Annotated in this window: 54 protein-coding genes (2 of these 54 running past the window's edge); 23 read left to right on the top strand and 31 right to left on the bottom strand. The window is 62.6% G+C overall.

What is annotated here, in order from left to right:
* The 4 genes from BV82_RS07525 to BV82_RS07510 form a co-directional block, all read left to right on the top strand.
* Positions 1–321 carry the end of a PA3225 family LysR-type transcriptional regulator gene (locus tag BV82_RS07525; RefSeq protein ID WP_010223067.1) on the top strand. It extends 603 nt beyond the left edge of the window, so 321 of the gene's 924 nt are visible here — the last part of the coding sequence; its start codon lies off the left edge, out of view; it ends in the stop codon at positions 319–321.
* 14 nt (positions 322–335) lie between these two features.
* Positions 336–1148: an alpha/beta fold hydrolase gene (locus tag BV82_RS07520; protein ID WP_010223068.1), complete on the top strand. Its 813-nt coding sequence runs from the start codon at positions 336–338 to the stop codon at positions 1146–1148.
* Positions 1142–1699 (top strand): peptidylprolyl isomerase A, encoded by a 558-nt coding sequence (locus BV82_RS07515; protein ID WP_010223069.1) that lies wholly within the window; start codon positions 1142–1144, stop codon positions 1697–1699. The genes BV82_RS07520 and BV82_RS07515 overlap by 7 nt, the downstream gene beginning before the upstream one ends.
* A 64-nt stretch (positions 1700–1763) precedes the next feature.
* Complete coding sequence (locus BV82_RS07510) at positions 1764–3596, top strand: ABC transporter ATP-binding protein (RefSeq protein WP_036994221.1); 1833 nt, start codon at positions 1764–1766, stop codon at positions 3594–3596.
* Between the two features lie 66 nt (positions 3597–3662).
* Here BV82_RS07510 and BV82_RS07505 read toward each other — a convergent pair whose 3' ends face one another.
* From BV82_RS07505 to hrpA, 6 genes are all read right to left on the bottom strand, one after another.
* Entirely contained in the window at positions 3663–4787 is a 1125-nt protein-coding gene (locus BV82_RS07505; RefSeq protein ID WP_036994220.1) for a GNAT family N-acetyltransferase, read from the bottom strand.
* Between the two features lie 84 nt (positions 4788–4871).
* Positions 4872–6185 carry an OprO/OprP family phosphate-selective porin gene (locus BV82_RS07500; protein ID WP_010223072.1) on the bottom strand — a complete coding sequence of 438 codons (1314 nt, stop codon included), beginning with the start codon at positions 6183–6185 and terminating at the stop codon, positions 4872–4874.
* A 198-nt stretch (positions 6186–6383) separates the two neighbouring features.
* Positions 6384–6614, bottom strand: a complete 231-nt coding sequence (locus BV82_RS07495) for an anti-sigma factor family protein (RefSeq protein ID WP_010223073.1) — start codon at positions 6612–6614, stop codon at positions 6384–6386.
* Positions 6608–7219: an RNA polymerase sigma factor gene (locus BV82_RS07490; RefSeq protein WP_010223074.1), complete on the bottom strand. Its 612-nt coding sequence runs from the start codon at positions 7217–7219 to the stop codon at positions 6608–6610. The genes BV82_RS07495 and BV82_RS07490 overlap by 7 nt, the downstream gene beginning before the upstream one ends.
* Before the next feature lie 111 nt (positions 7220–7330).
* Complete coding sequence (locus BV82_RS07485; RefSeq protein ID WP_036994218.1) at positions 7331–8452, bottom strand: beta-ketoacyl-ACP synthase III; 1122 nt, start codon at positions 8450–8452, stop codon at positions 7331–7333.
* A gap of 206 nt (positions 8453–8658) precedes the next feature.
* Positions 8659–12564: an ATP-dependent RNA helicase HrpA gene (gene hrpA / locus BV82_RS07480; protein ID WP_036994216.1), complete on the bottom strand. Its 3906-nt coding sequence runs from the start codon at positions 12562–12564 to the stop codon at positions 8659–8661.
* Between the two features lie 187 nt (positions 12565–12751).
* Between hrpA and BV82_RS07475 the strand changes: the two genes are divergently transcribed.
* From BV82_RS07475 to BV82_RS07465, 3 genes are all read left to right on the top strand, one after another.
* Positions 12752–12916: a hypothetical protein gene (locus BV82_RS07475; RefSeq protein ID WP_162835453.1), complete on the top strand. Its 165-nt coding sequence runs from the start codon at positions 12752–12754 to the stop codon at positions 12914–12916.
* A gap of 96 nt (positions 12917–13012) precedes the next feature.
* Complete coding sequence (locus BV82_RS07470) at positions 13013–14377, top strand: glutamine synthetase family protein (protein WP_010223077.1); 1365 nt, start codon at positions 13013–13015, stop codon at positions 14375–14377.
* Positions 14378–14407: 30 nt separating this feature from the next.
* The gene (locus BV82_RS07465) at positions 14408–15715 is read left to right on the top strand and encodes an NAD(P)/FAD-dependent oxidoreductase (RefSeq protein ID WP_010223078.1); all 1308 of its coding nucleotides are present in this window, start codon (positions 14408–14410) and stop codon (positions 15713–15715) included.
* 97 nt (positions 15716–15812) lie between these two features.
* Here the strand turns inward: BV82_RS07465 and fadD1 are convergent, their stop codons facing one another.
* Positions 15813–17510, bottom strand: coding sequence for a long-chain-fatty-acid--CoA ligase FadD1 (gene fadD1 / locus BV82_RS07460; protein WP_010223079.1), 1698 nt, complete (start codon positions 17508–17510; stop codon positions 15813–15815).
* A gap of 306 nt (positions 17511–17816) precedes the next feature.
* Complete coding sequence (gene fadD2 / locus BV82_RS07455) at positions 17817–19505, bottom strand: long-chain-fatty-acid--CoA ligase FadD2 (protein ID WP_010223080.1); 1689 nt, start codon at positions 19503–19505, stop codon at positions 17817–17819.
* 208 nt (positions 19506–19713) lie between these two features.
* Here fadD2 and BV82_RS07450 point away from each other — a divergent pair, with 208 nt between their 5' ends.
* Positions 19714–20658: an alpha/beta hydrolase gene (locus tag BV82_RS07450; protein WP_010223081.1), complete on the top strand. Its 945-nt coding sequence runs from the start codon at positions 19714–19716 to the stop codon at positions 20656–20658.
* A gap of 35 nt (positions 20659–20693) precedes the next feature.
* Positions 20694–21164: a MaoC family dehydratase gene (locus tag BV82_RS07445; protein WP_010223082.1), complete on the top strand. Its 471-nt coding sequence runs from the start codon at positions 20694–20696 to the stop codon at positions 21162–21164.
* A 3-nt stretch (positions 21165–21167) separates the two neighbouring features.
* On the opposite strand, the gene BV82_RS07440 is transcribed toward BV82_RS07445, so the two are convergent.
* The 6 genes from BV82_RS07440 to BV82_RS07415 all read right to left on the bottom strand — a co-directional run bounded on the left by BV82_RS07440 (position 21168) and on the right by BV82_RS07415 (position 25829).
* Entirely contained in the window at positions 21168–22403 is a 1236-nt protein-coding gene (locus BV82_RS07440) for an RNA polymerase sigma factor (protein WP_036994212.1), read from the bottom strand.
* Positions 22403–22894, bottom strand: coding sequence for an SRPBCC family protein (locus tag BV82_RS07435; protein ID WP_010223084.1), 492 nt, complete (start codon positions 22892–22894; stop codon positions 22403–22405). Before BV82_RS07435 ends, BV82_RS07440 begins: the two co-directional genes overlap by 1 nt.
* Positions 22895–22913: 19 nt before the next feature.
* Positions 22914–23258, bottom strand: a complete 345-nt coding sequence (locus tag BV82_RS07430) for a YciI family protein (protein ID WP_010223085.1) — start codon at positions 23256–23258, stop codon at positions 22914–22916.
* Positions 23259–23344: 86 nt separating this feature from the next.
* Positions 23345–23779, bottom strand: a complete 435-nt coding sequence (locus BV82_RS07425; RefSeq protein WP_036994209.1) for a YybH family protein — start codon at positions 23777–23779, stop codon at positions 23345–23347.
* A gap of 355 nt (positions 23780–24134) precedes the next feature.
* Entirely contained in the window at positions 24135–24794 is a 660-nt protein-coding gene (locus BV82_RS07420; protein WP_036994207.1) for a LysE family translocator, read from the bottom strand.
* Between the two features lie 81 nt (positions 24795–24875).
* Positions 24876–25829, bottom strand: coding sequence for a threonine dehydratase (locus tag BV82_RS07415; protein ID WP_036994204.1), 954 nt, complete (start codon positions 25827–25829; stop codon positions 24876–24878).
* A gap of 87 nt (positions 25830–25916) precedes the next feature.
* Between BV82_RS07415 and BV82_RS07410 the strand changes: the two genes are divergently transcribed.
* The 3 genes from BV82_RS07410 to ada all read left to right on the top strand — a co-directional run bounded on the left by BV82_RS07410 (position 25917) and on the right by ada (position 29027).
* On the top strand, positions 25917–27260 hold the full coding sequence (locus BV82_RS07410; protein WP_010223093.1) for an aminotransferase-like domain-containing protein: 1344 nt from the start codon (positions 25917–25919) through the stop codon (positions 27258–27260).
* Positions 27260–27889: a DNA-3-methyladenine glycosylase family protein gene (locus BV82_RS07405; protein WP_010223094.1), complete on the top strand. Its 630-nt coding sequence runs from the start codon at positions 27260–27262 to the stop codon at positions 27887–27889. The genes BV82_RS07410 and BV82_RS07405 overlap by 1 nt, the downstream gene beginning before the upstream one ends.
* A 76-nt stretch (positions 27890–27965) precedes the next feature.
* Entirely contained in the window at positions 27966–29027 is a 1062-nt protein-coding gene (ada, locus tag BV82_RS07400) for a bifunctional DNA-binding transcriptional regulator/O6-methylguanine-DNA methyltransferase Ada (RefSeq protein WP_036994201.1), read from the top strand.
* A 6-nt stretch (positions 29028–29033) separates the two neighbouring features.
* Here the strand turns inward: ada and BV82_RS07395 are convergent, their stop codons facing one another.
* Together BV82_RS07395 and BV82_RS07390 are read right to left on the bottom strand one after the other, a co-directional pair.
* Entirely contained in the window at positions 29034–29663 is a 630-nt protein-coding gene (locus BV82_RS07395) for a lytic polysaccharide monooxygenase auxiliary activity family 9 protein (RefSeq protein WP_036994199.1), read from the bottom strand.
* Positions 29664–29761: 98 nt separating this feature from the next.
* Positions 29762–30019, bottom strand: a complete 258-nt coding sequence (locus BV82_RS07390; protein WP_010223098.1) for a DUF2790 domain-containing protein — start codon at positions 30017–30019, stop codon at positions 29762–29764.
* A 366-nt stretch (positions 30020–30385) separates the two neighbouring features.
* Between BV82_RS07390 and BV82_RS07385 the strand changes: the two genes are divergently transcribed.
* Positions 30386–30757: a GNAT family N-acetyltransferase gene (locus BV82_RS07385; RefSeq protein ID WP_081839619.1), complete on the top strand. Its 372-nt coding sequence runs from the start codon at positions 30386–30388 to the stop codon at positions 30755–30757.
* On the opposite strand, the gene def is transcribed toward BV82_RS07385, so the two are convergent.
* The gene (gene def, locus BV82_RS07380; protein WP_010223100.1) at positions 30709–31248 is read right to left on the bottom strand and encodes a peptide deformylase; all 540 of its coding nucleotides are present in this window, start codon (positions 31246–31248) and stop codon (positions 30709–30711) included. The genes BV82_RS07385 and def overlap by 49 nt on opposite strands.
* Positions 31238–32221 carry a YihY/virulence factor BrkB family protein gene (locus tag BV82_RS07375; RefSeq protein ID WP_010223101.1) on the bottom strand — a complete coding sequence of 328 codons (984 nt, stop codon included), beginning with the start codon at positions 32219–32221 and terminating at the stop codon, positions 31238–31240. Before BV82_RS07375 ends, def begins: the two co-directional genes overlap by 11 nt.
* 321 nt (positions 32222–32542) lie before the next feature.
* On the opposite strand from BV82_RS07375, the gene BV82_RS07370 reads away from it, so the two are divergent.
* Complete coding sequence (locus BV82_RS07370; protein WP_010223102.1) at positions 32543–32923, top strand: hypothetical protein; 381 nt, start codon at positions 32543–32545, stop codon at positions 32921–32923.
* On the opposite strand, the gene BV82_RS07365 is transcribed toward BV82_RS07370, so the two are convergent.
* Positions 32924–33760: a CvfB family protein gene (locus tag BV82_RS07365; protein WP_010223103.1), complete on the bottom strand. Its 837-nt coding sequence runs from the start codon at positions 33758–33760 to the stop codon at positions 32924–32926.
* 145 nt (positions 33761–33905) lie between these two features.
* On the opposite strand from BV82_RS07365, the gene BV82_RS07360 reads away from it, so the two are divergent.
* Entirely contained in the window at positions 33906–34775 is an 870-nt protein-coding gene (locus BV82_RS07360; RefSeq protein ID WP_036994197.1) for a DUF6279 family lipoprotein, read from the top strand.
* Between the two features lie 451 nt (positions 34776–35226).
* Complete coding sequence (locus BV82_RS07355; protein ID WP_145997585.1) at positions 35227–35475, top strand: hypothetical protein; 249 nt, start codon at positions 35227–35229, stop codon at positions 35473–35475.
* Between the two features lie 125 nt (positions 35476–35600).
* Here the strand turns inward: BV82_RS07355 and aceK are convergent, their stop codons facing one another.
* A complete protein-coding gene (aceK, locus tag BV82_RS07350; RefSeq protein ID WP_010223105.1) occupies positions 35601–37322 on the bottom strand; it encodes a bifunctional isocitrate dehydrogenase kinase/phosphatase in 1722 nt (573 codons plus the stop codon).
* Between the two features lie 186 nt (positions 37323–37508).
* Between aceK and BV82_RS07345 the strand changes: the two genes are divergently transcribed.
* Positions 37509–38411, top strand: a complete 903-nt coding sequence (locus BV82_RS07345; protein ID WP_036994194.1) for a DMT family transporter — start codon at positions 37509–37511, stop codon at positions 38409–38411.
* 66 nt (positions 38412–38477) lie between these two features.
* On the opposite strand, the gene BV82_RS07340 is transcribed toward BV82_RS07345, so the two are convergent.
* From BV82_RS07340 to cysK, 3 genes are all read right to left on the bottom strand, one after another.
* Positions 38478–39368, bottom strand: coding sequence for a DMT family transporter (locus BV82_RS07340; RefSeq protein ID WP_010223107.1), 891 nt, complete (start codon positions 39366–39368; stop codon positions 38478–38480).
* Positions 39369–39759: 391 nt separating this feature from the next.
* On the bottom strand, positions 39760–40695 hold the full coding sequence (locus tag BV82_RS07335; protein ID WP_036994191.1) for an aspartyl/asparaginyl beta-hydroxylase domain-containing protein: 936 nt from the start codon (positions 40693–40695) through the stop codon (positions 39760–39762).
* A gap of 161 nt (positions 40696–40856) precedes the next feature.
* On the bottom strand, positions 40857–41831 hold the full coding sequence (gene cysK / locus BV82_RS07330; RefSeq protein ID WP_010223109.1) for a cysteine synthase A: 975 nt from the start codon (positions 41829–41831) through the stop codon (positions 40857–40859).
* A 130-nt stretch (positions 41832–41961) separates the two neighbouring features.
* On the opposite strand from cysK, the gene BV82_RS07325 reads away from it, so the two are divergent.
* The 3 genes from BV82_RS07325 to BV82_RS07315 all read left to right on the top strand — a co-directional run bounded on the left by BV82_RS07325 (position 41962) and on the right by BV82_RS07315 (position 45214).
* On the top strand, positions 41962–43035 hold the full coding sequence (locus BV82_RS07325) for a DUF748 domain-containing protein (protein WP_010223110.1): 1074 nt from the start codon (positions 41962–41964) through the stop codon (positions 43033–43035).
* 138 nt (positions 43036–43173) lie between these two features.
* Positions 43174–44019 carry an AAA family ATPase gene (locus BV82_RS07320; RefSeq protein ID WP_010223111.1) on the top strand — a complete coding sequence of 282 codons (846 nt, stop codon included), beginning with the start codon at positions 43174–43176 and terminating at the stop codon, positions 44017–44019.
* A 16-nt stretch (positions 44020–44035) separates the two neighbouring features.
* Positions 44036–45214: a vWA domain-containing protein gene (locus tag BV82_RS07315; RefSeq protein ID WP_036994189.1), complete on the top strand. Its 1179-nt coding sequence runs from the start codon at positions 44036–44038 to the stop codon at positions 45212–45214.
* Between the two features lie 96 nt (positions 45215–45310).
* On the opposite strand, the gene BV82_RS07310 is transcribed toward BV82_RS07315, so the two are convergent.
* From BV82_RS07310 to BV82_RS07295, 4 genes are read right to left on the bottom strand one after another with little or no spacing between them, the layout of a single operon-like run.
* Positions 45311–46231 (bottom strand): 5-oxoprolinase subunit C family protein, encoded by a 921-nt coding sequence (locus BV82_RS07310; protein WP_036994188.1) that lies wholly within the window; start codon positions 46229–46231, stop codon positions 45311–45313.
* Positions 46228–46932, bottom strand: a complete 705-nt coding sequence (gene pxpB, locus BV82_RS07305; RefSeq protein WP_036994186.1) for a 5-oxoprolinase subunit PxpB — start codon at positions 46930–46932, stop codon at positions 46228–46230. Before pxpB ends, BV82_RS07310 begins: the two co-directional genes overlap by 4 nt.
* Positions 46929–47681: a 5-oxoprolinase subunit PxpA gene (locus BV82_RS07300; protein WP_036994185.1), complete on the bottom strand. Its 753-nt coding sequence runs from the start codon at positions 47679–47681 to the stop codon at positions 46929–46931. The genes pxpB and BV82_RS07300 overlap by 4 nt, the downstream gene beginning before the upstream one ends.
* Positions 47682–47706: 25 nt before the next feature.
* Positions 47707–48993 carry an MFS transporter gene (locus BV82_RS07295; protein ID WP_010223116.1) on the bottom strand — a complete coding sequence of 429 codons (1287 nt, stop codon included), beginning with the start codon at positions 48991–48993 and terminating at the stop codon, positions 47707–47709.
* A gap of 142 nt (positions 48994–49135) precedes the next feature.
* Between BV82_RS07295 and BV82_RS07290 the strand changes: the two genes are divergently transcribed.
* Positions 49136–50047, top strand: a complete 912-nt coding sequence (locus BV82_RS07290; RefSeq protein ID WP_036994183.1) for a LysR family transcriptional regulator — start codon at positions 49136–49138, stop codon at positions 50045–50047.
* On the opposite strand, the gene BV82_RS07285 is transcribed toward BV82_RS07290, so the two are convergent.
* The 3 genes from BV82_RS07285 to BV82_RS07275 are packed head-to-tail and all read right to left on the bottom strand — an operon-like array spanning position 50044 to position 51867.
* Positions 50044–50565 (bottom strand): DUF2937 family protein, encoded by a 522-nt coding sequence (locus BV82_RS07285; RefSeq protein ID WP_036994182.1) that lies wholly within the window; start codon positions 50563–50565, stop codon positions 50044–50046. The two genes, BV82_RS07290 and BV82_RS07285, sit on opposite strands and share 4 nt — an antisense overlap.
* Positions 50566–50576: 11 nt before the next feature.
* Positions 50577–51353, bottom strand: a complete 777-nt coding sequence (locus tag BV82_RS07280; RefSeq protein ID WP_010223119.1) for a class II glutamine amidotransferase — start codon at positions 51351–51353, stop codon at positions 50577–50579.
* A gap of 22 nt (positions 51354–51375) precedes the next feature.
* On the bottom strand, positions 51376–51867 hold the full coding sequence (locus BV82_RS07275; protein ID WP_010223120.1) for a hypothetical protein: 492 nt from the start codon (positions 51865–51867) through the stop codon (positions 51376–51378).
* A gap of 84 nt (positions 51868–51951) precedes the next feature.
* Here BV82_RS07275 and BV82_RS07270 point away from each other — a divergent pair, with 84 nt between their 5' ends.
* Both BV82_RS07270 and BV82_RS07265 read left to right on the top strand, forming a co-directional pair.
* Positions 51952–54003 carry a S9 family peptidase gene (locus BV82_RS07270; RefSeq protein ID WP_036994180.1) on the top strand — a complete coding sequence of 684 codons (2052 nt, stop codon included), beginning with the start codon at positions 51952–51954 and terminating at the stop codon, positions 54001–54003.
* 137 nt (positions 54004–54140) lie between these two features.
* Positions 54141–54614: a cyclic nucleotide-binding domain-containing protein gene (locus tag BV82_RS07265; protein ID WP_010223122.1), complete on the top strand. Its 474-nt coding sequence runs from the start codon at positions 54141–54143 to the stop codon at positions 54612–54614.
* Here BV82_RS07265 and BV82_RS07260 read toward each other — a convergent pair.
* Positions 54611–54804, bottom strand: partial view of a hypothetical protein gene (locus BV82_RS07260; protein WP_010223123.1) — the 3' portion only. It continues 79 nt past the right edge of the window; only the last 194 of its 273 coding nucleotides appear in the window; its start codon lies off the right edge, out of view — the gene reads right to left on this strand; the stop codon is at positions 54611–54613. The genes BV82_RS07265 and BV82_RS07260 overlap by 4 nt on opposite strands.

The raw sequence follows: 54804 nt of genomic DNA, 5'->3' as shown, positions 1-54804 counted from the left end.
GGCCGCGCGCAGCCACGTGACGTCGGCTGGCTGGGCGCCGAACAGCGCTGGACGGTCGGCAGCCTGGCCACCGCCGCGACCTTCGTCAGCAGCGGCCTGGGCTTTGCCTGGTTGCCCCGCCACCTGATCGAACGCGAGCTGCGCGAAGGCCTGCTCAAGCCTTTGCCACTGGATCAGGGTGGCAGTCGCCACCCACTGTTCTACCTTTACTCGAACAAGGACAAACCCCTGGGCCCGGCGACGCAGATCCTCGTCGAATTGCTGCGCAACTTCGACACCGCACCGCTGGATGTGCCCTTCGCCGCGCCCGCCCAAGCCTGACAGGAATCACGCCGATGGCCTACTTCGAACATGAAGGTTGCTCGCTGCACTACGAGGAATACGGCCAGGGCGAGCCGCTGGTGCTGCTGCACGGCCTGGGTTCCAGTTGCCAGGACTGGGAAATGCAGGTGCCGACGCTTGCCCGCCAGTACCGGGTGATCCTCATGGACATCCGCGGCCACGGCCGCTCCGACAAGCCCCGCGAGCGCTACAGCATCGCCAGCTTCAGCGCCGACCTTCTAGCCCTGCTCGAGCAACTGCAGACCGGCCCGGTGCACCTGGTCGGCCTGTCCATGGGCGGCATGGTCGGCTTTCAGTTTGCCGTCGATCACCCCGAGTGGCTGCGCAGCCTGTGCATCGTCAACAGCGCCCCGGAGGTCAAGCGCCGCAGCCGCAGCGACTGGATCTGGTGGGCCAAGCGCTGGGCCCTGGCGCGGCTGCTGAGCCTTGAAACCATCGGCAAGGGCCTGGCCGAACGGCTGTTCCCCAAGCCACAGCAGGCCGACTTGCGGCGCAAGATGGCCGAGCGCTGGGCCAGGAACGACAAGCGTGCGTACCTGGCCAGTTTCGACGCCATCGTCGGCTGGGGCGTGGCGGAACGCCTGGGGCAGATTCGCTGTCCTACCCTGGTCATCAGCGCCGACCAGGATTACACCCCGGTACAACTTAAAGAGCGCTACGTGGCCCTGATTCCACACGCACGGCTGGCGGTGATCGAAGATTCCCGGCACGCTACGCCCCTGGACCAACCTGACCTCTTCAATCAGACGCTGCTGCAGTTCCTGGCCGCGTCCACCACCTCTCAAGGATCATTGAGCCCATGCTGAAAAAACTCCTGCTCGCCACCTGCTCGGTCGTCTTCGCCACCAGCCTGATGGCCGCTGAAAAAGCGCCTCATGTAATGCTGGAAACCAGCTTCGGTCAGATCGAAATCGAACTGAACGAAACCAAGGCGCCGATCAGCAGCAAGAACTTCCTGCAATACGTGGACAGCGGTTTCTACAACAACACCATCTTCCACCGGGTGATCCCGGGTTTCATGGTCCAGGGTGGTGGTTTCACTGAGCAGATGGTGCAAAAAGACACCAAGGCGCCGATTCGCAACGAAGCCAGCAATGGCCTGCAAAACGTCCGTGGCACGTTGTCGATGGCACGCACCTCCAACCCCAACTCGGCCACCAGCCAGTTCTTCATCAACGTTGCCGACAACGCCTTCCTCGACCCGGGCCGTGACGCCGGTTACGCAGTGTTCGGCAAGGTCGTCAAAGGGATGGATGTGGTCGACCAGATCGTCAACTCGCCGACCACCGTCAACAAAGGCATGCGCGATGTACCGGTCGACCCGGTGTTCATCAAGTCGGCCAAGCGTATCGACTGACCCAGGGCTTCACAGGGACGTGAACCAGGCCTGCGGGTCGAACTGAACAGGAGTTACCGTTTTCATGCTGTTTCGCCGCTTCGAAAAGCTCATCGACATCTTCCGTGAGGCGCCTACTGCGGCGCCGCCCACCACGGTATGGCCGTTCTATGTGTACTACCTGCGCCAGGTGTGGCCAAGTTTTGCCGCGCTGCTGGTGATCGGATTCATCGGCGCATTGATCGAAGTGGCCCTTTTCAGTTACTTGAGCCGGATCATCGACCTGGCTCAAGGCACCCCTTCGCTTGATTTCTTCAGCGATCACGCTGCCGAACTGCTGTGGATGCTGGTAGTGGCGCTGATTCTGCGCCCGGTGTTTCTCGGCCTGCACGACCTTCTCGTACACCAGACCATCAGCCCGGGGATGACCAGCATGATCCGCTGGCAGAACCATACCTTCGTGCTCAAGCAGAGCCTGAACTTCTTCCAGAGCGATTTTGCCGGACGCATCGCCCAGCGCATCATGCAGACCGGCAACTCGCTGCGCGACTCGGCGGTGCAGGCGGTGGACGCGCTGTGGCACGTACTGATCTATGCGATCAGCTCGCTGGTGCTGTTTGCCGAGGCCGACTGGCGGCTGATGTTGCCGCTGATGACCTGGATCGCCTGCTACATCGGCGCACTCTGCTACTTCGTGCCACGGGTCAAGGCCCGAGCCGTGATCTCCTCCGATGCCCGCTCCAAGCTCATGGGCCGCATCGTCGATGGCTACACCAACATCGCTACCCTGAAACTCTTCGCCCACACCGACTTCGAGCAGCAATACGCTCGTGAAGCGATCAGCGAGCAGACCGAAAAAACCCAGTTGGCCGCCCGCGTGGTCACCAGCATGGACGTGGTCATCACCAGCCTCAACGGCCTGCTGATCGTCAGCACCACGGGCCTGGCGCTGTGGCTATGGACCCAGTCGCTGATCACGGTCGGTGCCATCGCCCTGGCCACCGGCCTGGTGATCCGCATCGTCAACATGTCCGGCTGGATCATGTGGGTGGTCAACGGCATCTTCGAGAACATCGGCATGGTCCAGGATGGCCTGCAGACCATCGCCCAGCCGGTGAGCGTCACCGACTCGCCGAGCGCACCTACGCTCAAGGTCGATCGCGGCGGGGTGAAGTTCGACAACGTCAGTTTTCACTACGGCAAGGGCAGCCGCATCATCGACGGCCTGAACCTGGACATCCGCCCGGGCGAGAAGATCGGCCTGATCGGCCCGTCCGGCGCGGGCAAGTCAACCCTGGTCAACCTGCTGCTACGCCTGTACGACCTGGAAAGCGGGCGCATCCTCATCGATGGCCAGGACATCGCCCAGGTGACCCAGGCCAGCCTGCGCGCGCAGATCGGCATGATCACCCAGGACACCTCGCTATTGCACCGCTCGATTCGCGAAAACCTGCTGTATGGCCGCCCCGACGCCACCGAAGAAGAGCTGTGGGAAGCGGTACGCCGGGCCCGGGCCGACGAGTTCATTCCGCAACTGTCCGATGCCCAGGGCCGCACCGGCTTCGATGCGCATGTGGGTGAACGCGGGGTCAAGCTCTCCGGCGGCCAGCGCCAGCGCATCGCCATTGCCCGGGTGCTGCTCAAGAATGCGCCGATCCTGATCATGGACGAGGCGACTTCAGCACTGGACTCGGAAGTTGAAGCGGCGATCCAGGAAAGCCTGGAAACCCTGATGCAGGGCAAGACCGTGATCGCCATTGCCCACCGGCTGTCGACCATCGCCCGCATGGATCGTCTGGTGGTCCTGGAGAAAGGCCGGATCGCCGAGATGGGTAGCCACGCGGAGTTGCTGGCGCATCAAGGCTTGTATGCGCGCTTGTGGCATCACCAGACCGGGGGGTTTGTCGGGATCGACTGACAGTAACCTCATCGCGGGTCAAGCCCGCTCCCACAGTGGGAGCGGGCTTGCCCCGCGATGAAGCCCTCAGCCTTGCCGATAAGGCAACGCTAAACGCGCCTCCTCGGCATACGCCAACACCCCCGCCCGCTCCTGCTGCAGGAACTCCTCCACCGCCCGGCGCAAGCCGGGGTGCAGCAGGTAATGCCAGGAACGGGTGATCACCGGCTCAAAACCGCGAATCAGCTTGTGCTCACCTTGCGCCCCGGCATCGAAACGCTGCAGGCCTTCGGCAATCGCCAGGTCCATGCCCTGGTAGAAACAGGTCTCGAAGTGCAGCCGGTCGAACGCATCCAGGCAGCCCCAATAACGGCCATACAGGCTGTCGCCACCGACCAGGCTGAAGGCCATGGCGACATCGCGGCCGCCCTGACGGGCCATGACCACACGAATCGCTGCGGGCATGCGCTCAGCCAGCAGACTGAAAAACGCTCGGGTCAGATAAGGTGCACGACGGCGTACGGCATAGGTATTGGCATAACAGGCAAAAACGAAATCCCACTGGGCCTCGCTCAGTTCATCACCGCGAAACCAATGAAACTCGATGCCGTGCCCCACGACCTGCTCACGCTCCTTGCGCATCTGCTTGCGCTTGCGTGAACTCAAGGTGTCGAGAAAATCCTGGAAGTCGCGGTAGCCCTGGTTACGCCAATGAAACTGGCAACCCAGGCGTTCCATCCAGCCTTCACGCTCGCGCATCAGCGCATCGGCGCGCTCATCGGTGAAGTTGATATGCGCGCCGGACATCCCCTGTGCAAACAGTTCGTCCGTCAGTTGATCGACCAGCTCGGCCGCCGCATGCGGGTCGCCCAGCAAGCGCGGGCCGGTCACCGGCGAGAACGGCACGGCGCAGAGCAGCTTGGGATAATAGGCAATCCCCGCCCGCTCGCAGGCATCGGCCCAACCGTGGTCGAACACGTACTCGCCGAATGAGTGGGTCTTCACATAGGCCGGCAAGGCCGCGCGCAGTTGGCCGGCACTGTCGGTGAGCAACTGATGCGCCGGGCTCCAACCGGTGTGGCGGCTGACGCTGCCGCTGTCCTCCAGGCTGGACAGAAACGCGTGGCGCAAAAACGGCTGCTCCTGTGGCACCAGGGCATCCCAGGTGGCAGGCGTGAGTTCGGCAAGGTGTTGCAAGATGAGCTTGGGCATTGACGCAGTCTGCCTCGTCGCGCAGACGAAAAAAAGCCCCGCACAAGCGGGGCTGAAGATCTAACGGATGAGGAGCGGTATTGCTTAGAACACGTACTGCGCGCGCATGACGAAACCGTCGCCGCTGTCGTCGCCGACAGCGTTCTCGGCATTGTCGACCTTGGCTTTGACGTACACCCCGCTGAGCTTGATCGACTCGTTGGCGTACCAGTTCAGACCAACGTTATGCACCTTGCCTTCGATATCGCTGACGTTGGCGAACGCGCCATTGTCGTCATCGACGCTCAGGTGGTCATAGCGGTAGAACACTTCCCAGGCACCGATCTGCTTGTTCGAGGGTTTGATGCTGTCGAACTTGCCGAGCTTGTAGCCACGGGCTTCACCGGTGATGGTGTAGGCCAGCTGACCGTAGTAGCCGTCAGCCTTGATGTCGGAGAACGCGGCGCTGTCGGCCTGGACGTCACGCTTGACGTATTCGCCCTGAACCGAGAACGGGCCCATGGCCCAGGCCGCTTCCAGCCCCCAGGCCTTGTCGGTGTCATAGGCACCGGCCGGGGTGTTGTTGCGGCCGCCCAGGGTCAGGCGGTTGCCGTTGGTACCGGCATCCTGGCCGCCGTCGGTGCTGACGCCGCGCATGCCCAGGCGGCTGCGGATACGGCCGTCGAACGCGGTGTCGGAGAGGTCGCGCTGGGCATAGTTGATACCCAAGTGCAGGACGTTGCCGGCTTCGTGCATCGGTGCGAAGACGCCACGCAGGTTGAACTGCTTGGTGCTGTCGCCGTCCTTGTCCTGGTTGGTGGCGTCCTTGGCGAAGGCACCGACCGAGCCATACAGCGAGTCACCGGCGTTACCCGAAACCTGCAGGCCCAGGCCGCCGTTGTGGGCGTTGGTCCAGTCGACCAGGTCGTAGGCAGCGGTACGTTCCTGAGCGGTTACCCACTTGGAGCTGGTGGCTTTTTCCAGGCCGAACTCAGGGTCGAAACGACCGAACTTGATCGATACCGGGCTGAAGCCGTTGTAGGCCAGCGAGGCTTCATCGAAGTAACCGTCTTCGGAACGGTTGTCACCGCCGGAGTTGTGCGAGAAGTCGTAAGCGATCTGGTAGGCCCAGTCCTTGTACATCACGCCGCCCAGTTCCAGGTAGGCGCGGCGGAAGTAACCGGCGTCAGCGGTGTTGCCGTTGTTGGTGTAGAAACCGTCGAAACGGCTGTAGTCGGCCTGAATCCGACCGCCCAGCTTGAAGCTGAACTCTTTGTCGGTGGTAGCGACCTCGAGGCCACCCTTGGTCTTGACTACGATATCGGCGCCGTCGGTGGTCACGGTACCCGCGAAAGCCTGGGCGGTAACGGCCATGGCCAAGGCGCTGGCTGCGAAACCTGCGAAGTGCTTACGGATCATCGAAGAAGCTCCCCTACTTTATGGTCTTGATAATGTTGGAAAAACACGCGGCTCAAGCCACTTGTGCTGGGGAGGAATCTTGGCGGGGGCTTATGTCAGATCAGTGGCTTTTAGATAAATGTTTTGTGACAAGGGAACTTTTTTACTTCGAAATGAAATAAGCCGGAAAGCTCCGTTGCAGAGCCTTCCAAGCGTGATTCAGGAGTTTTTCAGCTCCCGGGCCAGACGCTCGGCCAGGGCATCGCTGTCGACCACCGGCGCCTCCGGCAAGGCCCGTACCGTCGCCTGGGCCACGCGCATCTGCTTGAGAAAGCGCCGGCAGTGGCGACAGAACAACAGGTGCTGACGCACCATCAGGCGCTCGCCCAGGGTCAGTTGTTCATCCAGGTAGTCGCTTGAGCGGGCGACGAGTTGCTTGCAGCTCAGCATTGGCCGGTTTCCTCGAAATGTTCCAGGGTCGCAAAGACCTTGAGGCGCGCCCGGTGCAGCAGCACGCGGACATTGGAGAGGGAAATCTCGAGAAGATTACAGATCTGCTCAAGCTCCAGGCCCTGCCGCTCGCGCAACACCAGCACACTGCGTTGCAGTTCCGACAGGCTCAGCAAAGTATGTTCAAGGCATTCGCGCAACTGCTCACGGCTGAGCATGGCCTCTGGCGTGTCTTCGTGCCAGGCCGAGGGCCCGTGCAGCCAGTGCCCGTCGGTGGCGAAGCGCTCGTCGCCGACCGTGCCATGAGGGCCAGGCAGGTCATCGAGCAGCACTTCGCGGCGATTCTGCTTGTAGCGGGTCTTGGCCGCGTTGGCGGTAATGGTGAGCAGCCAGGTCTTGAGGCTCGAACGCTGCTCGAAGCCCTTGAGGTTACGCACCACCGCCAGCCAGGCATCCTGTACCGCCTCATCGGCGTGCCGGCTGCCGACAATCGCGTAGGCGACTGCGCGCATGGCGCCCTGATAGGTGTCGACCAGTTCCTTGAACGCTTGTTGCTCACCCTTGAGCAACCTCTCCAGCAAGCGGGCTTGTTGTTCGCCAGTCATCGCCATCCATCCATCGTTCTGCGGGTAGAGTCCGATTAGGCGGATTTGTTACAGCCAACGCCATCAGCGAAGTGCACCAGCACGGTGGGACACTTCGCCCTTAACTGAAGCTCAGCGCTTGCGCAGGATCACGCTACCAATCGAATAACCGGCGCCGAACGAGCTGAGCACGCCCAGCGCGCCCTGTGGCAGGTCATCCTGATGCTTGTGCAAGGCGATCACCGAGCCTGCCGAACTGGTGTTGGCATAGCTGTCGAGGATCACCGGTGCCTCTTCTTCCAGGGCATCACGGCCGAGCAGTTTCTTGACGATCAAGTGGTTCATGCTCAGGTTGGCCTGGTGCAGCCAGAAGCGCTTGACGTCGCTGACGTTGAGGTTGTTATCGGTCAGGTGCTGGCCGATCAGCTCGGCAACCATCGGGCAGACCTCGCGGAACACCTTGCGGCCTTCCTGGACGAACAGCTTGTCGGGGGCGCCGATGCCCTCTTCGCCCGCGCGGTTGAGGAAGCCAAAGTTGTTGCGGATGTTGTTCGAGAACTGGGTCAGCAGCTTGGTGCTGACAATGTCGAACTGATGCTTGGAGGTCGCCAGGTCGGCGCGTTCGACCAAGACGGCGGTGGCCGCATCACCAAAGATGAAATGGCTGTCGCGGTCACGGAAGTTCAGGTGGCCGGTACAGATTTCCGGGCTGATCACCAGTACCGCGCGGGCCTGGCTCAGTTGCACGCTGTTGCAGGCGGTCTGGATGCCGAAGGTGGCCGACGAGCAGGCCACGTTCATGTCGAAACCAAAGCCGTTGATGCCCAGGGCCTGTTGCACTTCGATGGCAATGGCCGGGTACGGGCGCTGCAGGTTGGAACAGGCAACGATGACCGCATCGACGTCCGCAGCCGTGCGGCCTGCGCGTTGCAGGGCCTGTTCGGCGGCGGCCACGGCCATCTGGCAGAGGATCGACGGTTCGTCGTTGGAGCGCTCCGGCAGGCGCGGCTTCATGCGCTGCGGATCGAGGATGCCGTCCTTGTCCATGACGAAGCGGCTTTTGATCCCCGAGGCTTTTTCAATGAAGGCGGCGCTGGACTCAGCCAGGGCCTGGACCTCACCGCGCTCGATGGCGGCGGCGTTGTCGCGGTTGAACTGCTGCACGTAGGCGTTGAAGGACTCCACCAGCTCTTCGTTGGAGATGCTGTTGGCCGGGGTGTACAGGCCGGTGCCGCTGATGACGACGTTATGCACGGTCGTTCCTCTGTTCGGGGCCATTGCCAGCCCGGCAACGGCCTGTTCGGTCGGTTTGAGTTGGCACCAAAGTACCAACTTTGACTGGTAATGACCCTGACGTGCAGGGCCCCTGCGCAGTGCTGCATTCGAGAGCCGCGCACGCCCGGCAGGTAATTCCGGGGTACGCGGCGAATATCAGCCAAGTGTGCCACAACTGCAGGGGTTTAGGCTTCCACCTGACTCCACTGCTTGCTCAGTCGTTTGTCGGAAACCGGCACCTTGGTACCCAACTGCTGGGCGAACAACGACACCCGGTATTCCTCCAGCCACCAGCGGTACAGCTGCAGCTGCTCGTCGCGCTTGCCTTCCTGGGCGTGCTTGTCGAGGCGGGTCTGGTACTGGCTCCAGAGGTTGCCCAGCTCACCACTCCAGACCCGGTCCTTCTGCACCTGCGCACCGAGTTTCTCCAGGCGCAATTCGATGGCCCTGAGGTAGCGTGGCAGTTCCTTGAGCCACAGCCCCGGGGTTTCACGGACAAAGCCCGGGTAGACCAGGTTAGCCAATTGCTGCTTGATGTCGTTGAGGGCCACGGCCTGAGCCAGGTCGATCTTGCCCTTGAAGCGCTTTTGCAGGCCGTGCCAGAGCTTGAGGATCTCCAGGGTCAGGCGCGCCAGGCGTTCGGCGTGCTCAGCCCAGCTTCCGCGCTTGCGCTCGGCCAGCGAGGCCAGGCCTGCGCCATCGCGCGGCAGGGTGCTTTCGCCGTCAAGGATGCAGCTGTCGAGGCTGGCCAGGAGGATATCTTCGACCAGCGCCTCGACCCGGCCCAGTTCACGGTACAACAAGCCAAGCTCGGTCAGCCCCGGCAGCTTGCTGCGCAGGAACTTGGCCGGCTCCGCCAATTGCTGCAGCAACAAGCGCTGCAAGGCACGGCGGTGCTGGAATTCGGCTTCGGCCTGGGTCGAGAAACGCCCCTCCTTGACCGTGCCGTTGTCTTCCACCAGCGCCGGATACACCGTCATCGACAGCCCGGCAAACTTCTGTTGCGCGGTCTCGGCCACCTGGGTAAAGGCCTTGGCCTGCACCGGCTGCTGGCTTTGCGCAGTCTGCGGCACCGCCAATGCCGCCTGACTGGCAGCGGCGAAGCGTGCAGTCAGTTCAGCCAGGTCGCGGCCTTCACCAAGGAACTTGCCCTGGCCATCGACCACTTCCAGGTTCATCTTCAGGTGGCTGTCGACCTGCGAAGCGGCTTCGGCCCAGGCTTCATCGCTGACCCGTGCACCGGTCATGCGCAGCAGCTCGCGACCCAGCGCCTGGGGCAACGAGCCTTCGCCAAAGCTCATGCGCTGCAACGCGGCCTTGACGAAGTCCGGCACCGGCACGAAGTTCTTGCGCAGCGCCTTGGGCAGGTTGCGCACCAGGCCAATGCACTTGGCTTCCAGCAGGCCCGGCACCAGCCACTCCAGGCGCTCGCCCGGCAGGCTCGGCAACAGGGGCGCCGGCACCCGCACGGTGACGCCGTCTCGCGGATGGTTCGGCTCGAAGTGGTAGCTCAGGGCCAGGCTCAGGTCGCCCAGGCGCAAGGTGTCCGGGTACTGCGCGGCGGTGACTTCACTGGCCTCGCGGGCCAGCACGTCTTCCTCGCGCATGATCAACAACTGCGGGTCTTTCTGGCTGTTGACCCGGTACCAGCTGTCGAACGTTGCGGTCTGGTGGATCTCGGCCGGCAGGCGCGCTTCATAGAAGCCGTACAAGGTTTCTTCATCGGCGAGGATATCGCGCCGACGGGCCTTGGCCTCCAGCTCGTCGAGCTGCTCGAGCAAGCGCCGGTTGGCGCTCAGGCATTTGGCTTTGGACTGGATCTCGCCACCGACCAGCGCCTCGCGGATAAACAGCTCGCGGGACATCACCGGGTCGACCGGGCCGTAATGCACTGGCCGACGGCCGACCACGATCAGGCCATAGAGGGTGACCTGCTCGAAGGCCACCACCTGGCCGCGCTTCTTCTCCCAGTGCGGTTCGAAGTGGTTTTTCTTGATCAGGTGCCCGGCCAGCGGCTCGATCCAGTCCGAATCGATCTTGGCCACCATGCGCGCATAGAGCTTGGTGGTTTCCACCAGCTCGGCGGTCATCAGCCACTGCGGGCGCTTCTTGCCCAAACCGGATGACGGGTGCACCCAGAAGCGCCGCTGGCGGGCACCGAGGTAGTCACCGTCTTCGGTCTTCTGGCCGATCTGGCTGAGCAGGCCGGACAGAATCGCCTTGTGCAGGCGCGGGTAGTCAGCAGGCTCCTTATTGATGCTCAACTGCAGATCACGACAGATCAGGCTCAACTGCCGGTGAGCATCGCGCCATTCGCGCAGGCGCAGGTAGTTGAGGAAGTTTTTCCGACACCAATTGCGCAGCGGGCTGGCGGTCAGGGCCTGGCGCTGCTCCTCGAAGCCGCGCCACAGGTTGACCAGCGCGGCGAAGTCGGAGTCGGCATCTTTCCATTGCGCATGGGCCTGGTCCGCCGCTTGCTGGCGCTCCGGTGGACGCTCGCGCGGGTCTTGCACCGACAGCGCGCTGGCGACGATCAACAGCTCGTTGAGACTACCTTGCTTGGCGCCTTCGAGCAGCATGCGGCCCAGCCGCGGGTCCACTGGCAGGCGCGCCAGTTGCCGGCCCAGGGGCGTCAGCTGGTTCTCGCGGTTGACCGCCGAGAGCTCCTGCAACAGGTTGAAGCCGTCGCTGATGGCCTTGCCATCCGGTGGTTCGATGAACGGGAACGCGTCGATCTCGCCCAGGCGCAGGTGCAGCATCTGCAGGATGACCGCAGCGAGGTTGGTGCGCAGGATTTCCGGGTCGGTAAAGGCCGGCCGCGCGTTGAAGTCTTCTTCGCTGTACAGGCGCACGCAGATGCCCGGTTCGACCCGGCCGCAGCGGCCCTTGCGCTGGTTGGCACTGGCCTGGGACACGGCTTCGATCGGCAGGCGCTGGACCTTGGCCCGGTAGCTGTAGCGGCTGATCCGCGCGGTGCCGCTGTCGATCACATAGCGAATGCCCGGCACTGTCAGCGAGGTTTCGGCGACGTTGGTGGCCAGCACCACACGCCGCCCCGGATGGGACTGGAAAATCTTCTGCTGCTCGGCCGGTGACAGGCGCGCGTACAACGGCAGGATCTCGGTGTGGCGCAACTGGGCCTTGCGCAGCATCTCGGCGGCGTCGCGAATTTCGCGCTCGCCCGGCAGGAACACCAGCACATCGCCCGGGCCTTTGCCCAGGCTGCGCTCGTGGGCGGCAATCTCGTCGAGGGTGGCAAGGATCGCCTGGTCAACGGTGAGGTCGTCCTCGACGCGGTTGCCCTCCTCGTCCTGCTCACTGGTCAATGGCCGGTACCAGGTTTCCACCGGGTAGGTGCGACCCGACACTTCGATGATCGGCGCATCGTTGAAGTGCTTGGAGAAGCGCTCAAGGTCAATGGTCGCCGAGGTGATGATGACCTTGAGATCGGGACGGCGTGGCAGCAGGGTCTTCAGGTAACCGAGCAGAAAGTCGATGTTCAGGCTGCGCTCGTGGGCTTCGTCGACAATGATGGTGTCGTAGCGCTCAAGAAAACGGTCGTGCTGGGTTTCGGCCAGGAGGATGCCGTCGGTCATCAGCTTGACCAGGGTGTTGGCATCGCTCTGGTCTTCAAAGCGCACCTGGTAGCCAACCAGCGCCCCCAGTGGCGTGCCCAGCTCTTCGGCGACCCGGGTAGCGACACTGCGCGCAGCAATCCGCCGTGGCTGGGTATGGGCGATCAGGCCATGCTGGCCGCGGCCAAGCTCCAGGCAGATCTTCGGCAACTGGGTGGTTTTGCCCGAGCCGGTTTCACCGGCGATGATCAGCACCTGGTGCTCGGCCAGGACCTTTTTGATCTCGTCACGCTTGGCCGCAATCGGCAGGCTGTCGTCGTAACGGATGCTCGGCACGCTGGCCTTGCGCGCAGAGACCTGGGCGCAGGAGGCCTGAACCTTGTCGACCCATTGCGCAAGCTTGGCCTCGTCCGGGCGCTTGCGCAGCTCGTGCAGCTGCCGGCGCAGGCGGTGACGCTCGGCAATCATGGCGTGGTCGAGGTTTTTCAGCAGTTGATCAATCGCGTGGTCAGTCATGGGGGCTTTTTAGTCGTGCAGGTGAGCCTGCTTTTGCATGATCGGCTTTTTCAAGGGCTGCGATTGTCGCAGATTTGCCGACGCTCGGCACGGTTGCAGGCGGCCCGGGCATTGTTTAGTCAAGACTTACCTGAAGTTGCACAAAGGCTTATTTAATGAACCTTCCCCGGCATGGGAGTATCCAGGCATGACTTCGTCTCCCGGTTTGCCCCATCCGCTGCTGCGTCCTTCGTTCCCGAAGGTGCGGGCACGCTCTGGGGAAAATCCGCTGGTGCACATCATTCTCGCCTTCTGGGCCTTGTGGCACTGCCGCCATGCCCGCCCACCGGACGCCCGCCTCGCTCTGCACTGAACCGTGCGGCCAGCTTCTGGCCGACCTTCCTTGTCGAAGACTGCCGCCTGACCGGCTAGGCAGTCCTGTGCGCCTGACGGCGCGAGCGAGCGCACCATGCAATTTGCCCCCATCGAGCAGGCCCGAACGTTTCTGGCCGCCAACCCCGATATCGAAATGATCGAGCTGTTCATCCTCGACGCCAACGGCGTGCCGCGCGGCAAGCTGCTGCACCGCGAAGAGCTGCTGGCGGTGTACGAAAGCGGTCGGCCATTGCCCAGCACCATCCTCGGCCTGACCCTGAACGGCGACGACGTGGAAAACTCCGGGCTGGTCTGGGATGTCGGCGACATTGATTGTCGCGCCTATCCCCTGGAAAACAGCCTGGTGCGTCTGCCGTGGCGGCAGATTCCCACAGCGGCGCTGCAGGTCAGCATGCACCCCAGCGAAGGCCTGCCGGCGAGCATTGCCGACCCGCGCCATCTGCTGATCAAGGTCATCGATGCGCTCAAGGCCGACGGTTACTACCCGGTGATGGCCTGCGAGCTGGAGTTCTACCTGCTTGACCAGAAGCGCGACAGCCAGGGCCGGCCGCAACCGGCGCTGGACAGCGACGGCGGCCGCCCGCGTGGCACCCAGGTCTACGGCCTGCGCGAACTGGAACAGATCGAGCCGTTTCTCGCCGACCTCTATGCTGCCTGCAAAGCCCAGGGCATTCCGGCGCGCACGGCGATTTCCGAGTACGCCCCGGGCCAGGTGGAAATCACCCTGGAGCATGGCGACGCGCTGCTGGCCATGGACCAGGCAGTGCGCTACAAGCGCCTGGTCAAGGGCGTGGCACACAAGCACGGGATGCAGGCCTGCTTCATGGCCAAGCCGTTCGATCACCTGGCCGGCACCGGCATGCACATGCACGTGAGCCTGGCCGATGCCCTGGGCAACAACCTCTATGCCAGTGAAGACAAGGCCGGCACGCCGCTGCTGCGCCAGTCGGTGGCCGGCATGCTCAAGCTGCTGCTCGATTCGCTGCTGCTGTTTTGCCCCAACGCCAACTCCTATCGACGCTTCCAGGCCAACAGCTATGCGCCGCTGGCGCCGACCTGGGGGGTGGATAACCGCACCGTCAGCCTGCGCGTGCCAGGCGGCCCGGCCAACAGCCGGCATATCGAGCACCGCATCTGCGGCGCCGATGCCAACCCTTACCTGGCCGCGGCGGCGATCCTTGCCAGCCTGCATCACGGCATCCGCCAACAACTCGACCCGGGCGCACCGGTCGAGGGCAATGGCTATGCCCAGGCCACCGAACTGCTGCCCACCGACTGGCTGACGTCGCTGACTGCGCTGGAGCGTTCGAGCTGGGCACGGGAGGCCTTCGGCGCCGAGTTCCTCGGCGTGTACCTTGCGGTCAAGCGCGCCGAGTACCGCCAGTTCATGGCCGAAGTCGGCGAGCAGGACTGGCGCTGGTACCTGACCCAGGCCTGACTCTCTCTTTTTGCGCCAAGGATTTTTGTCATGAATGCAGCCGTAAATCCCGGCCCTGCCCAGCGCAGTGCCTCCTACTACACCGCAAGCCTCAATGACGCCACGCAGTACCCGACGCTCAAGGGCACGGTGAAGGTCGATGTGGCAATCATCGGCGGTGGCTTTACCGGTGTCGCCAGCGCCGTGGAGCTGGCCGAACGCGGCCTGAAGGTCGCCATTATCGAAACCAATCGCATCGGCTGGGGCGCCAGCGGGCGCAACGGCGGCCAGGTCACCGGCAGCCTCTCGGGCGATGAAGCGATGCGCAAGCAGATGCGCGACAAGCTCGGTGATGACGTCGATGACTTCATATGGCACCTGCGCTGGCGCGGCCACCAGATCATCGAGCAAAGGGTGGAACGCTACGGCATCGACTGCGACCTCAAGCGCGGCCACCTGCACGCGGCGATGAAAGCTTCGCACATGGGCGAACTGCGCGCCTTTGCCGCCGAGGCCGAGCGCCACGGCATGGGCGATCAGGTCGAGCTGCTCGACCAGCATGCCATGCGCGAACACCTGCAAAGCCCGCTGTACCTGGGTGCCTTGAAGAACCGCCGCAACCTGCACCTGCACCCGCTCAACCTGTGCCTGGGCGAGGCCCGCGCCGCGCACAGCCTGGGCGCGTTGATCTTCGAGAACTCCGAGGTACTGGACATCATTCACGGCGACCAGCCGGCGGTGGTAACGGCCCACGGCCGGGTCGAAGCCAAGCAGGTTTTGTTGGCCGGCGACGTCTATCACAAACTGGAACAGCGCCAGCTCAAGGGCAAGATCTTCCCGGCCATGGGCGGCATCGTCACCACCGCGCCACTGGGTGAGCTGGCCGCGCAGATCAACCCGCAGGACCTTGCGGTGTACGACTGCCGCTTCGTCCTCGACTACTACCGGCTGACCGCCGATGGCCGCCTGCTGTTTGGCGGTGGCGCCAACTATTCCGGGCGCGACTCACGGGATATCGCCGGTGAACTGCGCCCGTGCATCGAGCGCACGTTTCCGGCGCTCAAGGGCGTGCCGATCGAGTTCCAGTGGAGTTGTGCGATGGGGATTGTGGTCAACCGCATTCCGCAGCTGGGCAAGCTGTCGGATAACGTCTGGTACTGCCAGGGTTATTCCGGGCACGGTATCGCCACCAGCCATATCATGGGCGAGATCATGGCCGAAGCACTGACCGGGACACTGGAGAAATTCGATACCTTTGCCGGCTGCAAACACATCAAGGTGCCAATGGGCGATGTGTTGGGCAATCCGTTGCTGGCGGCGGGGATGTGGTACTACCAGATGCTCGAAAAATTGCGCTGAAACCATCGCTGGCAAGCCAGCTCCCACAAGGGCCAATTACACCGTACCTGTGGGAGCTGGCTTGCCAGCGATCGAGCGCGAAGCGCTCGCCTGAAACTCAGGCGATCTTCTTAAGGCCCAGCTTCTTCAGCTCTTCATCACGCAGTTCACGGCGCAGGATCTTGCCAACGTTGGTAGTCGGCAACGCATCACGGAACTCGACAAAGCGTGGCACTTTGTAGCCGGTGACATTGGCGCGCATATGCTCCATCACCTGCTCCTTGGTCACGGTCATGCCCGGCTTGACCACGATAAAGATCTTGATCACTTCACCGGACTTCTCGTCCGGCACGCCGATGGCCGCACACTGCAGCACGCCTGGCAAGGCCGCCAGCACATCTTCGAGCTCGTTCGGATAGACGTTGAAACCGGAGACCAGGATCATGTCTTTCTTGCGGTCGACGATACGCATGTAGCCGTCCGGCTGGATCAGGGCGATGTCACCGGTCTTCAGCCAGCCTTCGCTGTCGAGGATCTCGTTGGTGGCATCTTCACGCTGCCAGTAGCCCTTCATCACCTGCGGCCCCTTCACGCACAACTCGCCGACTTCGCCCAGTGCCAGTTCCACACCGGCGTCGTCGATGATCTTGCACAGGGTCGAGGGCATCGGAATACCGATGGTGCCGATCTGGTTCTGCTCGGCCGGGTTGACCGCTGCCACCGGGCTGGTTTCGGTCATGCCGTAACCTTCGCAGATGGCGCATCCGGTCACTGCCTTCCAGCGCTCGGCGACACTCATCTGCAGCGCCATACCGCCCGACAGGGTGATCTTCAGGCCGGAGAAATCCAGCTTGCGGAAATTCTCGTTGTTGCACAGGGCGACGAACAAGGTGTTCAAACCAACAAAGCCGCTGAACTTCCACTTCGACAGTTCCTTGACCATCGCCGGTAAGTCACGCGGGTTGCTGATCAGGATGTTGTGGCTGCCGATCAGCATCATCGCCATGCAGTGAAAGGTGAACGCGTAGATGTGGTACAGCGGCAGCGGTGTGATCAGGATCTCGCAACCTTCGTTGAGGTTCGAGCCCATCAGCGCCCGGCATTGCAGCATGTTGGCCACCAGGTTGCGGTGGGTCAGCATCGCGCCCTTGGCCACCCCGGTAGTGCCGCCGGTGTATTGCAACACGGCCACATCATTACTGCCCGGATTGGCTTCCTGAACAGTCTTGCCGCGGCCTTTGCTCAAGACATCGTTGAACTTCACCGCTTTGGGCAGGTGATAGGCCGGGACCATTTTCTTCACGTACTTGATCACGCTGTTGATCAACAGGCGTTTAACCGGTGGCAACAGGTCGGCCACTTCGGTGACAATAACGTGCTTGACCTGGGTCTTGGGCACCACCTTCTCGGCCAGGTGCGCCATGTTCGCCAGGCAGACCAGCGCCTTGGCGCCGGAATCGTTGAACTGGTGTTCCAATTCCCGCGCGGTATACAACGGGTTGGTGTTGACCACGATCAGGCCCGCCCGCAGGGCACCGAACACGGCAACGGGGTATTGCAGGACGTTGGGCAGCTGCACGGCAATACGATCACCCGGCTGCAGGTCGGTATGCTGTTGCAAGTAGGCGGCAAAGGCCCCCGACAACTCATACAACTCGCCGTAGGTAAGGGTTTTGCCCAGGTTGCTAAAGGCCGGTTTATCGGCAAAGCGTTGGCAAGACTGCTTCAATACCGCCTGAATATTCGGATACTCATCAGGATTGATTTGCGAGGCAATCCCGGCTGGGTACTTATCCTTCCAAAAATTTTCGATCATGGAAGCCCACTCCTCCAGCAGCAGCGAATTCTTCACCGCAGTCGATGCGATTATTATTGATATAAGATTACGGTTTATTGCAAACCTGATAATCCGAAGCGGGCCGAGAGTAGCAGCTTTGCCAAGGGCCGCCTAGAGCTAAAGTAGCCCAAACAGTCACGGAAATGACTCTTGATTATCACGTAGTCATTTTTAGAGTAAAAATTCTAAAGCGCACTGTGGGAGCGGGCTTGCCCCGCGATAGCGCCCTGTCTGGCACAGCACATCGCGGGGCAAGCCCGCTCCCACAGTGACTCAGCGCCGCCGTCAGGCTATATCCCGAAGCTCCCTGCGCAGAATCTTGCCCACCGCCGTCATCGGCAACGACTCCCTCAACACAATGTGCTTGGGCACCTTGTAGCCCGTGAAATTGGCCTTGCAATAAGCCTTCAGCTCTTCAAGGGTCACCCCGCCCTCGCGCGGTACCACGAACAGCTTCACCGCCTCGCCCGAACGCTCGTCAGGAACGCCGATCACCGCGCAACTGGCCACCTGCGGATGACCCATCACCACCTCTTCGATCTCGTTCGGATACACGTTGAAACCCGAGACAATGATCATGTCCTTCTTGCGGTCAACGATGCGGGTAAAGCCATCCGGGTCGATCACTGCAATGTCGCCGGTCTTGAACCAGCCTTCGCTGTCCAGCGCCTCGGCGGTCGCCTCAGGGTGCTGCCAGTAGCCTTTCATGACTTGCGGGCCCTTGATGCACAACTCGCCGCGCTCGCCAAAGGGTTGCTCGACGCCCTCGTCGTCAATGACCTTGAACGCCGTGCCCGGCACCGGAATGCCCACGGTCCCCAGGCGCGCCAGCTGGCCATAAGGGTTGGTACTGGCGACCGGCGAGGTCTCGGTCAGGCCGTAGCCTTCGACAATGCGGCAACCGGTGATGCTCTCCCAACGCTCGGCGGTGGCGCTGACCAGTGCGGTACCACCGGAGTTGGTGACTTTCAGCGCCGAGAAGTCGAGGTTCTTGAACTCGGGGTGGTTCATCAGTGCCACGAACAGGGTGTTGAGCCCCAGCAGCGCAGAAAACTTCCACTTCTTCAGTTCCTTGATAAAGCCAGGAATGTCCCGCGGATTGGTAATCAGCACGTTGTGGTTACCGGTCACCATCATGCACATGCAGTTCGCGGTGAAGGCATAGATATGGTAGAGCGGCAGCGGTGCAATCATCACCTCCTGCCCTTCCTTAATCAGGCGCTGGCCATCGGGCCCATGCTGGGAGAAACACGCCAGCACCTGGAGCATGTTGGCCACCAGATTGCCGTGGCTCAGCATCGCGCCCTTGGCCAGGCCCGTGGTGCCACCGGTGTACTGCAGCACGGCGATGTCGTCCAGGCTCTGCGCTACCGGCTTGAGCGACTGGCCCTGGCCCTGGGCCAGGGCGCTCTTGAACGGCACTGCCTGGGGCAGACGGTAGTCAGGGACCATCTTCTTGACCTTGCTGACGATGGTATTGACCAACCAGCCCTTGGCCGTCGGCAGCATGTCGCCCATCTTCGCTTCGATGAGAAACTCGATGCCGGTGTCGGGCAGCACTTCCTGCACCAGCTTGCCGAACATATTCAGGTACACCAGGGCCCGCGCGCCGGAATCCTTGAACTGGTGGCGCATTTCGCGGGCGGTATACAGCGGGTTGGTATTGACCACGATCAGCCCGGCGCGCAAGGCGCCGAACACGGCGATGGGGTACTGCAGCACGTTGGGCATCTGTACCGCGATGCGGTCGCCCGGCACCAGGTCGGTGTGCTGCTGCAGGTAAGCGGCAAAGGCCGCAGAATAGCGTTCGAGCTCAGCGTAGCTCAGGGTTACCCCGAGGTTGCTGAACGCCGGACGGTCAGCGAACTTCTTGCAGGAGCGTTCGAAGACTTCGACCACGGACTTGTAAGCATTTACGTCAATTTGCGAAGGAACGCCTGCCGGGCGCTTGTCATTCCAGAAATCAGCTTGCATTTATTCTTGTCCTCATACCTGAGCCGTTCCGGCCCCCTTGCCTGCTTGGCGAAGAAGGTGCTCTGCCGACGTTAGCAGGTATGTCGCAGGTGGCAAATACGCCAAGCGCTGTCATTAACATTGTGAATCTTATTGCTGAGGACCCTGCGATTGTTCGCCTGGGTTATACACTGAGCTGATTCTCCGACTTGTGTGACAAGGACTCGCCATGCACCACGACGCGTTCTGGCTTGCGGCCAGCGATCACTGCAGCCTCTACGTTTACCAATGGCTGCCGGACACGCCGATCAAAGCGGTGGTGTTGCTCGCCCATGGCATGGCCGAGCATGCCGGGCGCTATCAACGCCTGGGCGAAGCCCTGACCAACGCCGGCTATGCCCTGCTCGCCCACGACCAGCGTGGCCACGGACGCACCGCCGAACTTGGCACTTTAGGCCTGTTCGCCCGACACAATGGCTGGAACAGCGTGATCAATGACCTGGGCCTGCTCAGCCAGCACATCGGTCAACAGTTTCCGGGCACGCCGGTGTTCCTGTTCGGCCACAGCATGGGCAGCTATATCGCCCAGGCCTACCTGATGCACCATGGCGCCAGCCTGCAGGGCGCGATTCTCAGCGGCTCGAACTTCCAGCCCCCGGCCCTGTACCGCACCGCGTGCCTGATCGCCCGCTTCGAAGCCTGGCGCCAGGGCCCGCTGGGGCACAGCGCGCTGATCGAATGGCTGTCGTTCGGCTCGTTCAACAAAGCCTTCAAGCCCAACCGCACGGCCTTCGACTGGCTCAGCCGCGACAACGCCGAAGTCGACAAGTATGCTGCCGACCCGTTGTGCGGCTTTCGCTGCAGCAACCGTTTGTGGATCGACCTGCTGATGGGCCTGGAACAAATCAGCCAGCCCCGCAACCTGGCGCAGATCGATCCGAACCTGCCGATCCTGGTAATGGGCGGCGAATGTGATCCGGTCAGTGCCGGCAAGCGTCTCAAGGATCTGGCCGGTGCCTTGCGCCTGGCCGGCAATCAGCACGTACAGTTGCAGCTCTACCCCCAGGCGCGGCATGAGTTGCTCAACGAAACCAACCGTGACGAGGTCACGGCCGCGATCATCGACTGGCTGCAGCAGGCGCTGACCATTGCTCGCCCCGCCCGCAGCGAATGACCGGCCGGCCGCCACGATAGAAGGAAAAACAAGTGATGACCCAGGTCACCAACACGCCGTACGAAGCCCTTGAAGTCGGCCAGACCGCCAGCTTCAGCAAGACTGTCGAAGAACGTGACATTCAGCTGTTTGCTGCGATGTCCGGTGACCACAACCCGGTGCACCTGGATGCCGAGTTCGCCGCCAAGAGCATGTTCAAGGAGCGTATCGCCCACGGCATGTTCAGTGGCGCGCTGATCAGCGCCGCGGTGGCCTGCGAGTTGCCTGGCCCTGGCACCATCTACCTGGGCCAGACCATGAGCTTCCAGAAACCGGTCAAGTTCGGTGACACCCTGACCGTGCGCCTGGAAATCCTCGAGAAACTGCCGAAGTTCAAGGTGCGCATCGCCACGCGCGTGTTCAATCAGAACGACGAGCTGGTAGTCGACGGCGAGGCCGAGATTCTCGCCCCGCGCAAGCAGCAGACCGTCGACCTGGTCAGCCCGCCACCCATCACCATCGGCTGAGCCTCACAGCTCGCGCAGACGGCGCTCGATAAAGCGCCGCTCGGGGCCCTGGCGGGTCAGTTCAAGGGCGCTGCGATAGGCCTCGCGGGCTTGATCCAGCCGGCCTAGCTGGCGGCACAGTTCGGCGCGGGCCGAATGGGCCAGGTGATAGTCCTGCAACTGCCCACGAGCCAGAATCGCCTCCACCGCCGCCAATCCCGCCTGGGCACCATCGCGCCGGGCCAGGGCGGCCGCGCGGTTGAGCTCGACCACCGGCGACGGCCAGTGCTGCAGCAGCACATCGTACAGACCGACGATCTCATGCCAATCGGTTTGCTCGGCACTGTCCGCCTGCGCATGCACGGCGGCAATCGCTGCCTGCAAGCTATAGACGCCGAACTGCTGACTGCGCAGGGCCTGCTGCACCAGTTGGCAGCCTTCGGCAATCAGCTCGCGGTTCCACAGGCTGCGGTCCTGTTCATCGAGCACAACAAGCTCGCCCTGGGCATCGCTGCGCGCTTGCTGCCGCGAGGCCTGCAACAGCATCAGCGCCAGCAGGCCGAGCACCTCCGGATCGGGTAGCAATTGCTGGAGCAAACGCCCCAGGCGGATGGCTTCATCGCTCAAGTCATGGCGCATCAGGCTCTCCCCCGAAGACGCCGAATAGCCTTCGTTGAACACCAGGTAGATCACCCGCAGCACGCTATCAAGCCGCTCCGGAAGTTCGGCCAGCGACGGCACCTGATAGGGAATCCGCGCATCGCGGATCTTGGCCTTGGCGCGGACAATACGCTGGGCGATGGTCGCCGGGCTCTGCAAAAACGCGCGGGCGATTTCTTCGGTGGTCAGGTCGCAGACTTCGCGCAGGGTCAGCGGTACCTGGGCATCGGCGGCCAGCGCCGGGTGGCAACAGGTGAAGATCAGGCGCAGACGGTCATCCTCCAGCTCTTGGTCATTCACCTGAACCTCCTGGAGCGACGCCAGCGCCTGCATCAACTGCGCCTGAGAACGGTCGAAACGCGCCCGCCGGCGCAGGCTATCGATTGCCTTGAAGCGCCCGGTGGACACCAGCCAGGCCCTGGGGCTTGCCGGAATGCCGTCGCGCTGCCAACGCTCGACAGCGATGAAGAACGCCTCATGCATGGCCTCTTCGGCGAGGTCGAAGTCGCCGAGCAGGCGAATCAGCGTCGCCAGGATACGCCGCGATTCCTGCCGGTAAACGGCCTCCAGTTGCGCCCGTACCTGTGCCAGCGCGGCCATCAGTCGGGCATCTGCGTGGTCACCACCGCCACCAGGCGATCCAGGCTCTCACCCCAGCCACGGTGAAAACCCATCTCTTCATGGGCCTGGCAATCGGCAGCACTCCAGTGCCAGGCGCGGGCGGTGTATTGGGTCTTGCCATGGACGTCGTCGAAGGTCACCACCGCCGTCATGAAGGCTTTGTTCGAAGGCACCCAGCCTGGGCCAAAGGCATCGGTGAAGACGATCCGCGCTGGCGGCACGATCTCCAGAAACACCCCCTGATTCGGGTACTCGCTGCCGTCGGGGGCACGCATCACCGTACGAAACAAGCCGCCCACCCACAACTGCATCTCACATTCCGGTGTGGTCATGCCGTTGGGGCCCCACCATTGGGCAAGCAGTTGCGGCTCGGTCCAGGCCCGATACACCTTGCTCCGCGGCGCGTCGATCAGGCGTGTCAATGACAGCTCGTGCTGCGCCTTGGGCTGCTCGGGGGGTAGAAGGCTCATGGTGTTGTTCTCCTTCGCTTCAGGGTTGCAACTCTCGGATCGGCCGCACCTCGACACTGCCGACCCGCGCAGCGGGAATGCCCTTGGCAATGTTCAAGGCCTCGTTCAAGTCTCGCGCATCGACCAGATAGAAGCCGGCCAACTGCTCCTTGGTTTCGGCAAAGGGGCCGTCGGTCAGGCTCATCTGCCCGCCGCGCACGCGCACGGTAGTCGCGGTCTGCACCGGCTTGAGCGCCTCGGCGGCAAGCATGCGACCACTGCCCTGGATCGATTCGGCGTAGGCCATGCACTCGGCGTCGGCCGGGCTGTCGGGCAGGCTGTGCAGCAGACTTTCATCACAGTAGACCAGGCACAGGTATTTCATCGTCGTCTCCACAGCTGGGGATACTATGGCGGCAGATCGCACCGCCTTAGAAAGCGCGATTCGGCATAACTCTCGGGTTTTTCAGCTCAAGGCTTGAGCGAGAACAGCGCGGCACCGGACTCCATGTCGAACGGTGCCGACCAGTGCTCATGAATGACCTTCCATTGCCCGCCGATGCGCTGGTAGCCGACGGTAACCCGCATGTAGCAGCTTTGATCCTCACCGCCTTCGCTGTTGGCCGGGCCACAACGGTTGAGCCAATGCGCCAGTGCCAGCTCCGGGGTAGCCTGGATCTGCAATTGCTCGACCTCGAAGACCATCTCGCCCGGGCAATGCTCCATACAGGCCTGCCAGTGGGCGCGGTAGGCAGCCTTGCCCTTGAACTGCAGTGCCTTGACCGCATCGAAGGCACGGATGTCATCGGCGTAAGGGGCGGTGATGGCCTTGATGTCACGGGCGCGAACAGCCGGAATCCACTGTTCGATGAGTTGGCGGATTTCGTTCTCGGCGGCACTGTTCATGGTCGTGTCCTCTGCGCGATCAGGCGCCGAACCATTCGGCGCGTTCACAGATGGTCGAATGGCAGCGGCTGAAATCGACAGCCCGAAAAAATCAGCCCTTGGCCACGGGCCTGGCCTCAAGCCCATCGGTTTGTTGTCAGCGTTCGACCATGGGACATACCTAACAAAAGAGCCCCTTGCGGAGCTCTTAGGCTTACTGCGAAAGAAAACTGCCGCCTGAGCGTTTGGCGCGTTTGGCGGCGTGTTTTTCTTTGGCGGTTTTCAGTGGTTTTTTCTTCGTCGCCTTTTTTGCATCAAGACCTTTCATCGAAGATCCTCCTGCCTGACGGCACCTGCGCACCGGTGTCTCGAATCATTATAGACCCGGGGTGGCCGCAGGCACGGAGAGGATGAACTCGCGGTAACCGGAAAGAATCACGTAGCCGGCGAAATAACAGAAAATGCCGGCCGACAGCAGGTACGACCAGGTCAGCAAGCGGTCACCCAACAACCGCCCGCCATGGCTGGCAATGCCGCACAACGACAGGCACCAGATCAGCCCGGCGGCAAAGAAGCCGGAGAGAAACAGCCCGGCTTCGAACAGGCTGCCGCCACCGGAACGGGAAATCAGCACCCCGCCGACCGCGGCAAACCAAAGGATGGCGCTGGGCGACGACATGGCCAGGAAGATCCCGCGCATGAACTCGCGCCAGCCCGATTCCACGACCACCTCACCGCGGGTCTCCAGGTGGGCGTTGCCGCGCAGCGCCGCCAGCAGCATCTTGATGGCAAACCACACCAGCAATACCGAACCGCCCAGCCACAGCACCCAGCGCACCGTTTCAAATTGCAGCAGCACGGTCATCCCCGCCAACGCCGCAATGGCATACAGCAGATCACCGACACAGGTGCCCAGCCCTAGCCAGAAGCCCTGCAGGAACCCCCGCTGCATGGCCAGGGTAATCATGGCGATATTGGCGATGCCGATATCCAGGCACAACGACAAACTCAGCAGAAATCCGTTTGAAAAAGGCATCGACGTTCCGTAACCGGTGTTGAAGGCAGGCGCTATTAAAACGGTTTTTCACTTGGCTGTATTGGAAGAAATTGCCTTGATTTAGCCCGCCAATACCTGCGCATAGCGCTGCCGATCAATATTCGCCCCGCTGAGAATCACCGCCACCTTGCGCCCCTGCTGGCGCTCGCGCTCCTGGATCAGCGCGGCAAGCCCGGCGGCCCCTGCGCCTTCGGCGGTGTTGTGGGTGTCTTCGTGGTAGATGCGCATGGCCTGGGCCACTTCCTCATCGCTGACGCGCACGATGCGCGCGGCATGCTGGCGGATGATTTCGAACGCTTCGGGCAACGGCATGCGGCAGGCCATGCCGTCGGCGAAAGTATTGGCCGTGGCGGTGGTGACGATGCGGCCCTGCTCCAGGCTCTGGGCAAATGCGTCCGCAGCACTGGACACCACGCCGACGATTTCTGTGCGCAGGCCAAGCAGGTTGCGCGCCTGGATCAGCCCGCAGATGCCCGAGCCCATGCCGATCGGCACGTAGACGCAATCGAGCGCATGCACCGCCTCCAGCAACTCCAGGGCATAGGTGGCGACGCCGCGAATCAGCTCGGGGTGAAACGGCGGCACGCTCTCAAAGCCGTGCAACTCGGCCAGGCGCGCGGCCTCTTCGCGGGCCTGGTCAAAGTCGGCGCCGTGCTCGACCAGTTGGGCGCCAAGGGCGCGCATCGCCGCATTCTTCTCCCGCGAGTTGCCCTCGGGAACCACGATGATGATCGCCAGCCCGGCAGTGCGCGCGGCCAGGGCCATGCTCTGGCCGTGGTTGCCACGGGTCGCGGTGACCAGGCCACGTACCGTGGGCTTCTGTTCCCGCAACCACTGCACATACATCAGACCGCCGCGCACCTTGAAGGCGCCAGTCGGCGCGTGGTTCTCATGTTTGACCCAGACCTCGCAGCCCAGCCGTTCGGCCAGGCGCGGCCAGGCGTATTGCGCGGTGGCGGGAACGCTGGCATGAACCAGGCGGGCAGCATCTCGCAGGGCAGGCAGGTCGAACATGAAACACCTCGGCAGGATCGGATTTGACCTGATCCTAGTCGCCGCGCATTGTATGGGTAAATTCTTATATTGCATGGCCAACAATAAATGTGGACCCCTACCCTCAGCGCCGATGCCCAGCCGCGCTACCTGGCCCTGGTCGACGCCATTGCCGCCGCCATCGAGCGCGGCGAACTGAAAGTCGGTGAACGTCTGCCGCCACAACGACGCCTGGCCTGGAACCTGGGGCTCAACCCCAGCACCACCCAGCAGGCCTACCGCGAAGCTGCAGCCCGGCATTTGGTTTCGGGGGAAGTCGGGCGTGGCACTTATGTGCTGGCCGGCAGCAAGGAGGCCACACTGTTTCGCCTCAAGCAGAAGGACCTGCAGCCGAGCCTGATCGACCTGTCGACCAATGTACCGGTGATCGACCCGGCCAACCGCGACAGCGAAACCACCTTGCAGGTGCTGTTGCAGGACGGCCAGGCGGGTTGCCTGGACCATTACCTGAGCGCCGAAGCGTTGCTGCGCGGCCGTGTGCACGGTGCCGCCTGGCTGGCCAACCGTGGCCTTGAGCTCAATGACCGGCAGTTGCTGCTGTGCGGTGGTGCCCAGCAGGGCTTGTTCACGGTGTTGCTGTCGCTGTGCCAGCCGGGTGAAGCGGTGCTGGTCGAAGCCCTCACCGCACCCGGTATCAAGGCCGCCTGCCGGCAGTTGCGCCTGCCGCTGCATGGTATCGCCCTGGACGATCAGGGCATTGTGCCAGACGACCTCGATCGGGTCGCCCGTGCCACCGGCGCCCGCATCATGGTGCTGACCCCGAGCCTGCACAATCCTACCGGTGCGTGCATGAGCAGCGCACGCCAACAGGCGATCGCCGAGGTGGTCGAGCGCCATGACCTGCGGGTGATCGAAGATGATGTCTACGGCGCGCTGACCGACCAGCCACCGCTGTGGCGGCTGCTCGGGCACCGCGGCGTGTTGATCAGCAGCCTGTCGAAAACCGTTGGCGCCGGCCTGCGCCTGGGCTGGATCGTGGCTGATCCAGCCCTGCTGGCACAGGTCGATCCCCATGCCCAGGCCACCCATTGGCAGGTGTCGCCACTGAACCTGCAGATCGCATGTCGCTGGATTGCCGATGGCACGGCGCAGCGGCGCCTGGCCTGGCAGCGCGAGGAAGTCCTCCAGCGCTGGCGCCTGGCCTGCAGAATTCTGGGTAGCCACCTGGTCAATAGCCAGCAGCCTTCCCCACACATCTGGGTCAAGGCCGGGCACAGCGCCGCCCGCTTGACCGAGGCCTGCCGGGCCAGCGGCGTGGCGGTGGTGCCAGGCGACGTGTTTGCGGTAAAACAGCATGACCTGGAGGCGATCCGCATCAGCTTGTCGGCGGCCGGCAGCCGGGCCGAACTCAAACAGGCACTGGAGCACGTGGCAAAGGCGCTGGAGGCCTGATGAGCAAGCACGCTTTGTATGCCGAGGCGCAAACCTACCTCGCCGCCCTGGACCGACGATGGGCCGCGCACATCGAGGCAGTCGGTCCTTGCCTGCATCAACCCAAACCCACCCGCGACCCGTATCAGGCGCTGGTGCGGGCCATCGCCTACCAGCAACTGCACGCCAAGGCCGGCGATGCGATTCTCGGGCGCTTTCTGGCGCTCTACCCGGACACCGGGTTTCCCAGCCCCGAGCAGGTGCTGGCAACCACCCCTGAGCAATTGCGCGGTTGCGGCTTCTCGGCGAACAAACTGGCGACCATCCAGGGCATCGCCCGGGCACGGGTCGAAGGGCTGGTGCCAGACTATCAACAAGCCTCGGCACTGGCAGATGAAGCGCTGATCGAGCGCCTGGTCAACCTGCGTGGAGTAGGCCGCTGGACTGTCGAGATGCTGCTGATCTATACCCTGGAACGCATGGACATCCTGCCGGCCGACGACTTCGGCGTGCGCGAGGGCTATCGCCGCTTGCAGGGCCTGGAGAAGCAACCGACGCGCCGGCAGATGATCGATCTGGGCAAGCGCTGGAGCCCTTACCGGACCGTGGCCGCCTGGTACCTGTGGCGGGTACCGGCCAAGCGAGTTTGAACGCAAGACCCGGAGTTCTTCCCGTGAGCCGCAGCCGTAGCCTGAACCCATCGATCAACGCCAGGAGCACCCCGTCATGAGTACAGGCAAACCACGGATCAGCGAATCCGACCCGCGCTGGCAGGCCATACTGGCCCGCGACCCGGCCGCTGACCAGGCCTTTGTCTACGCCGTGCGCACCACCGGTGTGTACTGCCGGCCGAGCAGCACCTCGCGCCTGCCGCGCATCGACAATGTCGAGTTCTTCGACAGCGCCGAACAGGCCGAAGCCGCCGGCTACCGGCCGAGCAAGCGCCGCGGCGCCGACCAGACCCATGTCGCCGCACAGCACCGGGCCCAGGTCACCCGCGCCTGTGCCTTGATCGAAAGCGCCGACCCGGCGCCGAGCCTGAACCAGCTGGCCGAACAGCTGAAGATGAGTCCATTCCACTTTCACCGGGTGTTCAAGGCGGTGACCGGGCTGACGCCCAAGGCCTACGCCTCGGCCCACCGCGCGCGCAAGGTACGCGTTCAATTGCAGCAGTCGGCAACGGTCACCGACGCCTTGTACGAGGCCGGGTTCAACTCCAACAGCCGCTTCTACGAATCGAGCAATGCCCGCCTGGGCATGACCCCGGGCACCTATCGTGACGGTGGCGCCAACACCGACATCCGCTTTGCCATCGGCCAGTGTTCGTTGGGGGCGATTCTGGTGGCGCAGAGCGAACGGGGGATCTGCGCAATCCTGCTCGGTGACGACCCGCAGGCGCTGCTCAATGACCTGCAAGACAAGTTTCCCAAGGCCAACCTGATCGGTGGCGACGCCGGGTTCGAAACCCTGGTGGCCAGGGTCGTGGGCTTTATCGAGGTGCCGGGCATCGGCCTGGACTTGCCACTGGACCTGCGCGGCACAGCGTTCCAGGAGCGGGTCTGGCAGGCTTTGCGGGCGATCCCGGCCGGCAGCACTGCCAGCTATGCCGAGATCGCCCAGCGGATTGGCTCCCCCAGGGCTGTGCGCGCCGTGGCCCAGGCCTGCGCGGCCAACGCCCTGGCTGTGGCCATCCCGTGTCACCGGGTGGTGCGCAGCGATGGCAACCTCTCGGGCTACCGCTGGGGCGTGGAGCGCAAGCGTGAGCTACTGGCGCGCGAGAGCCAGTGAGGCGGGTTACTGGAAGTTGACGTCGAAGGCCTGGTAGAAGGCGTTGCCGGTATCGGCGACCAGCCACAGCAGGACGATCACATGATGGCCGTGCTTGTTGGTGGGTAGCTTGACCTCGTGTTCGACCTTGGCCTTGAGCTTGTCCTTATGCTCGTAATACGGCGTGTAGGGATAGAGGTCTTCGGCAAACGGCGCAGCCTCGAGCTGGGCGCGACTGACGCGCTTGTTCACATCCCAGCCATCTTTGGTAATAAACCAGCGATAGCCCCGGGTGGTATGTGCTGCGGTATATTCCCACTTCACCTGGAAGGTCTGGCCCGGCGTCACATTCAACAACGGCCAGTTAAAGGGCGTGCCGAGTTTGGCGGACATTTCCGCGTTCGTGTAATTGACGACGTCGCGAGCGTCCTGTTTGCCACCACTTAGAATATATCCATCCGCGGGTGGCACGACACTGGGGGCATCCGTCTGGAAGGGCGCAGGCACTGGCCCGGCCACCAAACTTGGGAAGTTTTTACCGCCTTCCATTTCATTGACTTGCCAGTTGCCGAGCAATCCCAGTTCAACGGTCTTGGAACCACGGCTGGCCGGTGAAATAACGCGGCCGTGCCGCAGGTTTTTCTCAGGGCTGTTCATTGCATTCACTCCATGTGAGATAGGAAAACTGTCCACCCTGGACACGATTGACCCTAGCTCAAGCCCTGCAATGCGCAACCCAGAGGTGCCGAACGGTATCAGCCGTTGCTGCAGCCGTCACCCATGGCGCGGTACTCGATGGTGTGGCGCTGCCCCTGGTGGTCTTCGTAGGTCATGGTTGCCGGTACCACTTCACAAACATTGGGAATGGTCGACAAACTGATGACTTTGGCAATATCCAGGTTGCTGCTGTAGTCATACTGTTCAACAACAGGTTGCGCAGCCGCAGTATTGATTTCATCCGCCAGGGCGAACGAAGAAACAGCCACCAGGGCAAGTGCAAATAAACGTTTCATGATAATAGGCCTGCAAAGCAATCAAACTAATCGATTGACTTCATTTACCTTGAACGGCGCGGAGAAGTTGTTATATCAAACAAGGGGACATAACACGAAGTACCGACCCCACTGTAACTTTCTGTGTGGGATGTGGTTAGTCTACAAGGTACTTCGGGCGGTTAAATCACGAAGCCGGACATTCACTGTTACTGCTTTTGCAACAATAGCCTCGGGACAACGCTCTCGACAGTTTTTGCCTTCCGGTGTAAAAGCCCGGTGTAGAGCCTTTGCCAGATCAAACCAGTGACCCGATTACGCTACTGCCGGCTGCTTGCGCCCGAGCGGCCCTTGCTGAATAAATTCTACCGAAACCACGGTTCGCCCATGCGCGCGGCTGCCCAGGGCCAGCTGTGGGTGGCCAGAGCCGAGGAAATCGTCGCGGCGTTGTGCCTGAGTGACGTGCCCGGCGGCCATTGGCTGACCGGCTTGTTCGTCGCCCCCGCGTGGCGCGGCCAGCAGGTCGCCCGCCAACTGATCGAAGCGGCAGCGGCCGAACTGCCAGGGAATATCTGGCTGTTCTGCCACCCGGCCCTGGAGGGCTTCTATGCCCGCCAGGCGTTCAGCAGCACCGGCGCCCTGCCCGCGCCCTTGGCCGAGCGCCTGGCCCGCTACCAGCGCAGCAAGCCCTTGTTGGCAATGCTGCGGGGTCAGTCGTCGCTGGCCGGGTCCAGCCCGGGGAACAGCACCTCGGTATAACCGAAGCGGCTGAAGTCGTGGATGCGCGAGGGATAAAGGCGGCCGATCAGGTGATCGCATTCATGCTGCACCACCCGGGCATGAAAGCCCTCGGCGTTGCGCACAATTGGCTGCCCTTGCGGGTCAACGCCTTCGTAGCGAATCCGCTGGTAGCGCGGCACCACGCCACGCAGCCCCGGCACCGACAGGCAGCCTTCCCAGCCGTCCTCGACCTCGGTGCTCAACGGCGTGATCAGCGGGTTGAGCAGAATGGTCCGCGGCACCGCCTCGGCCTCCGGGTAGCGTTCACTGCGCTCGAAACCGAAGATCACCAATTGCAGGTCGACACCGATCTGCGGCGCGGCCAGGCCCACCCCGCCGACATGTTCCATGGTTTCGAACATATCGGCGATCAGCCGTTCAAGCTCGGCGCTGCCGATCATGTGTTGCGGCACGGGCGGGGCGATGCGCAGCAAGCGCTCATCGCCCATTTTCAGGATGTCATGAATCATGGCTTCGACTCAGGGGTTCGCTGGCAGGTGTGGTTTGATGATCAAGCGAATGATCACGGCCAAGCCCGGAGACATGCTTTTTTTCATGCTCATGGGCGACGCCATCAACGTCTTTTTCGCCGGGCTCTTTGCTTTCCTCCGACATGCGTTCGATCACCGCATTCATTTCAGCCCCCAACAGCAAGACGGCAGCGGAAATATAGAAGTACAACAGCAGGACAATGATCGCTCCGATACTGCCGTACATGGCGTTGTAGTCGGCGAAGGTCTTGACGTAGTAGCCAAACCCCAGCGAAGCGATGATCCACACTACCACCGCCAGCACCGAGCCCGGGGTAATCAAGCGAAACGTCTGCTTCACATCGGGCATGACGTAATAGATCAACGCCACCGCGACCATCATCAGGATGATGATCGCCGGCCAGCGCAGCACGGTCCACAGGGTGACGATGAACTCCTGCATGCCAATCTGCGAGGCAATCCACTCCATCACCTGCGGCCCCAGCACCATCAGCGCGGCGGCAGCCAGGAGCATGCCGGCGATGCCGACGGTGTAGATCACCGACAGCGGAAAGCGCTTCCACACCGGGCGCCCCTCGACCACGTCGTAAGCTGCGTTCATCGCGCTCATCATCAGCCGCACACCGGCCGATGCGGTCCACAGGGCAATGACGATACCCACCGAGAGCAAACCGCCCTTGGACTGCTGCAACTGGTCGATTACCGGGTTGACCTGCTCCAGCGCCTGGGGCGGCAATACCAGTTCCGACTGCAGGCGCAACCAGGAGAAAAAGTCCGGTAAATGCAGGAAGCCGATCAGGGCGATCAGGAACAGCAGGAAGGGAAACAACGAAAACAGCATCTGGTAGGCCAGCGCCGAGGCATAGGTGGACATCTCGTCATCGAGAAATTCCTTGACCGTGCGCACCAGCACACGGTGCAACGGCAAGCCGCGCAGGTCGGGGAAAATCATAGCGTCTCCTTTCGCCGCTCGAGGGTCATTGGCAGGCTCCTCACAGCACTCATCAGGCAGGTACGTCCTGAAGTCTAATCGACGATCGCCTCAAAGTTGCGATTGATTACGGCAGATAGCACAACGGCCACCCGAAGATGGCCGTCGTCCTGTCCGTGTTCTCAGGGTTCAAGGCTTCTGCAGCGCATCCTTGACCTTGCCAACGTTCTCGTTAGCCATGCCTTCGGGGCAATCGATACGCCGGCGAGTAACGTCGCTTTATGTTTCATCGAGTTGCCAGCACAATAAGCGACCTTTCAAGCGTCACCCGTAGGAACCTGCATGAAACTCGACAAACCCACCGCCATTGCCCGCCGCAACCAGGAACTGGAACGACCAGTGCTCAACAGCGACAACACCCTGTTTGCCGTGCTCGACACCAAGCGCAGCCTGTGGTGGTTCGATGTGCCGGTGAAGCTGCTGCGCAAGGGCCAGCCCGACTGGGTCAACCTGCTGCTGCACACCCCGGAAACTGACGAGCTGCAGCATTTGAAGGTGCCGGTGAACTACCTGCAGGCCCATCAGGAAAAAATGGAAATCCGCCACCCGGGCAAGCGCCGCTCGACCATCAGCCTGGCGCTGAGTGCCGATCGCGATTCGCTGCTCAAAGACCTGCGCCCAGGCGGTGAGAACCTGAGTTTCGCAGGCTTCAAGCAGGTCTGATCAGGCCAGTTCGATGCGGTCGGCGTGGATGACGATGCGGCCATCCTTGTACAAGGCGCCGATGGCCTTCTTGAAGTTGCCCTTGCTGACCCCGAACAGGTCGCTGATCAACTGCGGGTCGCTCTTGTCGCTGACCGGCAGCACGCCGTTGGCGTCCTTGAGCTTGGCGAGGATCTTGTCGTGCAGGCTGTTGGCCAGGTCCTGGCCGATGGGCTGCAGGCTCAGGGCGATCTTGCCGTCGCTGCGCAGTTCCTTGATGTAGCCCTTCTCCTGCTTGCCCGAACGCAGAAACTTGAACACTTCATTCTTGTGAATCAGGCCCCAGTGCTTGTTGTTGATGATCGCCTTGAAGCCCATCGGGGTTTCTTCGACCACCAGCAAGTCAACCTCCTGGCCAACCTTGTAGTTCGCCGGCACCTTGTCCAGGTAACGGTCCAGGCGCGCGGTGGCGGTGATGCGGCGGGTGCGCTTGTCGAGGTAAGCGTGCACCACGCAGTACTCGCCGGCCTTCATCTGGCGCTTTTCTTCGGAGTACGGCATCAGCAGGTCTTTGGGCAGGCCCCAGTCGAGGAAAATGCCGATACTGTTGATTTCCTTGACCTTGAGGCTGGCGAAGTCACCCACCTGCAACTTGGTCTTTTCCGTGGTGGCGATCAGCTTGTCTTCGCTGTCGAGGTAGACGAAGACGTTCAGCCAGTCTTCAACCTCGGTGGGCGTATCCTTGGGGATGTAACGGTTAGGCAGGAGAATTTCGCCGTCCGCCCCGCCGTCCAGGTACAGACCGAAGTCCGTGTGCTTGACCACTTGCAAAGTGTTGTAACGCCCAACTAAAGCCATTTCCGGAAATCCTCGTTGCGAGCTGGGCATTCTACACCTCACGCGGCGATTGCGCCCGGTTGCCGATGACGGCCCGTCAGCAAAATGAACCGTGAAGGCGCGCCCTGTTCTATAAAGACAAGCAAGCCTTCGCAAGGATCCGCTCATGTACGCCTGCCTGTCCAAGTACCTGCGCACCGTGCTGTTGCTGGTGATATCGGCCTTGCTGGTCATCGCCTGCAACCGTGTCGACCTGGCCTACCGCAACCTCGACATGCTGGTGCCCTGGTCGCTGAACGACTACCTGAGCATGAACCGCCAGCAGAAAACCTGGCTCAACGATCGACTCAAACAGCAACTGGCCTGGCATTGTCGTACGCAATTGCCCGGCTACCTGACCTGGATCGACGAAATCCAGGCGATGGTCGCCAGCAATGCGGTGACCGACCAGCAACTGCAGGTACGCACCCAGGAAGCCCGCCAGGCCATTGCCAAGGTTGCCGAGCAGATCACCCCGTCGGCCGCCGAACTGTTGCGCAGCATGGATGATGAGCAGGTGCGGGAAATGCGCGAAGCCTTTGCCGACGACATCCGCGAGCGCCAGGCCAAATATGTCAATACACCGCTTGCACGGCAAATCGAACGCCGCGCCGAGCGCATGGAAAAACGCCTGAGCACCTGGCTCGGCGAGCTCAGCGCGCAACAGAAACTGCGGGTCATGACCTGGTCACAAAGCCTGGGTGAACAGAACCGCCAGTGGATCGCCAACCGCGCCCATTGGCAGGCGCAGTTCAGCGCGGCCATGGACCAGCGTTACAGCGACAGCTTCGAGCCGCGCCTGGAAATCCTCCTGAAGAAGCGCGAAAGCCTGTGGACACCGGAGTACCGGATCGCCTTCCAGCGCACCGAGCAGGAGGCGCGGCGGTTGCTGGTGGATGTGATGGCACAGAGCAGCGAGCAACAGCGCCAGCACCTGGAGCAGAAGCTTGGCCAGGTGCGGCAGAGTTTCAGCGAGTTGAAATGCTTGAAGGGGTAGCGGCCGCATTCAGCTGTAGGAGCGGGCTTGACCCGCGATGAGGCCAGTACAGTCAGCAAACCAGGAGTTGCCTGGCATACGACCGCTACGCGCTCGATCGCGGGGCAAGCCCGCTCCCACAAGGTCCGGTGCAGGCTGCTCACACAGCGACAAATCGAAATGTTGTAAGTGTTTTCTGTCAGACCGTTCTGAATCATACTTTCGCCGCCGTTGCTCTGTTGTGCCAACCCCGTCAAGAACCTAGGCTGCTGCCGTCGTTGGAAAATCCAACGATCGGATTTAGCAGTCCGGCTCATTACTCGATGTCGACGGCACAACGCTATATGGCGGTTGTACGTGGGGCGCCTTCGGGTGCGCCGGGTTCCTCGAGTTACCGGTCTGCTAACCCGCGTACAGCTGCCACCCATCGTTTAGCAGCGAGGCGTGGTTGCTTCATAACTTGAGGTCAATCATGAAAAAGCTTGTCCCAGATCCCCCCAGTCTCGGCCTATCCAACGCAACCACCGCCAACACTCCGTTCGGCACCAACCGCATGTTCAACGTTCGCGAAGGTATTCCCGCCGAAGAAGCCCTGCTGCACGCCGGCCAACTGCTGCGATGCGCTGAAGCCACGGTCAGCGATCGCTGGATCATCTCACCCTCAACGACCGCGCCATCGTCGCCGGTGCCGGCCAGCATATCGAGATTGCTCGTGCGCTGATCGATGCGGTGCTTGATGGGGTGGGTGTACAACGAATTTTCTCGGCCTGAAAGCATCGCGGGGCAAGCCCGCTCCCACAGATTCACCCTCATTCCTGTGGGAGCGGGCTTGCCCCGCGATGTTGTTCAGCTCTCCCGGCACTTGCGCCGATACGGGAACACATCGATCACCTTGCCGCCGCGGATCGCCGCCTGCAGGCTTTTCCAGTAGTCGGCATCGTACAACTCGCCATGCAACTGGCTGAACAAGCGGCGTTGACCGCTATCGGCAAACAGGAACGGCGGGAACTCCTCGGGAAACACATCCAACGGCCCGATCGAATACCAAGGCTCGGAGGCCATTTCATCCTCGGGGAAACGCGGCGGCGGGATGTAGCGGAAGTTCACCTCGGTGAGAAAGCAGATCTCGTCATAGTCATAGAACACTACGCGCCCGTGGCGGGTGACGCCGAAGTTCTTCAACAGCATGTCACCCGGAAAGATATTCGCCGCTGCCAGTTGCTTGATGGCCAGGCCATAGTCCTCCAGGGCCTCGCGCACCTGAGCGTCGTTGGCGTTTTCCAGGTAGAGGTTGAGCGGGGTCATGCGCCGTTCGGTCCAGCAGTGGCGGATCAGCACCGTGTCACCGTGCACTTCGACGGTGGACGGCGCCACTTCCAGCAGTTCGGCCAGGCACTCAGGCTCGAACTTGCTCAGGGGGAAGCGAAAATCGGCAAACTCCTGGGTATCGGCCATGCGCCCGACGCGGTCGACGCTTTTTACCAGGCGGTACTTTTCGATCACCGTAGCGCGATCGACGCTCTTGGACGGCGAGAAGCGGTCCTTGATGATCTTGAACACGGTGTTGAAGCCCGGCAGGGTAAACACGCTCATGACCATGCCACGCACGCCCGGGGCCATGATGAAACGGTCATCGGTGCCGGCCAGGTGGTTGATCAAGGCCCGGTAGAACTCCGATTTGCCGTGTTTGTAGAACCCGATCGAGGTGTACAGCTCGGCGATGTGCTTGCCCGGCAGGATGCGTTTGAGAAAACCGACGAACTCGGCCGGTACCGGCACATCGACCATGAAGTAGGAACGAGTGAAGGAGAAGATGATCGACACCTCGGCTTCGTCGGTGATCAGCGCGTCGATCTCGATGCCGTGGCCTTCGCGGTGCAACAGCGGGATCACCAGCGGCCATTGCTCGTCCTGGGTGTACAGGCGCCCGACCAGGTAGGCGCCCTTGTTGCGGTACAGCACCGAAGAAAACAGCTCGACGGCCAGGGCCGGGTCCTTGCACACCCAGTCCGGCAGGTTTTCCCGCAGCTGCGCTTCAAGGCGCGCCAGGTCGCCGGCAAGGTCCGCGTACGGCACATCGAAGCGGTAGTCGGCGAAGACCTGCGCCAGCAACGCGCCAAGGCCGCTTTGCGGCCGATAGATTCGGGTTTGCGCCGCCCGCTCGTGACTGCGCAGCGATGGCCGGGTGGTGTGGATGAACATGCAGCCATCGCTGATCAGGTCATGGCTGAACAGGCTGCAGAAGATCGAGTTGTACCAGGTCTCCGACAGTTCATCGTCCAGGCGCGGATCGATCAGGCCGATATAGGCACTCTTGACCAGCGGCCACAGCGAGACGTCGAGCAGCACCTCGTCCTCGAAACCCTGACGCAGCCAGCCACTGACCTCGCTGACCTTTTCCTCATAGAGGTTGATGCGCGCCGCCGAGGCGCTTTGGGTCTGTTGCCACTGGGCCTGCTCGAACCGCTCGCGGGCGCCGTCGGTGATCTGCCGGAAATGTTCACGATAATCATCGAAGCCATCGAGGATCATCCGGGCGATATCGGCGGCCGGCCATTGCTGGGGCATACGTCAGACCTCTGCGGGAATGTCAAAGCCTGAGCTTAGCCAGTCGCCACGGGCAGGGAAAGCCTGTTGGCGCGGGTGTATCGGCCAAACTCGCCGAGCGCGGAATTTGAGCGCAAGAAAGGGAGAGAGCATGGCCCGGTTTGTAACGTAAACTCGCGCCCTGCCCCCAAAGGACCCGGAGAGCCCATGAGCCCCATCGCCATTACCCGCCTGTTGATACTCGCTGCTGTCTGGGGGGCGAGCTTTCTGTTCATGCGCATCATTGCGCCGGTGCTTGGCACCTTGCCCACGGCGTTTTTCCGTGTCTCCATCGCCTGCCTCGGCCTGCTGGTGATTCTTGCCCTGCTGCGGGTGCGCTGGGACTTCAACGGCAAGCTCAGGGCCTGTCTGGTGCTGGGCATGATCAACTCAGGGATTCCAGCCACGCTGTATTCAGTGGCGGCCCAAGTGTTGCCGGCCGGCTACTCGGCAATCTTCAATGCCACCACGCCGTTGATGGGCGTGCTGATTGGCGCGCTGTGCTTTCGTGAACCACTGACCCTGGCCAAGCTCAGCGGCATTTTCCTTGGTTTGTTCGGTGTCGGCATACTCAGTGGCGCGGGCCCGGTGGCGTTTGACGCGAAACTGCTGCAAGGCGCCCTCTCGTGCCTGGCGGCAACCGCCTGTTATGGCCTGGCCGGTTTTCTGGCCCGGCGCTGGCTCGATCACCAGGGCGGCCTCGACAGCCGCTTGTCGGCGCTGGGCAGCATGATGGGCGCGACCTTGCTGTTGTTACCGTTGTTCGGCTACAGCGTGCTGACCCAACCACCGGCAAGCTGGGGCGGTTGGGAGGTGTGGGGGTCGCTGCTGGGCTTGGGGCTGGTGTGTACCGCCTTTGCCTACATCCTTTACTTTCGCCTGATCAGCGAGATCGGCCCGGTCAAATCCAGCACTGTGACCTTCATGATCCCGGCCTTCGGTGTGCTGTGGGGCGCCTGGCTGCTGGATGAGCCGTTGTCGCTGGCGCATCTGTACGGCGGGCTGTTGATTGCCGTGGCGTTGTGGCTGGTGCTCAAGCCTGCGGCGGTTGGCAAGCCGGTTCGCGCCTGACAGGTTAATCCGTAGCCCTGAGGGCGCAGGTTTGCCGCCCGGCGTTTTGCCGGGCGGCAAGCAGTGCTAGTCAGCTTGCAGTTGCGCCTGCGCGGCAGCGGGCTTGCGGAACACGAACAGCAGGCCAATGACGATCAGCCCCATGCCCAACAAGCTGAGCGCCGCCAGGCGGTTACCGAAGATCAGGTAGTCCATCACCGCAGTGACGGCCGGCACCAGGTAGAACAGGCTGGTGACATTGACCAGGTTGCCCTTGGCGATCAACCGGTACAACAGCAAAGTCGCCAACAGCGACACCACCAGGCCCATCCACAGCAAGGCGCCGATGAAGCTGTCGGTCAGTTCCACCTGCAGCGGCTGAAACGGCGCAAATACTGCACACATCATCAGCCCGGCAAGGTATTGCAGTGGCAAGGTGCCCATGGGGTTACTGGTGATGCGCTTTTGCATGATCGAACCAAAGGTCATGCTCATCAGCGCCAGCAAGGCAAACAGCATCCCGGCCAGCGACACACCGCCGAGGTTGATGCCTTGGTAGACCACCATGATCAAGCCGCTCAAGCCCAGGCCCAGGCCGAACAACCGGCTCCAGGAACGCTGGCGTTCCATCAGCACCACGGTGAGGATCGGTTGCACGCCCATGACCGTGGCCATGACCCCGGGCGTGACGTGGGTGTTGAGCGCCAGCAGGTAGAAGATCTGATAAGCGCCCAGCAGCACGCAACCGGTGGCCAGGGCTTGCAACACCGCCGGGCGGGTGCGCGGCCAGTGCAGCTTGAGCAAGGGGCTGAGCAACAGCAGGCCCGCCAGGGCCAGGGCCGAACGCAGCAGCAGGAAGGCAAAGGGGCTGGCGTGAGCCAAGCCAAGCTTGGAGACGATCGCCCCGCTACTCCAGAGCAGGACGAACAGGCTGGTAGTGGCCGCCGAGACCACGGATTGTTTCGATAGAACAGACATGAATGCCACCTGTAATTCGGGCAGATAAGCCGAACGGTGCTACCCGCGAGGGGCAGCCAACCGTATTCAGTAGGGTGCAGGTGTGTGGGGACGCAGCGATTGGCCGCTTAGCCCAGCACTACCACTGCTGGCGGTGCGACGACGCACACGACCACGCTACTGACAGGTGGTGGGTAGTGACTGATCATGGCCGGCTGCTGATTCCCACGCACAACGACAACCGCGTCAGGCGCGGTAGCGAATACGGTGGATGGGCAGGACGCTGGCATGAGCAGGTCTTCGGTGAGGTGAAGTGGGGTGACTATAGACCAGCCTGTTTCAGGCTGGCAAGTCGGTGGTGAATGCAGATGCCGGCCTTGCCGGCGATGGGCCGCAAAGCGGCCCGAAACAATCAGAACAACCAGCGGTACAGCAGATAGGCAACCACCACCGCCAGCACCGGACGCAACACCCGGTAGGCCTTGGGGTTGGCCCGTTTGAACTGCTTGACCCGGTTGCTGATGACGTTGCTGAAGCGCTTGCTCCAGGCATAGGCCTGGTTGATGCCGCCCACGCGTTCGTCATCGGTGTTCTGCGGCGCGGTGGCGCGGCCGAGGAACGCACTGACCTTGCGGTTGATGCGGGTCATCAGCGGGCTGTTGAGCGGCCGCTCGACGTCGCAGAACAGGATCACCCGGGTGGTTTCGGTTTCGTTCTTGACCCAGTGCACATAGGTTTCGTCGAACATCACGTCTTCACCGTCGCGCCAGGCATACACCTGACCATCGACGTAGATCCGGCAATCGTCGGAGTTCGGCGTCGACAGGCCCAGGTGATAACGCAGGGAGCCGGCAAACGGATCGCGGTGCGGATTCAGGTGACTGCCGCCGGGCAGCAAGGCGAACATCGCGCCCTTGACGTTGGGGATGCTGTTGACCAGCTCGACGGTCTTGGGGCACAGCGCCTCGGCCGAGGGCAGCGGCTTGTCGTACCACTTCAGGTAAAAACGCTTCCAGCCCTTTTTGAAGAACGAGCCGAAGCCGGCGTCGTTGTCTTTTTCGGCTGCGCGGATGTAACCCTCGTCGAACAGGTGCATGGCCTCTTCGCGGATGACTTCCCAGTTGTCCTTGAGCACGTCGAGCTCGGGGAAGCGCTTGCGCTCCAGGTAAGGTTTGGACGGCACACCGGAAAACAGGTACATCAGGGCGTTGTAAGGGGCAAACAGCGCCGAATGGTTGACGAACTGGCGCAACAATGGCAAACGCGCCTTGCCGCGCAGGTGCACATACAACGTGCTGCCGAAAAACAGCAGCAATACACCTGCCTTGGCGACAAAGGAAAAAGTCATGCAACACTCCTTGGAATTTCGATCAGGCCATCACTGCCGAATTAATCGAACATATTAACCGATCCGGTCCCAGTGAAAACCTGCGGGACCGGGAATCAGTGTTAAGGATTGTGCAACAAACAGCGGCGCCGGTTATTGCCCGGGATCAGCACCGCCGCGACTTACTGTTGGTTTTCCTGCTCGGTGAACAGGTCGGAAAACAGCATGCTCGACAGGTAACGCTCACCAGAATCCGGCAGAATCACGACGATCGTCTTGCCCTGCATCTCCGGCTTTTCCGCCAGGCGCACCGCCGCAGCCATGGCCGCTCCGGAGGAAATACCGCAGAGGATGCCCTCTTCCTGCATCAGGCGCAGGGCCATGGCCTTGGACTCCTCGTCACTGACCAGCTCGACCTGATCGACCATGCTCAAGTCGAGGTTCTTCGGCACAAAACCGGCACCGATGCCCTGGATCTTGTGCGGGTTGGGCTTGATCTCTTCACCGGCACGGGCCTGGGTGATCACCGGCGAGACGATCGGCTCGACCGCTACCGAGAGAATCGCCTTGCCCTGGGTCCGCTTGATATAGCGCGACACCCCGGTAATGGTGCCGCCGGTGCCGACACCGGCGACCAGCACATCGACCGCGCCGTCGGTATCGTTCCAGATTTCCGGGCCGGTGGTCTTCTCATGGATCGCCGGGTTGGCCGGGTTCTCGAACTGGCCGGGCAGGAAGTAAGCCGACGGATCGCCAGCAACGATTTCATTGGCTTTTTCAATTGCACCTTTCATGCCCTTGGCCGGCTCTGTGAGCACCAACTCCGCACCCAGGGCCTTGAGCACCTTGCGCCGCTCGATGCTCATCGACGCCGGCATGGTCAGCAGCAGCTTGTAACCCCGGGCGGCGGCAACAAAGGCCAGGCCGATGCCGGTGTTGCCCGAGGTCGGTTCGACGATGGTCATGCCCGGTTTGAGCTTGCCGCTGCTTTCAGCGTCCCAGATCATGTTCGCGCCGATCCGGCACTTGACCGAATAACCGGGGTTACGGCCCTCGGTCTTGGCCAGCACGGTGACGCCGCGAGGGGCGATGCGGTTGATCTGCACCAGCGGCGTATTGCCGATGGAATGCGCGTTGTCAGCAAAGATACGGCTCATGGCGGGGTCCTTTTATGCACCGGGCGGAAAACTTCAAGGGTAAGCCTGCAGCGCCAATGCGTCCACAACCGGCGAACCCCTGAAGCTGACGGGGGTCAACCGATCACTACCCTGCCGGAAACCGTCGCCGATGAAACGTCGCTACCGCTGGCCCCTGTGGGGGCTGTTGAGCATCGCCCTGTTACTGCTGGCCCTGCACCTGACCCTGCCGCTGCTGGTACGCAACTACCTTAACGACAGGCTCGCCGACATGGGTGAATACCGCGGGCAGATCGCCGACGTCGACCTGGCCCTGTGGCGCGGCGCCTACAAGATCAACGGCCTGAACATCGTCAAGACCAGCGGCAAGGTTCCGGTGCCGTTTCTCGAAGCACCCTTGATCGACCTGTCGGTCAGCTGGCATTCGCTGTGGCACAACCAGGCGGTAGTGGCGCAAGTGACCTTCTTCAAGCCGCAACTGAACTTCGTCGACGGTGCCAGCAAACAGACCTCGCAGACCGGCCAGGGCACCGACTGGCGTCAGCAACTGGAAAAGCTGCTGCCCATCACCCTCAACGAAGTCCGCATCGACGACGGTATCCTGAGCTTTCGCAACTTCAATTCCACGCCGCCGGTCAACCTCAAGGCCACCCGGCTCGATGCCAGCATCCGCAACCTGACCAACGTCGAGGACCGCAAGGGCCGGCGCGACGCCACGTTCGACGGCAAGGCCCGCCTGCTCGGCGATGCCAGCGTCGAAAGCAGCGCCACCTTCGACCCCTTCAGCGATTTCCAAGACTTCAAGTTTCGCTTGCGCGCCACCGATATCGAGTTGCGCCGGCTTAACGATTTTGCCAGTGCCTATGGCAAGTTCGACTTCAATGCCGGCCATGGCGACCTGGTGATCGAGGCCGAAGCCAGCAACGGCCAGCTCAACGGCTACATCAAGCCGTTGCTGCGCGACGTCGATGTGTTCAACTGGCAACAGGACGTTCAGAGCAAGGACAAGGGCTTTTTCCGCTCGATCTGGGAAGCTCTGGTCGGCGGCAGCGAAACCGCGCTCAAGAACCAGCGCAAGAACCAGTTCGCCACCCGCGTAGCGCTCAGAGGCAGCGTGCATAAACGCGATATCAGCGCCTTCGAGGCGTTTTTGCAGATCCTGCGCAATGGCTTTGTCCAGGCCTTCAACGCCAACTATGAACAAACGCCACCCAAGGTTGACTGAGTCACCGAGTGACGGTCCATTCAGAGACTGAATGGGCCGTCTGCGTTCCCAGTCGCCCGGAGCCCGCGTTATAGTCGTGCATGACAATTTTTCCGCCTGGGGCCATGTACCCCCGGCGCTACGTTAGAGGATCGGTTCATGAAGTTCGAAGGCACCAGCGCTTATGTCGCAACAGACGACCTGAAACTGGCAGTCAACGCAGCGATCACCCTGGAGCGGCCGCTGCTGGTCAAGGGTGAACCGGGCACCGGCAAGACCATGCTTGCCGAGCAGTTGGCCGAATCCTTTGGCGCCAAGCTGATCACCTGGCACATCAAGTCGACCACCAAGGCCCACCAGGGGCTCTACGAGTACGACGCGGTCAGCCGCCTGCGCGACTCGCAACTGGGCGTCGACAAGGTGCACGACGTGCGCAACTACCTGAAGAAAGGCAAGCTCTGGGAGGCCTTCGAGTCCGACGAGCGGGTCATTCTGCTGATCGACGAAATCGACAAGGCCGACATCGAGTTCCCCAACGACCTGTTGCAGGAACTGGACAGGATGGAGTTCTACGTTTACGAAACCAACGAGACGATCAAGGCCAAGCAGCGCCCGATCATCATCATTACCTCGAACAACGAAAAAGAGCTGCCGGACGCCTTCCTGCGCCGCTGCTTCTTCCACTACATCGCCTTCCCCGACCGCGACACCCTGCAGCAGATCGTCGATGTGCACTACCCGAACATCAAGAAGGACCTGGTCAGCGAAGCGCTGGACGTGTTCTTCGACGTGCGCAAGGTGCCGGGCCTGAAGAAAAAGCCGTCCACCTCCGAACTGGTCGACTGGCTCAAGCTGCTGATGGCCGACAACATCGGCGAAGCGGTGCTGCGCGAACGCGACCCGACCAAGGCCATCCCGCCGCTGGCCGGGGCCCTGGTCAAGAACGAACAGGACGTGCAGTTGCTCGAGCGCCTGGCCTTCATGAGCCGTCGCGGTAACCGCTGAGCCGGGAGCAATAGCCATGCTGCTCAATCTGTTCAATGAAATGCGCGCGGCCAAGGTGCCGGTGTCGGTGCGCGAGCTGCTTGATTTGCTCAATGCCCTCAAGCAGCGCGTGACCTTTGCCGACATGGACGAGTTCTACTACTTGTCGCGGGCCATCCTGGTCAAGGACGAGCGCCATTTCGACAAGTTCGACCGGGCCTTCTCGGCCTATTTCAAGGGTCTTGAGAACCTCAACCAGCACCTGGAAGCCTTGATTCCCGAGGACTGGCTGCGCAAGGAGTTCGAGCGCTCGCTGAGCGACGAAGAACGCGCGCAGATCCAGTCCCTGGGCGGCCTCGACAAGCTCATCGAAGAGTTCAAGAAGCGCCTGGAAGAGCAAAAGGAACGCCACGCCGGCGGCAACAAGTGGATCGGCACTGGCGGCACCAGCCCGTTCGGCTCGGGCGGTTTCAACCCCGAGGGCATCCGCGTCGGCGATGCCGGCAAGCGCCAGGGCAAGGCGGTCAAGGTCTGGGATCAGCGCGAGTACAAGAACCTCGACGACCAGGTCGAACTGGGCACGCGCAACATCAAGCTGGCCTTGCGCCGGCTGCGCAAGTTCGCCCGCCAGGGTGCGGCCGAAGAGCTGGATATCGACGGCACCATCGACCACACCGCCCGCGATGCCGGCCTGCTCAACATCCAGATGCGCCCGGAGCGGCGCAACAGCGTCAAGTTGCTGCTGCTGTTCGACATCGGCGGCTCGATGGACGCCCACGTGAAGATCTGCGAAGAGCTGTTCTCGGCCTGCAAGACCGAGTTCAAGCACCTGGAGTATTACTACTTCCACAACTTCGTCTACGAGTCGGTGTGGAAGAACAACCTGCGCCGTACCTCCGAGCGCACCTCGACCCTGGACCTGCTGCACAAGTACGGCGCCGACTACAAGGTGGTGTTCGTCGGTGACGCGGCCATGGCGCCCTACGAAATCACCCAGCCGGGGGGCAGCGTCGAGCACTGGAACGAGGAAGCCGGTTACGTGTGGATGCAGCGGTTCATGGAGAAGTACAAGAAGCTCATCTGGATCAACCCCTACCCAAAGGACACCTGGGGCTATACGGCATCGACCAACATCGTTCGCGAGCTGGTCGAGGAGCGGATGTTCCCGTTGACCTTGCGCGGGCTGGAGGAAGGGATGCGGTTTTTGTCCAAGTAGACACGGGGCCGCTACGCGCCCCATCGCCGGCAAGGCCGGCTCCCACAGAGGTTTGCATTCACCTGTGGGAGCTGGCTTGCCAGCGATGAGGCCCGCTCAGCCAACAAACCTCTCAAGAAATGCCCGCTGCTCAAGCCACGCCATCTCCTGCACCACCGGCCGGAACCGTACCACGTGCCCCGGCAGCATCTGCGCCATTCTCGCCAGCGCCAGCGGCGTCAACGCCCCCAAGCGCGGATAACCACCAATGGTCTGCCGGTCATTGAGCAGCACGATTGGCTGGCCATCCGGCGGCACCTGCACCGCGCCCAACGGGATACCCTCGGAGACCATCGCCGGGCCCTGGTACTGCAAGGCCGGCCCCAACAGGCGGATGCCCATGCGATCAGCGCGGCTGTCGAGGGTCCAGTCGCGGTTGAAGACCTCGAACAGGCTCAGGCCGCTAAAATCGCCGATCTGCGCGCCGAGCAACAGATCAAGCGGCGCCCTGTCGGTAAAGTCCGGCCACAACGCCTCCGGCACTTCTTTGAGCGCTTTCGCCACGCCGGCATATTCCAGCGGTTGCCCCTTGGCCAGCGGCGAGCCCAAACCATCCAGCCCGCCGAGCTCTTCACGCACCACGCTGGCACAACTGCCCAGCACCTGCGGCGCCTTGAACCCGCCCGGCGCGGCGATGTATGCGCGGGCCCCGTGCAACGGCGAGTTCAAACGCAGGCGCTGGCCCTTGCTCATGCTGAAACTGCGCCAGGGCTTGAGCGGCTGGCCATCGAGGCGTGCGTCGAGGTCGGCGCCGGCCAGGGCCAGGCAGCAGTCCTGCTCGGCAATCAGGCTGAAACCACCGAGGGTGACCTCGACCACCGCAGCCTCGGGCGCGTTGCCCAGCAGCCAGTTGGCCCAGCGCATCGACACCCAGTCCAGCGCCCCGCCCTGAGTCACACCCAGGTGGCGCACGCCAAAGCGCCCGGCATCCTGCAACAGGCACAGCGGCGTGCTGGCCTCGATCGACAACCGGCTCATGCCTGTGCCTCCAGCGGCGTATCGTCGCCGCCCAGGTTAAGGAAGGTCGCACGCTCAACCGCCACGAAGCGCACCCGGTCACCCGGCTGCAGCAGGCTGTAGCCCTCGCGCTGACGGTCAAAGAGTTTGCTCGGGGTGCGCCCGATCAGGTTCCAGCCGCCAGGAGAAACCGCTGGATAAGCGGCGGTCTGCCGCTCGGCAATCCCCACGCTGCCGGCCGCCACGCGTTTGCGCGGGGTGGCCAGGCGCGGCGCGGCCAGTGCCTCTTCGACCAGGCCCATGAAGGCGAAGCCGGGGACAAAGCCAAGGGCGAAGACCTGGTACTCACGCTCGCTGTGACGGCGAATGATGTCTGCCAGCGAGGTCTGGCAACGCTCGGCCAATAATTTCAGTTCCGGGCCGACGCTCAGGTCGTACCACACCGGGATCTCATGCTCACGACCGCCGCTGCCAGCGTCCGCTTGCAGGTCGCTGAGCGCTTCGCGGATGCAGGCCTGAGCCTCGGCTGGCGACATCTGGAGCAAGTCGAACTGCACCATCAGCGTGGTATAGGACGGCACCAGATCAACCAGACATTCGGCAAACGCGCTGCGCAAGCGCTGGCTGGCGGCGAGCATCCACGGCATGTTGCTTTCGTCGATGCGATCGAACAGGCGCACCATCAGGCAGTCGATGGCTACCACTTCAATACGGTAGTTCATGGCACCGCCTGGGCATCGAGGGCCTGACGGATCTGCCGGACGGCAGCAATCGAGCTGTCGTTGTCACCATGCACGCACAAGGTATCGGCCTGCAGCAGCAGCGCGCTGCCATCGCTGGCAATCAGCGGCTCGCCCCGGGCCAAGCGCAAAGCCTGTTCGACGATCAGCGCCGGATCGTGATGCACCGCCCCCGGCAAGCGCCGCGACACCAGGTGGCCGCTGGCGTCATAGGCGCGGTCGGCAAAAGCCTCGAACCACAGGGTCACGCCGTACTCATCACCCAGGGCCTGGGCCGCGCTGTTGTCGGCGGTGGCCATCAGCATCAGCGGCAGTTGCCGGTCATAGGCGGCCACAGCTTCCAGCACGGCACGCAGCTTGAGCGGGTCGGCCATCATGTCGTTGTACAGCGCGCCGTGGGGTTTGACGTAGGCAACCTGCGTCCCCTGGGTGCGGCAAATGCCGTCCAGGGCGCCGATCTGGTAATGCAGCAGGTCGCGAATCTCTTCGGCACTGCAGGCCATGGAGCGACGGCCGAAGCCGACCAGGTCCTGGTAGGCCGGGTGGGCGCCGATGCGCACCTGGTTGGCCACGGCCAGGGCCACGGTCTTGCGCATGATCCCGGGGTCGCCGGCGTGGAAGCCGCAGGCGATGTTGGCGCAATCAACATTGGGCATGACCTGGGCGTCCAGGCCCATGGTCCAGCTGCCAAAACTTTCACCCATATCGCAATTCAGTAACAGGCGGCTCACGAGTGATACTCCTTCAGGCTCGGCCTTAACGGGCTTCAAGTTGTTTGCCGCGGGTTTCCGGCAGGCTCAGTGCTGCCAGAATTACCACTCCGTAGGACACTGCGGCAAATCCGCCGATACCCAGGCCCAGCGGAATCTTCTGGCTGAGCAAACCGATCAGCAGCGGGAAGAACGCCGCCAGGGCGCGGCCGATGTTGTAGCAAAAGCCCTGGCCCGAGCCGCGGATGCGGGTGGGGAACAGTTCGGTAAGAAACGCGCCCATGCCGCTGAAGATCCCCGAGGCGAAGAAGCCCAGGGGGAAGCCCAGCCAGAGCATCACGCCGTCACTGACCGGCATCTGGGTGTAAAGCAGGACAATGATGAACGAGCCGACGGCGAACAGGATGAAGTTCTTTTTCCGGCCCAACAGGTCGGTCAGGTAGGCACTGATCACGTAGCCGATGTAGGAGCCGAAGATCACCATCGCCAGGTAGCCGCCGGTACCCAGCACGCTCAGGCCCCGTTCGTTCTTGAGAAAGGTCGGCAGCCACGAGGTGATGGCGTAGTAACCGCCCAGGGCGCCGGTGGTCAGCAACGAAGCGCGAATAGTGGTGAAGAGCATGCCCGGAGCGAAGATCTCATAAAAATGCGAAGGTGCTTCGGTTTTCTCGGCGGCCCTGGCCTGCTGGTAGATCTCCGGGTCCTTGACCAGGCGCCGGACAAAAATCACGAACACCGCCGGTACGATGCCCAGCAGGAACAGCGCACGCCAGGCGTCTTCCGGCGGCAACAGCGAGAACAGCACGGCATACAGGATCGCCGTCAGCCCCCAGCCAATGGCCCAGCCGGACTGCACCATGCCGACCGCCTTGCCACGGTCCTGGGCGCGGATCACCTCGCCGATCAGCACTGCGCCGGCCGTCCACTCACCGCCAAAGCCAAAGCCCATCAGGGTACGGGCGATCAGCAGTTGTTCGTAGTTCTGGGCAAAGCCGCAGAGGAAGGTAAAAAATGCAAACCACAACACCGTCAGTTGCAGGGTGCGCACGCGGCCGATGCGGTCGGAGAGAATGCCGGCGATCCAGCCGCCCAGGGCCGAGGCGATCAGGGTGCTGGTGTGAATCAGCCCGGCCTCGGCGGTGGTGATGCCCCACAGGGCGATCAGGGTGGGGATGACGAAGCTGAGCATCTGCGTGTCCATGCCATCCAGGCCGTAGCCGATCTTGCAGCTCCAGAAGGTCCGGCGTTCCTGCTTGTTGATGTTGCGGTACCAGTCGAATGGTCCCGCCACTGACCTGGGTTTGACCTGTTGCTGCACGCCCGATGGGTTCATGGTTGCCTCAGCTTGTTGGTATTGTTTTAACGACGACAGCATATGTCGCGGCCTGAGGATCATTTTTCGACGGGCGCAGGTTGTCGTCCAACGAGAAAAACCAGCTGTCTGGCATAAGAAAAACTTGATCAGTGAGCGCGCCATGAACCTCAAATTCCTCGAAACCTTCGTCTGGGTGGCCCGGCTCAAGAGCTTTCGCCTGACCGCCGAAAAGCTCTTCACCACCCAGGCGTCGATCTCCAGCCGTATCGCGGCGCTGGAGGCCGACCTCGGGGTCAGGTTGCTGTTGCGCGACTCACGCGGCGTGAGCCTGACCCCGGAAGGCAGCAAGGTGCTGGAATACGCCGAACAGATGCTCGACACCGCCAAGGCCCTCAAACAATCGCTGGACAGCGACCGGGCCAAGGTCGGGCGCATTCGCATCGGCGTGATGGACACGGTGATCCACACCTGGATGAGCCCGCTGGTGTCGGAGCTGATGGAGCGCTACCCGCAGGTGGAAATCGAACTGATCGCCGATACCGCGCTTAACTTGCGCGAACAGCTGCAAAAAGGCTTTCTCGATGTGATTCTGCAAACCGACCTGTTGCGCCAGGAATCGATCCGCAGCCTGGACCTGGCGCGCTATCCCATGGGCTGGATCGTCGCCCGCCAGTCGATCTACAACCGCGACTACGCCTCGCTGGCGGACCTGGCCCGCGAGCGCATCGTCACCTTCTCGAAGAACTCGCGTCCGCACCAGGAAGTGCTCAGCCTGCTACAGGCCGAAGGCGTCGGCGCGCCACGGCTGAACTGCGTGAATTCGGTGGCGGCGATTACCCGCTTGCTGCGTGACGGCTTTGGCATCGGCGCCCTGCCGCCAGCGCTGGTCAGCGAAGAACTGGCCCGTGGCGAACTGATCCTGTTGCCGCTGGCCCAGCAACCACCGAGCCTGGAGCTGGTGGTGGCCTGGCAGACCGGTGTCGAGCTGGTCGATGAGGTGGTGCAACTGTGCCGCAACGTGCTGGAGCGCTACGCCCGCGATGCCGGGCCGCAGCGCATCGTGCTGGTTTAGCGCCAGCTCTCCTGCACCGCCTTGCGCCGCCCGCCAAGTGCGACCCAGCCAAGCAACAGCAGCAGGCTTTCGACCACCAGCGCCAACACCAGCGCGCAGCTCAGGCCCCAGGCCAGGGCCTCGGGGTTGAGGAGGATCTGGTAGCGGTAGCCGTTGAGGGTTTCTTCGCGCAGTTGCGGGTTGGCGGTGACCAGCACATGCCAGGTTTTCGCCAGCCACGGGCCTTGCAGAATCTGCCATTCCTGCTCGAACTGGCGGTTGCGGATCAACAGGCTTTCGATGCTGTTGGCATCGCTGGTGAACACCGGGTCGTCGCTGCTGCGGTAATGGCCCAGCAGCGCCTGCAGGTCGCCGTTGAAAAAGCGTTTGGCGGTGTCTTCAAAGCCCTTGAGGCCTTCGCGCGATTCGAGCAGGTGCGCCTCGACCCGCTGGCCATAATCGACGATATAGCCCGGCACTTGCAGGCCAACCAGTAAACCGCAGGTAAACAACAGCAAGCGCAGGTAACTTCTGAACATGGGGCTGATCCTTAGCTGGCCTGACCTTCGGCGATGCACTCGCCACGGCGCCACAAGGCCCACTGGCCAGGCGCGTAGCGGTGCCAGGTTTCGTTCTCGGTGAGGGCCTCGGTGGCGATCACCGTGACCACATCGTTAGGGGTGGTTTCAGCCTGGAAGTCGACGATCATGTCGACGTCCTTCAGCCGTGCCGGGCCGAACGGCGCACGGCGGGTTATGTGCACCAGCTTGGTCGAGCAGAAGCAGAACAGCCAGTCGCCATCGCTGAACAGGCAGTTGAACACGCCCTTGCCACGGTATTCGGCGCAGGCCGCGACCAGTACCGGCAGCAGTTGCTCGACCTCAACCGGCTCGGGGAAGGCTTCGCGCACACGGTTGAGCAGGTCGCAGAACGCCGCTTCGCTGTCAGTGTCGCCGATCGGTCGGTAGAAGCTCGCCTGGCCCTTGAACTCACCGAGCTGGCCGTTGTGCGCAAAGCACCAGTTGCGGCCCCACAGCTCGCGTACGAACGGATGGGTGTTGGACAGGCTGACCTTGCCGACATTGGCCTGGCGAATGTGGCCGATCACCACCTCGCTCTTGATCGGGTAGCGTTGCACCAGGTTGGCGACTTCCGACTCGCAGCTCGCCGCCGGGTCCTGGAACAGGCGCAGGCCACGGCCTTCGTAGAAGGCGATGCCCCAGCCGTCACGGTGCGGGCCGGTGCGCCCGCCACGCTGCATCAGCCCGGTGAAGCTGAAAACGATGTCGGTCGGCACATTGGCGCTCATGCCCAGTAGTTCACACATGCTTGGCTGCTCCGGGCAAATCCTACAGACGCGGCTCGACCCGCGTGCCGCTGCCGCCCAGCGGCGCTGCAGGTGGCGGGTTACGGTAGCGGTCGCTGCGGTCGGCGGCGAACGGCTCATCGCTCACAGGCTCCTGGGCTTCACGCTGGGCGGCCGCTTCGGCCTGCTCACGGCGGGCCTTGGCGCGCCGCTCCAGCGGCCAGCGGATGAACACGAACAGTGCATACAAGGCGAACGCGATCATGCCGTACATGGCCAGGTCGGCTGCGGCGCGCAGGGCGTTGTTGCCGACCTTGAACAGGGTATCGAGGGCGGCAATGGCGATGGCCGGGGCGAATTTTTCCTTGACCGGGTCGACGATGGTCGGGGTCAGCAGCAGTACCGCCATCAGTACCCGCAGCGGTTCACGCAGCCAGCGCCACATCCAGCCAGTCAGGCGAAAGCCCACCAGCAGGCATCCCAAGGCGGCAAGGGCATAGAGGCCCCAGGCGAGCAGATAGTCGTTCTCGGTCATGGTGTCCGTGGCAAGCTAGGCAAATAGACGCTTATGATAAACACTTTTCCGCGCGCAGGCGCCCCCCAGCCAAGAGAACCCCGCATGTCCGCAGACGCCACCGCTCCCCGTGCCCCGATTGCCCACAAGGCCGAAGGTGCCGATCCCTATGCCTGGCTGCAGCAACGCGACACCCCCGAGGTGCTGGCTTACCTGAACGCCGAGAACGCCTATCAGCAAGCGCAACTGGCCGATCAGGCGCCGCTGCGCGAACAGCTGTTCGAAGAGATCAAGGCGCGCATCCTTGAAACCGACTTGTCGCTGCCTTCGCCCTGGGGCCCGTACCTGTACTACACCCGCACCACCGCCGGTGACGAGTACGCCCGCCATTACCGCTGCCCGCGCCCGGCCGATGATGCCAATACCGTCGATGAAGCGCGCGAGGAGCTGCTGCTCGACCCCAATGCGTTGGCCAAGGGCGGCTTCCTGTCCATGGGCGCCTTCAGCATCAGCCCCGACCACCAGCGCCTGGCCTACAGCCTGGACACCACGGGCGACGAGATCTACACCCTGTACGTCAAGGACCTGGCCAGCGGCGCCATCGAGCAACTGCCGTTCGAGGACTGCGACGGCAGCATGACCTGGGCCAACGACAACCAGACGTTGTTCTTCGCCGAACTGGACGACACCCACCGCCCGCACAAGTTGCTGCGCCACCGCCTGGGCAGCGCCAGTGTCGAAGCAGTCTATGAAGAAACCGACGGTCGTTTCTTCTTGCACTGCTACCGCGCCAGCTCCGAGCGCCAATTGATCCTGCTGCTCAACAGCAAGACCACCAGCGAAGCCTGGGTGCTCGATGCCGAACACCCCGAGCAGGCCTTTACCTGCCTGGCGCCCCGGGTCGAGGGCCATGAGTACTACCCTGACCACGGCCAGCTCGAAGGCCAGTGGCGCTGGTTCATCCGCAGCAACCAGGACGGCATCAACTTCGCCCTGTACCAGGCTGTTGCCGACGTAGTGCCCACCCGCGAGCAATGGCAACTGTTGGTGGCCCATCGCGACACGGTGATGCTCGAGGGCCTGACCCTCAACGCCAGCGCCCTGAGCCTGAGCCTGCGCGAAGGCGGCCTGCCGATCATCGAGGTGCACCCGCAGGGCTTGCCGGCCTACCGCGTGGAGCTGCCGGACGCCGCCTACAGCCTGTACGTACAGGACAGCCTGGAGTTCGTCAGCACGCGCATCCGCCTGCGTTACCAGTCGCTCAACCGCCCGGCCCAGGTGCGCCAGCTGGAGCTGGCCAACGGCGCCCAGCAAGTGCTCAAGGAAACCCCGGTGCTCGGCCCGTTCGACCCGGACGCCTATGTCAGCCAGCGCCTGTGGGCAACCGCCGCCGATGGCACCCAGGTACCGATCAGCCTGGTGCAGCGCCGTGCCGACGTTGGCAAGCCGGTGCCGCTGTACCTGTACGGTTACGGCGCCTACGGCGAAAGCCTCGATCCGTGGTTCTCCCACGCCCGCCTGAGCCTGCTCGAGCGCGGCGTGGCCTTTGCCATTGCCCACGTGCGCGGCGGCGGTGAACTGGGTGAAGCCTGGTACCACGCCGGCAAGCAGGCGCACAAGCACAACACCTTCGGCGACTTCATCGCCTGTGCCGAACACCTGATCGCCCAGGGCGTGACCGGCGCCGAGCAGTTGGCGATCAGCGGCGGCAGCGCCGGTGGCCTGCTGATCGGCGCGGTGCTCAACCAGCGCCCGGAGCTGTTCAAGGCCGCAATTGCCGAAGTGCCGTTCGTCGATGTGCTCAACACCATGCTCGACCCCGAGCTGCCGCTGACCGTCACCGAATACGACGAGTGGGGCAACCCCGAAGAGCCCGAGGTGTATGAGCGGATCAAGGCCTACGCCCCCTATGAGAACGTCCGTGCCCAGGCCTACCCTGCCCTGCTGGTGGTTGCCGGTTACAACGACAGCCGCGTGCAGTATTGGGAAGCGGCCAAGTGGGTAGCGCGGCTGCGGGTGACCAAGACCGACGACAATCTGTTGCTGCTCAAGACCGAAATGGGGGCCGGCCACGGCGGCATGAGCGGGCGCTACCAGGGGCTGCGCGACGTGGCGCTGGAGTACGCGTTCGTATTTAACGTGCTGGGCGTGGTGTAAATCGGAAAATTTGTTGTCTGATCAAGCGAATCGCCGGCCAGGCCGGCTGCCACAAATCCTGTGGGAGCTGGCCTTGCCAGCGATGGGCTGCGCAGCAGCCCCAGAACAGACACCACAAAACTAAAAGAACGACGCAAATGCCTGAACCCACCCACCTCAACAACGAAATCCGCGACATGCTCATGGACTGCGGCCTGTTCGACCAGTTGCTGCCCGGCGACTTCCAGGCCGCCGCCGGCTACTTCAGCATCAGCAACATGAGCGAAGGCACCCAGATTTTTCGCGAAGGCGATGCCGGCACCTTCATGTGCATCATCCATCACGGCGTAGTTTCAGTGCGCAAGACCGACGCCGAGCAGCGCCAGGTGGAAATCGCCACCCTGCGCAAGGGCCGCGCCTTCGGCGAAATGGCCGTACTCGACGGTGAACGGCGCTCGGCCAGCTGCATTGCCGCCAGCGACTGCCAGTTGCTCAACCTGGGCAAGGACTCGCTGGAAAAGATGCTCAACGACGCCCCGAAGATCGCCGCCAAGATCATCCGCGCCCTGGCTGTGGCCCTGTCCCGGCGCTTGCGCATGCAGGACGGTCAGCGCCTGGCCCAGCAGGTCTAGTCGCCCTTGGCCTTGCTGTTGTCCGGGTTCAAACCAGGCAATGGCTGATCCTTGGGCGGGTTGGGCACCGGCATCGGCGGCAGCAATGGCGCGCCCGGTTGCGCATCACCGGCGCGCGGCGGCGTACTCGGCGTCACCTGCGGATACGGCGTTGGCGTCGCCGTGCCCGGCGCACCCGGCACCGGGGTGA

The sequence above is a fragment of the Pseudomonas donghuensis genome (assembly GCF_000696345.2).
Lineage (GTDB): Bacteria > Pseudomonadota > Gammaproteobacteria > Pseudomonadales > Pseudomonadaceae > Aquipseudomonas > Aquipseudomonas donghuensis.
This window is presented reverse-complemented; position numbering and strand designations above follow the sequence as displayed.

What these genes read in the sequence shown, in the direction of transcription:
- BV82_RS07520 (WP_010223068.1), top strand. Translation starts at nt 336, where the DNA reads ATGGCCTACTTCGAACATGAAGGTTGCTCGCTGCACTACGAGGAATAC.
- BV82_RS07515 (WP_010223069.1), top strand. Translation starts at nt 1,142, where the DNA reads ATGCTGAAAAAACTCCTGCTCGCCACCTGCTCGGTCGTCTTCGCCACC.
- BV82_RS07510 (WP_036994221.1), top strand. Translation starts at nt 1,764, where the DNA reads ATGCTGTTTCGCCGCTTCGAAAAGCTCATCGACATCTTCCGTGAGGCG.
- BV82_RS07505 (WP_036994220.1), bottom strand. Translation starts at nt 4,787, where the DNA reads ATGCCCAAGCTCATCTTGCAACACCTTGCCGAACTCACGCCTGCCACC.
- BV82_RS07500 (WP_010223072.1), bottom strand. Translation starts at nt 6,185, where the DNA reads ATGATCCGTAAGCACTTCGCAGGTTTCGCAGCCAGCGCCTTGGCCATG.
- BV82_RS07495 (WP_010223073.1), bottom strand. Translation starts at nt 6,614, where the DNA reads ATGCTGAGCTGCAAGCAACTCGTCGCCCGCTCAAGCGACTACCTGGAT.
- BV82_RS07490 (WP_010223074.1), bottom strand. Translation starts at nt 7,219, where the DNA reads ATGACTGGCGAACAACAAGCCCGCTTGCTGGAGAGGTTGCTCAAGGGT.
- hrpA (WP_036994216.1), bottom strand. Translation starts at nt 12,564, where the DNA reads ATGACTGACCACGCGATTGATCAACTGCTGAAAAACCTCGACCACGCC.
- BV82_RS07475 (WP_162835453.1), top strand. Translation starts at nt 12,752, where the DNA reads ATGACTTCGTCTCCCGGTTTGCCCCATCCGCTGCTGCGTCCTTCGTTC.
- BV82_RS07470 (WP_010223077.1), top strand. Translation starts at nt 13,013, where the DNA reads ATGCAATTTGCCCCCATCGAGCAGGCCCGAACGTTTCTGGCCGCCAAC.
- BV82_RS07465 (WP_010223078.1), top strand. Translation starts at nt 14,408, where the DNA reads ATGAATGCAGCCGTAAATCCCGGCCCTGCCCAGCGCAGTGCCTCCTAC.
- fadD1 (WP_010223079.1), bottom strand. Translation starts at nt 17,510, where the DNA reads ATGATCGAAAATTTTTGGAAGGATAAGTACCCAGCCGGGATTGCCTCG.
- fadD2 (WP_010223080.1), bottom strand. Translation starts at nt 19,505, where the DNA reads ATGCAAGCTGATTTCTGGAATGACAAGCGCCCGGCAGGCGTTCCTTCG.
- BV82_RS07450 (WP_010223081.1), top strand. Translation starts at nt 19,714, where the DNA reads ATGCACCACGACGCGTTCTGGCTTGCGGCCAGCGATCACTGCAGCCTC.
- BV82_RS07445 (WP_010223082.1), top strand. Translation starts at nt 20,694, where the DNA reads ATGACCCAGGTCACCAACACGCCGTACGAAGCCCTTGAAGTCGGCCAG.
- BV82_RS07440 (WP_036994212.1), bottom strand. Translation starts at nt 22,403, where the DNA reads ATGGCCGCGCTGGCACAGGTACGGGCGCAACTGGAGGCCGTTTACCGG.
- BV82_RS07435 (WP_010223084.1), bottom strand. Translation starts at nt 22,894, where the DNA reads ATGAGCCTTCTACCCCCCGAGCAGCCCAAGGCGCAGCACGAGCTGTCA.
- BV82_RS07430 (WP_010223085.1), bottom strand. Translation starts at nt 23,258, where the DNA reads ATGAAATACCTGTGCCTGGTCTACTGTGATGAAAGTCTGCTGCACAGC.
- BV82_RS07425 (WP_036994209.1), bottom strand. Translation starts at nt 23,779, where the DNA reads ATGAACAGTGCCGCCGAGAACGAAATCCGCCAACTCATCGAACAGTGG.
- BV82_RS07420 (WP_036994207.1), bottom strand. Translation starts at nt 24,794, where the DNA reads ATGCCTTTTTCAAACGGATTTCTGCTGAGTTTGTCGTTGTGCCTGGAT.
- BV82_RS07415 (WP_036994204.1), bottom strand. Translation starts at nt 25,829, where the DNA reads ATGTTCGACCTGCCTGCCCTGCGAGATGCTGCCCGCCTGGTTCATGCC.
- BV82_RS07410 (WP_010223093.1), top strand. Translation starts at nt 25,917, where the DNA reads ATGTGGACCCCTACCCTCAGCGCCGATGCCCAGCCGCGCTACCTGGCC.
- BV82_RS07405 (WP_010223094.1), top strand. Translation starts at nt 27,260, where the DNA reads ATGAGCAAGCACGCTTTGTATGCCGAGGCGCAAACCTACCTCGCCGCC.
- ada (WP_036994201.1), top strand. Translation starts at nt 27,966, where the DNA reads ATGAGTACAGGCAAACCACGGATCAGCGAATCCGACCCGCGCTGGCAG.
- BV82_RS07395 (WP_036994199.1), bottom strand. Translation starts at nt 29,663, where the DNA reads ATGAACAGCCCTGAGAAAAACCTGCGGCACGGCCGCGTTATTTCACCG.
- BV82_RS07390 (WP_010223098.1), bottom strand. Translation starts at nt 30,019, where the DNA reads ATGAAACGTTTATTTGCACTTGCCCTGGTGGCTGTTTCTTCGTTCGCC.
- BV82_RS07385 (WP_081839619.1), top strand. Translation starts at nt 30,386, where the DNA reads ATGCGCGCGGCTGCCCAGGGCCAGCTGTGGGTGGCCAGAGCCGAGGAA.
- def (WP_010223100.1), bottom strand. Translation starts at nt 31,248, where the DNA reads ATGATTCATGACATCCTGAAAATGGGCGATGAGCGCTTGCTGCGCATC.
- BV82_RS07375 (WP_010223101.1), bottom strand. Translation starts at nt 32,221, where the DNA reads ATGATTTTCCCCGACCTGCGCGGCTTGCCGTTGCACCGTGTGCTGGTG.
- BV82_RS07370 (WP_010223102.1), top strand. Translation starts at nt 32,543, where the DNA reads ATGAAACTCGACAAACCCACCGCCATTGCCCGCCGCAACCAGGAACTG.
- BV82_RS07365 (WP_010223103.1), bottom strand. Translation starts at nt 33,760, where the DNA reads ATGGCTTTAGTTGGGCGTTACAACACTTTGCAAGTGGTCAAGCACACG.
- BV82_RS07360 (WP_036994197.1), top strand. Translation starts at nt 33,906, where the DNA reads ATGTACGCCTGCCTGTCCAAGTACCTGCGCACCGTGCTGTTGCTGGTG.
- BV82_RS07355 (WP_145997585.1), top strand. Translation starts at nt 35,227, where the DNA reads ATGAAAAAGCTTGTCCCAGATCCCCCCAGTCTCGGCCTATCCAACGCA.
- aceK (WP_010223105.1), bottom strand. Translation starts at nt 37,322, where the DNA reads ATGCCCCAGCAATGGCCGGCCGCCGATATCGCCCGGATGATCCTCGAT.
- BV82_RS07345 (WP_036994194.1), top strand. Translation starts at nt 37,509, where the DNA reads ATGAGCCCCATCGCCATTACCCGCCTGTTGATACTCGCTGCTGTCTGG.
- BV82_RS07340 (WP_010223107.1), bottom strand. Translation starts at nt 39,368, where the DNA reads ATGTCTGTTCTATCGAAACAATCCGTGGTCTCGGCGGCCACTACCAGC.
- BV82_RS07335 (WP_036994191.1), bottom strand. Translation starts at nt 40,695, where the DNA reads ATGACTTTTTCCTTTGTCGCCAAGGCAGGTGTATTGCTGCTGTTTTTC.
- cysK (WP_010223109.1), bottom strand. Translation starts at nt 41,831, where the DNA reads ATGAGCCGTATCTTTGCTGACAACGCGCATTCCATCGGCAATACGCCG.
- BV82_RS07325 (WP_010223110.1), top strand. Translation starts at nt 41,962, where the DNA reads ATGAAACGTCGCTACCGCTGGCCCCTGTGGGGGCTGTTGAGCATCGCC.
- BV82_RS07320 (WP_010223111.1), top strand. Translation starts at nt 43,174, where the DNA reads ATGAAGTTCGAAGGCACCAGCGCTTATGTCGCAACAGACGACCTGAAA.
- BV82_RS07315 (WP_036994189.1), top strand. Translation starts at nt 44,036, where the DNA reads ATGCTGCTCAATCTGTTCAATGAAATGCGCGCGGCCAAGGTGCCGGTG.
- BV82_RS07310 (WP_036994188.1), bottom strand. Translation starts at nt 46,231, where the DNA reads ATGAGCCGGTTGTCGATCGAGGCCAGCACGCCGCTGTGCCTGTTGCAG.
- pxpB (WP_036994186.1), bottom strand. Translation starts at nt 46,932, where the DNA reads ATGAACTACCGTATTGAAGTGGTAGCCATCGACTGCCTGATGGTGCGC.
- BV82_RS07295 (WP_010223116.1), bottom strand. Translation starts at nt 48,993, where the DNA reads ATGAACCCATCGGGCGTGCAGCAACAGGTCAAACCCAGGTCAGTGGCG.
- BV82_RS07290 (WP_036994183.1), top strand. Translation starts at nt 49,136, where the DNA reads ATGAACCTCAAATTCCTCGAAACCTTCGTCTGGGTGGCCCGGCTCAAG.
- BV82_RS07285 (WP_036994182.1), bottom strand. Translation starts at nt 50,565, where the DNA reads ATGTTCAGAAGTTACCTGCGCTTGCTGTTGTTTACCTGCGGTTTACTG.
- BV82_RS07280 (WP_010223119.1), bottom strand. Translation starts at nt 51,353, where the DNA reads ATGTGTGAACTACTGGGCATGAGCGCCAATGTGCCGACCGACATCGTT.
- BV82_RS07275 (WP_010223120.1), bottom strand. Translation starts at nt 51,867, where the DNA reads ATGACCGAGAACGACTATCTGCTCGCCTGGGGCCTCTATGCCCTTGCC.
- BV82_RS07270 (WP_036994180.1), top strand. Translation starts at nt 51,952, where the DNA reads ATGTCCGCAGACGCCACCGCTCCCCGTGCCCCGATTGCCCACAAGGCC.
- BV82_RS07265 (WP_010223122.1), top strand. Translation starts at nt 54,141, where the DNA reads ATGCCTGAACCCACCCACCTCAACAACGAAATCCGCGACATGCTCATG.